Annotated in this window: 48 protein-coding genes, 1 tRNA gene and 2 pseudogenes (2 of these 51 only partly in view); 15 read left to right on the top strand and 36 right to left on the bottom strand. The window is 71.2% G+C overall.

The genetic code is table 11. The annotated features are described in order from the left end of the window. Window positions 1–768, bottom strand: the start of a protein-coding gene (locus ACZ6N8_RS21225) for a protein meaA (protein ID WP_466012131.1). It extends 1233 nt beyond the left edge of the window; only the first 768 of its 2001 coding nucleotides appear in the window; its start codon is at window positions 766–768; the stop codon falls past the left edge of the window. A 151-nt stretch (window positions 769–919) separates the two neighbouring features. Here ACZ6N8_RS21225 and ACZ6N8_RS21220 point away from each other — a divergent pair, with 151 nt between their 5' ends. Together ACZ6N8_RS21220 and ACZ6N8_RS21215 are read left to right on the top strand one after the other, a co-directional pair. Further along, window positions 920–1771 (top strand): ABC transporter ATP-binding protein, encoded by an 852-nt coding sequence (locus ACZ6N8_RS21220; RefSeq protein WP_466012129.1) that lies wholly within the window; start codon window positions 920–922, stop codon window positions 1769–1771. Continuing rightward, window positions 1768–2613 (top strand): ABC transporter permease, encoded by an 846-nt coding sequence (locus ACZ6N8_RS21215; protein WP_466012127.1) that lies wholly within the window; start codon window positions 1768–1770, stop codon window positions 2611–2613. Before ACZ6N8_RS21220 ends, ACZ6N8_RS21215 begins: the two co-directional genes overlap by 4 nt. A 39-nt stretch (window positions 2614–2652) precedes the next feature. Here ACZ6N8_RS21215 and ACZ6N8_RS21210 read toward each other — a convergent pair whose 3' ends face one another. Next, complete coding sequence (locus tag ACZ6N8_RS21210) at window positions 2653–3501, bottom strand: 3-hydroxyacyl-CoA dehydrogenase family protein (protein ID WP_364373865.1); 849 nt, start codon at window positions 3499–3501, stop codon at window positions 2653–2655. A 222-nt stretch (window positions 3502–3723) separates the two neighbouring features. On the opposite strand from ACZ6N8_RS21210, the gene ACZ6N8_RS21205 reads away from it, so the two are divergent. Beyond that, window positions 3724–4356, top strand: a complete 633-nt coding sequence (locus tag ACZ6N8_RS21205) for a hypothetical protein (protein WP_466012124.1) — start codon at window positions 3724–3726, stop codon at window positions 4354–4356. Here the strand turns inward: ACZ6N8_RS21205 and ACZ6N8_RS21200 are convergent. Beyond that, window positions 4347–5780: a serine/threonine-protein kinase gene (locus ACZ6N8_RS21200; RefSeq protein WP_466012123.1), complete on the bottom strand. Its 1434-nt coding sequence runs from the start codon at window positions 5778–5780 to the stop codon at window positions 4347–4349. The genes ACZ6N8_RS21205 and ACZ6N8_RS21200 overlap by 10 nt on opposite strands. Before the next feature lie 44 nt (window positions 5781–5824). Between ACZ6N8_RS21200 and ACZ6N8_RS21195 the strand changes: the two genes are divergently transcribed. Beyond that, on the top strand, window positions 5825–6373 hold the full coding sequence (locus ACZ6N8_RS21195) for an RNA polymerase sigma factor (protein ID WP_466012121.1): 549 nt from the start codon (window positions 5825–5827) through the stop codon (window positions 6371–6373). Between the two features lie 20 nt (window positions 6374–6393). On the opposite strand, the gene murA is transcribed toward ACZ6N8_RS21195, so the two are convergent. Then, window positions 6394–7836, bottom strand: a complete 1443-nt coding sequence (gene murA, locus ACZ6N8_RS21190; protein WP_466012119.1) for a UDP-N-acetylglucosamine 1-carboxyvinyltransferase — start codon at window positions 7834–7836, stop codon at window positions 6394–6396. Here murA and ACZ6N8_RS21185 point away from each other — a divergent pair. Both ACZ6N8_RS21185 and ACZ6N8_RS21180 read left to right on the top strand, forming a co-directional pair. Further along, complete coding sequence (locus ACZ6N8_RS21185) at window positions 7835–8407, top strand: cob(I)yrinic acid a,c-diamide adenosyltransferase (protein WP_466012117.1); 573 nt, start codon at window positions 7835–7837, stop codon at window positions 8405–8407. The two genes, murA and ACZ6N8_RS21185, sit on opposite strands and share 2 nt — an antisense overlap. Beyond that, the gene (locus ACZ6N8_RS21180; RefSeq protein WP_466012184.1) at window positions 8404–8799 is read left to right on the top strand and encodes a VOC family protein; all 396 of its coding nucleotides are present in this window, start codon (window positions 8404–8406) and stop codon (window positions 8797–8799) included. The genes ACZ6N8_RS21185 and ACZ6N8_RS21180 overlap by 4 nt, the downstream gene beginning before the upstream one ends. A gap of 147 nt (window positions 8800–8946) precedes the next feature. Here ACZ6N8_RS21180 and ACZ6N8_RS21175 read toward each other — a convergent pair whose 3' ends face one another. From ACZ6N8_RS21175 to ACZ6N8_RS21115, 13 genes and pseudogenes are all read right to left on the bottom strand, one after another. Then, a complete protein-coding gene (locus ACZ6N8_RS21175) occupies window positions 8947–9402 on the bottom strand; it encodes a DUF2550 domain-containing protein (RefSeq protein WP_466012115.1) in 456 nt (151 codons plus the stop codon). Window positions 9403–9414: 12 nt separating this feature from the next. After that, window positions 9415–9696, bottom strand: coding sequence for a F0F1 ATP synthase subunit epsilon (locus tag ACZ6N8_RS21170; protein ID WP_112584025.1), 282 nt, complete (start codon window positions 9694–9696; stop codon window positions 9415–9417). Window positions 9697–9784: 88 nt separating this feature from the next. Continuing rightward, window positions 9785–10927 (bottom strand): LCP family protein, encoded by a 1143-nt coding sequence (locus ACZ6N8_RS21165; RefSeq protein WP_466012113.1) that lies wholly within the window; start codon window positions 10925–10927, stop codon window positions 9785–9787. A gap of 222 nt (window positions 10928–11149) precedes the next feature. Continuing rightward, window positions 11150–12586: a F0F1 ATP synthase subunit beta gene (gene atpD, locus ACZ6N8_RS21160; protein ID WP_466012111.1), complete on the bottom strand. Its 1437-nt coding sequence runs from the start codon at window positions 12584–12586 to the stop codon at window positions 11150–11152. Further along, on the bottom strand, window positions 12586–13515 hold the full coding sequence (locus ACZ6N8_RS21155; RefSeq protein ID WP_357989466.1) for a F0F1 ATP synthase subunit gamma: 930 nt from the start codon (window positions 13513–13515) through the stop codon (window positions 12586–12588). Before ACZ6N8_RS21155 ends, atpD begins: the two co-directional genes overlap by 1 nt. Window positions 13516–13519: 4 nt before the next feature. Then, a complete protein-coding gene (atpA, locus tag ACZ6N8_RS21150) occupies window positions 13520–15172 on the bottom strand; it encodes a F0F1 ATP synthase subunit alpha (protein WP_466012109.1) in 1653 nt (550 codons plus the stop codon). A 120-nt stretch (window positions 15173–15292) separates the two neighbouring features. Further along, window positions 15293–16114, bottom strand: coding sequence for a F0F1 ATP synthase subunit delta (locus ACZ6N8_RS21145; RefSeq protein ID WP_466012107.1), 822 nt, complete (start codon window positions 16112–16114; stop codon window positions 15293–15295). Then, window positions 16114–16653 carry a F0F1 ATP synthase subunit B gene (locus ACZ6N8_RS21140; RefSeq protein ID WP_466012105.1) on the bottom strand — a complete coding sequence of 180 codons (540 nt, stop codon included), beginning with the start codon at window positions 16651–16653 and terminating at the stop codon, window positions 16114–16116. Before ACZ6N8_RS21140 ends, ACZ6N8_RS21145 begins: the two co-directional genes overlap by 1 nt. 26 nt (window positions 16654–16679) lie before the next feature. Next, entirely contained in the window at window positions 16680–16913 is a 234-nt protein-coding gene (locus ACZ6N8_RS21135) for an ATP synthase F0 subunit C (protein ID WP_030488047.1), read from the bottom strand. Between the two features lie 66 nt (window positions 16914–16979). Further along, window positions 16980–17777 carry a F0F1 ATP synthase subunit A gene (gene atpB, locus ACZ6N8_RS21130; RefSeq protein WP_357989463.1) on the bottom strand — a complete coding sequence of 266 codons (798 nt, stop codon included), beginning with the start codon at window positions 17775–17777 and terminating at the stop codon, window positions 16980–16982. A gap of 11 nt (window positions 17778–17788) precedes the next feature. Further along, window positions 17789–18025 carry an AtpZ/AtpI family protein gene (locus tag ACZ6N8_RS21125; RefSeq protein ID WP_030488045.1) on the bottom strand — a complete coding sequence of 79 codons (237 nt, stop codon included), beginning with the start codon at window positions 18023–18025 and terminating at the stop codon, window positions 17789–17791. 192 nt (window positions 18026–18217) lie between these two features. Continuing rightward, a complete protein-coding gene (locus ACZ6N8_RS21120; protein ID WP_466012102.1) occupies window positions 18218–18643 on the bottom strand; it encodes a hypothetical protein in 426 nt (141 codons plus the stop codon). After that, window positions 18636–19925, bottom strand: a pseudogene (locus ACZ6N8_RS21115) (serine hydroxymethyltransferase). Before ACZ6N8_RS21115 ends, ACZ6N8_RS21120 begins: the two are co-directional and overlap by 8 nt. A 35-nt stretch (window positions 19926–19960) precedes the next feature. Here ACZ6N8_RS21115 and ACZ6N8_RS21110 point away from each other — a divergent pair. After that, entirely contained in the window at window positions 19961–21421 is a 1461-nt protein-coding gene (locus ACZ6N8_RS21110; RefSeq protein ID WP_466012101.1) for an SDR family oxidoreductase, read from the top strand. 105 nt (window positions 21422–21526) lie between these two features. Here the strand turns inward: ACZ6N8_RS21110 and ACZ6N8_RS21105 are convergent, their stop codons facing one another. The 4 genes and pseudogenes from ACZ6N8_RS21105 to prmC all read right to left on the bottom strand — a co-directional run bounded on the left by ACZ6N8_RS21105 (window position 21527) and on the right by prmC (window position 25954). Further along, window positions 21527–23641 (bottom strand): transglycosylase domain-containing protein, encoded by a 2115-nt coding sequence (locus tag ACZ6N8_RS21105; RefSeq protein WP_466012099.1) that lies wholly within the window; start codon window positions 23639–23641, stop codon window positions 21527–21529. Between the two features lie 106 nt (window positions 23642–23747). Continuing rightward, a complete protein-coding gene (locus ACZ6N8_RS21100; RefSeq protein ID WP_364373914.1) occupies window positions 23748–24359 on the bottom strand; it encodes an arsenate reductase/protein-tyrosine-phosphatase family protein in 612 nt (203 codons plus the stop codon). Beyond that, a pseudogene (locus ACZ6N8_RS21095) lies at window positions 24360–25016 on the bottom strand (L-threonylcarbamoyladenylate synthase); the annotation flags it as partial. It lies immediately after the preceding gene. Further along, entirely contained in the window at window positions 25007–25954 is a 948-nt protein-coding gene (gene prmC / locus ACZ6N8_RS21090; protein WP_466012097.1) for a peptide chain release factor N(5)-glutamine methyltransferase, read from the bottom strand. The pseudogene ACZ6N8_RS21095 and the gene prmC, both read right to left, overlap by 10 nt. Before the next feature lie 73 nt (window positions 25955–26027). Between prmC and ACZ6N8_RS21085 the strand changes: the two genes are divergently transcribed. Beyond that, window positions 26028–27575: a GGDEF domain-containing protein gene (locus tag ACZ6N8_RS21085; protein WP_466012095.1), complete on the top strand. Its 1548-nt coding sequence runs from the start codon at window positions 26028–26030 to the stop codon at window positions 27573–27575. 12 nt (window positions 27576–27587) lie between these two features. On the opposite strand, the gene prfA is transcribed toward ACZ6N8_RS21085, so the two are convergent. Both prfA and rpmE read right to left on the bottom strand, forming a co-directional pair. Next, a complete protein-coding gene (gene prfA, locus ACZ6N8_RS21080; RefSeq protein WP_357989456.1) occupies window positions 27588–28676 on the bottom strand; it encodes a peptide chain release factor 1 in 1089 nt (362 codons plus the stop codon). A 114-nt stretch (window positions 28677–28790) separates the two neighbouring features. Next, entirely contained in the window at window positions 28791–29015 is a 225-nt protein-coding gene (rpmE, locus tag ACZ6N8_RS21075) for a 50S ribosomal protein L31 (protein WP_007464546.1), read from the bottom strand. Window positions 29016–29290: 275 nt separating this feature from the next. Here rpmE and ACZ6N8_RS21070 point away from each other — a divergent pair, with 275 nt between their 5' ends. Then, window positions 29291–30187: a phosphatase domain-containing protein gene (locus ACZ6N8_RS21070; RefSeq protein ID WP_466012092.1), complete on the top strand. Its 897-nt coding sequence runs from the start codon at window positions 29291–29293 to the stop codon at window positions 30185–30187. A gap of 48 nt (window positions 30188–30235) precedes the next feature. Here the strand turns inward: ACZ6N8_RS21070 and ACZ6N8_RS21065 are convergent, their stop codons facing one another. The 10 genes from ACZ6N8_RS21065 to argS all read right to left on the bottom strand — a co-directional run bounded on the left by ACZ6N8_RS21065 (window position 30236) and on the right by argS (window position 48867). Beyond that, the gene (locus ACZ6N8_RS21065; RefSeq protein WP_466012090.1) at window positions 30236–33748 is read right to left on the bottom strand and encodes a phosphodiester glycosidase family protein; all 3513 of its coding nucleotides are present in this window, start codon (window positions 33746–33748) and stop codon (window positions 30236–30238) included. Window positions 33749–34035: 287 nt separating this feature from the next. Further along, on the bottom strand, window positions 34036–36258 hold the full coding sequence (rho, locus tag ACZ6N8_RS21060) for a transcription termination factor Rho (protein ID WP_466012088.1): 2223 nt from the start codon (window positions 36256–36258) through the stop codon (window positions 34036–34038). 295 nt (window positions 36259–36553) lie between these two features. Continuing rightward, complete coding sequence (thrB, locus tag ACZ6N8_RS21055; protein ID WP_466012087.1) at window positions 36554–37498, bottom strand: homoserine kinase; 945 nt, start codon at window positions 37496–37498, stop codon at window positions 36554–36556. 64 nt (window positions 37499–37562) lie between these two features. Beyond that, the gene (locus ACZ6N8_RS21050) at window positions 37563–38807 is read right to left on the bottom strand and encodes an MFS transporter (RefSeq protein WP_466012085.1); all 1245 of its coding nucleotides are present in this window, start codon (window positions 38805–38807) and stop codon (window positions 37563–37565) included. 11 nt (window positions 38808–38818) lie between these two features. Continuing rightward, window positions 38819–39634 carry a polysaccharide deacetylase family protein gene (locus ACZ6N8_RS21045; protein ID WP_466012083.1) on the bottom strand — a complete coding sequence of 272 codons (816 nt, stop codon included), beginning with the start codon at window positions 39632–39634 and terminating at the stop codon, window positions 38819–38821. A gap of 161 nt (window positions 39635–39795) precedes the next feature. Further along, on the bottom strand, window positions 39796–43104 hold the full coding sequence (locus tag ACZ6N8_RS21040; RefSeq protein WP_466012081.1) for an efflux RND transporter permease subunit: 3309 nt from the start codon (window positions 43102–43104) through the stop codon (window positions 39796–39798). A 142-nt stretch (window positions 43105–43246) separates the two neighbouring features. After that, a complete protein-coding gene (thrC, locus tag ACZ6N8_RS21035) occupies window positions 43247–44296 on the bottom strand; it encodes a threonine synthase (RefSeq protein WP_466012079.1) in 1050 nt (349 codons plus the stop codon). Window positions 44297–44434: 138 nt separating this feature from the next. Beyond that, complete coding sequence (locus tag ACZ6N8_RS21030; protein ID WP_466012183.1) at window positions 44435–45745, bottom strand: homoserine dehydrogenase; 1311 nt, start codon at window positions 45743–45745, stop codon at window positions 44435–44437. Between the two features lie 8 nt (window positions 45746–45753). After that, entirely contained in the window at window positions 45754–47139 is a 1386-nt protein-coding gene (gene lysA / locus ACZ6N8_RS21025) for a diaminopimelate decarboxylase (protein WP_466012078.1), read from the bottom strand. Between the two features lie 60 nt (window positions 47140–47199). After that, window positions 47200–48867 (bottom strand): arginine--tRNA ligase, encoded by a 1668-nt coding sequence (argS, locus tag ACZ6N8_RS21020; protein ID WP_466012076.1) that lies wholly within the window; start codon window positions 48865–48867, stop codon window positions 47200–47202. Window positions 48868–48965: 98 nt separating this feature from the next. Here argS and ACZ6N8_RS21015 point away from each other — a divergent pair, with 98 nt between their 5' ends. The 5 genes from ACZ6N8_RS21015 to ACZ6N8_RS20995 all read left to right on the top strand — a co-directional run bounded on the left by ACZ6N8_RS21015 (window position 48966) and on the right by ACZ6N8_RS20995 (window position 52986). Beyond that, a complete protein-coding gene (locus ACZ6N8_RS21015; protein ID WP_466012074.1) occupies window positions 48966–49763 on the top strand; it encodes a DUF3105 domain-containing protein in 798 nt (265 codons plus the stop codon). Window positions 49764–49775: 12 nt separating this feature from the next. Further along, window positions 49776–50444, top strand: a complete 669-nt coding sequence (locus tag ACZ6N8_RS21010; RefSeq protein WP_466012073.1) for a DUF305 domain-containing protein — start codon at window positions 49776–49778, stop codon at window positions 50442–50444. A 188-nt stretch (window positions 50445–50632) separates the two neighbouring features. Beyond that, window positions 50633–51328: a winged helix-turn-helix domain-containing protein gene (locus ACZ6N8_RS21005; RefSeq protein ID WP_139586631.1), complete on the top strand. Its 696-nt coding sequence runs from the start codon at window positions 50633–50635 to the stop codon at window positions 51326–51328. Between the two features lie 81 nt (window positions 51329–51409). Then, a tRNA-Arg gene (locus ACZ6N8_RS21000) sits at window positions 51410–51484 on the top strand. A 161-nt stretch (window positions 51485–51645) separates the two neighbouring features. Then, a complete protein-coding gene (locus ACZ6N8_RS20995; RefSeq protein ID WP_466012070.1) occupies window positions 51646–52986 on the top strand; it encodes a carbohydrate-binding protein in 1341 nt (446 codons plus the stop codon). Between the two features lie 52 nt (window positions 52987–53038). On the opposite strand, the gene ACZ6N8_RS20990 is transcribed toward ACZ6N8_RS20995, so the two are convergent. Further along, window positions 53039–55183, bottom strand: coding sequence for an ABC transporter permease (locus ACZ6N8_RS20990; protein ID WP_466012068.1), 2145 nt, complete (start codon window positions 55181–55183; stop codon window positions 53039–53041). A 123-nt stretch (window positions 55184–55306) separates the two neighbouring features. Here ACZ6N8_RS20990 and ACZ6N8_RS20985 point away from each other — a divergent pair, with 123 nt between their 5' ends. Further along, window positions 55307–55921: a TetR/AcrR family transcriptional regulator gene (locus ACZ6N8_RS20985; RefSeq protein WP_466012067.1), complete on the top strand. Its 615-nt coding sequence runs from the start codon at window positions 55307–55309 to the stop codon at window positions 55919–55921. A gap of 51 nt (window positions 55922–55972) precedes the next feature. Here the strand turns inward: ACZ6N8_RS20985 and ACZ6N8_RS20980 are convergent, their stop codons facing one another. Both ACZ6N8_RS20980 and ACZ6N8_RS20975 read right to left on the bottom strand, forming a co-directional pair. Then, window positions 55973–56932 (bottom strand): DNA polymerase domain-containing protein, encoded by a 960-nt coding sequence (locus ACZ6N8_RS20980; protein ID WP_466012065.1) that lies wholly within the window; start codon window positions 56930–56932, stop codon window positions 55973–55975. Beyond that, a protein-coding gene (locus ACZ6N8_RS20975) for an MFS transporter (RefSeq protein WP_466012063.1) crosses the window boundary here: on the bottom strand, window positions 56929–57408 show its end. It continues 1038 nt past the right edge of the window; the window shows 480 of its 1518 coding nt (coding positions 1039–1518); its start codon lies beyond the right edge, outside the window — the gene reads right to left on this strand; it ends in the stop codon at window positions 56929–56931. Before ACZ6N8_RS20975 ends, ACZ6N8_RS20980 begins: the two co-directional genes overlap by 4 nt.

Here is a 57408-nt window from a genome sequence, read left to right as displayed (position 1 = left end):
GGCCTCGGTGACGCCGTACCGGTCCCGGGTGATCTCGTCCCAGAGCGCGCCGAACGCGCGCATCTTGGCGATCTCCTCGACGAAACGCACACCGGCGTTGACGAAGAACGAGATCCGCTGCACCACGTCACCCATCCGCTCGGCCGACACCTGGCCGGAGTCGCGGACCGCGTCGAGGACGGCGACGGCGGTGGCCAGCGCGAATCCGACCTCCTGCACGGGCGTCGCACCGGCCTCCTGGAGGTGGTACGAGCAGATGTTGACCGGGTTCCACCTGGGCATCTCGCGCAGCGTGTACGCGACCACGTCGGCGGTCAGTCGCAGGGACGCGGCCGGCGGGAAGATGTACGTCCCCCGGGACAGGTACTCCTTGATGATGTCGTTCTGCGTGGTGCCGGCGCAGCGGGCCAGGTCGGCGCCCTGCTCCGCCGCCACGGTGCCGTAGAGGGCGAGCAGCCACATCGCCGGGGCGTTGATGGTCATCGAGGTGTTCGTGTCGGCGAGCGGGAGGCCGTCGAAGAGCGCCCGCATGTCGCCGAGGTGCGCCACAGGCACGCCTACCCGGCCGACCTCGCCGGTGGCCAACTCGTGGTCCGGGTCGTACCCGGTCTGGGTGGGCAGGTCGAAGGCGACCGACAGGCCGGTCTGCCCCTTCGCCAGGTTGCGGCGGAAGAGGGCGTTGGTAGCGGTGGCCGACGAGTGACCGGCGTACGTGCGCATCACCCACGGGCGGTCCCGCTCGGGCAACCGGCTCGGCGTCTCATCCATGGCCGGAGTCTAAGTTACCGTTCAGTAAAAAGAGCTGTGGAAAACCACACAGGTCCATGTCGGGGACGTCCGGGTCCGAAGGGCTCGCGGTGGCGCTGACCGCCACACCCCGGGCAGCGGCCCCTTGCAGCAAGGACGCACACTGGACGTCATGGATGACGAGCTGGCCATCTCCGTCCGAGGGCTGCGCAAGGCGTACGGGGACAACGTGGCGGTGGCGGGCGTCGACCTCGACGTACGCCGGGGTGAGGTGTTCGCGTTGCTCGGGCCAAACGGGGCCGGCAAGACCACCACGGTGGAGATCCTGGAGGGCTACCGGCACCGCGACTCGGGCGAGGTGACGGTGCTCGGCACGGACCCGGCCCAGGCCGATCCGGACTGGCGGTCCCGGGTGGGCATCGTGCTGCAGGGCACCGGCGAGTTCGACGAGTTGAGCGTCGCCGAGGTGGTCCGGCACTTCTCCGGCTTCTATGCCGACGCCGACGACCCGGACAAGGTCATCGAGCGGGTCGGGCTCGGCGGCAAGGCGAAGGCCCGTACGCACACCCTCTCCGGCGGCCAGAAGCGCCGCCTGGACGTGGCGTTGGGCATCATCGGCCGCCCTGAGCTGCTCTTCCTCGACGAGCCGACCACGGGTTTCGACCCGGAGGCCCGCCGAGAGTTCTGGGAGCTGATCCGCGACCTCGCCGCGGCCGGCACCACTATCGTGCTGACCACGCACTACCTGGACGAGGCGGAGGCCCTCGCGGACCGGGTGGGCGTGATCGCCGGCGGGCGGCTGGTCGAGGTGGCCGCACCGAACCGGCTCGGCAACCGGCAGGAGGCCCTCGCGACGGTCTCCTGGCGTACCCCGGACGGGACGCTGGAGAGCGCGCAGAGCGCGACGCCGACGGCCCTCGTGGCCGACCTGGCCGCGCGCCACGGCGGCGAGGTCCCCGGCCTCACGGTGACCCGGCCGACCCTGGAGGACGTCTACCTCACGATGATCGGACACGCGCGATGACGACCACGACAAGGCCGGCGACGCCGGTCACCGCGAGCCGCGGCCGTCGGCCCGGCGCCGGCACGCTCGCCCTGCGCCAGGGCCGACTGGAGATCACCCAGTTCCTGCGCAGCCGGGAGTCCGTGGTCTTCACGATGGGCTTCCCCATCATCATGATCCTGATCTTCGCGTCGATCTTCAGCGGGGAGATCGGCGGCGGGGTCAAGTACACCCAGTACTTCATCACCGGCATGATCGCGACCGGCCTGATGACTGTGAGCTTCCAGAACCTGGGCATCTGGATCCCGGTCGAGCGGGACCGGGGGGTGCTCAAGCGCTACCGGGGCACGCCGATGCCGAAGTGGGTCTGGTTCGCCGGAAAGGTGATCATGGTGGTGGCGATCGGCATCGCCGAGACCGCGCTCCTGCTGGCCGTCGCGGTGGCGCTGTTCGACCTCGACCTGCCGGGCACCGCCGGGAAGTGGTTGACCTTCGGCTGGGTCGCCGGGCTCGGGGTGACCGCCTGCACCCTGTCCGGCATCGCGATCTCGTCGCTGGCCCGCAGCGCCCGCAGCGGCTCGGCGGTGGTCACCCCGGTCGCCCTGGTGCTCCAGTTCATCTCCGGGGTGTTCTTCATCTTCACCGACCTGCCCACCTGGATGCAGCAGGTGGCCGCGCTGTTCCCGCTCAAGTGGATGTGCCAGGGACTGCGCGCGGTCTTCCTGCCGGAGAGCTTCGGCGCCCAGGAGCCGGGCGGCTCGTTCGAGCTGGGCCGGACCGCGCTCGTGCTCGGCCTGTGGTGCGTGATCGGTCTGGTGCTCTGCCTGACCACGTTCCGCTGGACCACCAAGCGCGACGGCTGACCGGCCGGCCGGGGCGGGATACGCCCCGGCCGTCGTCGCTCAGTACGTGTAGAAGCCCTTGCCGGTCTTGCGGCCCAGGTCGCCGGCGGTGACCATGCGCTGGAGCAGCTCCGGCGGGAAGAACTTCTCGTCGGCCGTGTCGGTGTAGATGTTCTTCGAGGCGTGCAGCAGCACGTCCACACCGGTCAGGTCGGTGGTGGCCAGCGGCCCCATGGCGTGCCCGAAGCCCAGCCGGCAGGCGGTGTCCAGGTCCTCCGCCGACACCACGCCGGACTCGACGAGCTTGACCGCCTCCACCACCAGGGCGGAGATCAGCCGGGTGGTGACGAAACCGGCGATGTCCCGGTTGACCACCACGACCGTCTTGCCGATCTCCTCGGCGAAGGCCCGCACGGTGGCCAGCGTGGCGTCGCTGGTCTTGTAACCGCGCACCAGCTCGCAGAGCTGCATCATCGGCACCGGCGAGAAGAAGTGGGTGCCGACGACGGCCTCGGGCCGCTCGGTGACCGCCGCGATCTGGGTGACCGGGATGGCCGAGGTGTTGGTGGCGAGCACCGCGTCCGACTTGCAGATCTTGTCCAGCGCGCGGAACACCTCGTGCTTGATCTCCAGCCGCTCGAAGACCGCCTCGACCACGATGTCCGCGTCCGCCGCCGCCTCCAGGTCGGTGGTCGGGGTGATCCGGGCCAGCGTCGCCTCGACCTCGGACGCCTCGATCCTGCCCTTCTCGGCGAACTTCTCCAGGGACTTCCGGATGCCGCCGAGCCCTCGGGTGGTGGCCGCGTCGTCCAGGTCGCGCAGCGTCACCTGCCAGCCCGCCTGCGCCGCCACCTGGGCGATGCCGGAACCCATCAGCCCAGCCCCGACGACCGCGAGTCGACCCGCCATCTACTTCTCCCTCGCTGCGATTGAGTGCCTTCCTGCACCCTAGTCGGCGAGCCTGAACGACCGCTAAGGGCTCCTGACGACAGGACGTCGGGCACGGGTCGTGACATGATGCCGCGCTGGTGTGACGGATTCACGACTCCGCGCGGCGAACAAACGTCCGTGCCAGTGCATCGAACCCTACGACAACCCGATGGAACGAGCCAGGAGTCAACGATGCGTGCAATGCCTGTGGTCGGAACAATCATCTGCCTCCTGCTCGTGGGGGCGTGCGCGTCACCCACGCACCGGAGCGGTGACGCGGCACCGGCCGGTTCGCCGGAGCAGACGACCGCCGCGCCGACCGCGCCCACCACCGGGACGCCGACGGCGCCCCCGCCGACGTCGGCCACGCCGCCCTCGCCGTCCGCCCGGCCGTCCAGCAGGCCCACCACCACCGCCCCGCTCGTGCTGGGCCCGAACGGCCTTGGCTCGCTGAAGCTCGGGATGTCCCGTCAGCAGGCCACCGCGACGGGAATGCTGCGCCCGTTCCCCACCAAGGGGGACGGATGCGCGTCGGCACATCTGAGGTCCGCCCCGACCGATCGAGGGCTAGTGATTTTCTCCGGGACTCTGGGGCTCGCCACCATCGACGCGTACGGCAGCATCAAGACGCCCGAAGGAGCGCGAATCGGCATGTCAAGCGCGGACATGCTGCGGATCTACCCGGCGTGGAAGCCGGCCGACGGGGACGCCACCAACGGTCGCGGCTACGCAAAGACCCCCGGCAACGACAGGGCCGTCTACCGCATCGCGACGCGAAACGGCACTGTCACCGAGCTGACGCTTCAGTACTCGAACCAGAACTGCTACGAGTAGACGGAACCGACCCGGCCGGCCTGCGGTGCCAGTGAGCTGGACAACCGCAGGCCGGCAAGGATGTCGTCGGTCAGGTCGGCGTCGCCGACCTGCTTGATCTGCAGATAGACGCCATAGCCGCGCCGCGGCACGGAGAGCACCACCTCGCTGAACGAGACCGAGTCGCCACACGATGTCCACCGACGTACCCGCGCCTGGTTGCCGCCGACGTCCACGATCCGGTCGGGCTGTTGGACGCAGGCGATGTGGCTGGGCAACGCGGGCGCCGGGCCGCCAGCGAGCAGGGCCTTGCTCGCTCCGACGAAGACACCGGGTATCGCGCTCGCCGGATCCGGCCAGGCGGTGAGGTCCGGGGCGACCACGAGGCCCGGGGCGCGCCCGGCGGGAAGTCGCAGCGCCAGAGGATTCCAGCCGGCGTCCTTCACCTCGCCGGCCCAGCTCGCCGGCACCGCGACGGAGAGATCACCAGAGGCGTCGTCCACGCGTACCCAGCCTGGTCGTGCCGGCACCGTGGAGCTGGACCCCGCCGTGGCCAGGAGCGCGACCAGAGCGACCCCGACGCCGACGACCCGTGCCGACCGCCGCACGAACCGGCCGCGATCCTTGTCCCGTTCCATCGACGCGATGACCCGGTGCAGCTCCTCGAGCAACACCGCGGCGGACGCCCAGCGTTGCCGGGGGTCGTGGTGCAGCGCACGTCGCACCAGGTCGTCCACCGTGGACGGAATGCCGGGCCGCAACTGGGACGGCCTGGGCAACGCCCGCCCACCCCTGCCCGCCCGGCCGGCCTGCTCGGGAGGGCTCCCGGTCAGCATGTGGTACGTGGTCGCGCCGATCGCGTACACGTCGGCACGGATGTCCAGACCTCCACCGGGGGTGGCCTGCTCGGGCGGCATGTAACCGGGTGTGCCGGCGGCGATGGTGAAGCCCGACGCGTTGGCGAGCGCCTTGGCCAGGCCGAGGTCGGCGACCAGCACCCGGTCCCGGCCCGCGGCCGGCTGAAACAGCACATTGGACGGCTTGAGGTCGCGGTGCAGCACACCGGCCTCGTGCAACACCGTGACGGCGCTGGCGATGTCGGCCGCGACGAGCAACGCCTCTCGTACCGGCATCGGCCCCGAGCCGAGCCGATCCGCGAGGGTGCCACCGGCCGCGTACGGCATCACGAGATAAGGCCGTCCGTCCGGCAGCTCACCGACGTCGAGCACACGGACGAGCAGGCTGGAATCGGTCCGCCGCATGATCCGTGCTTCCTGCTCGAACCGCTCCCGCAGATCGGCATGGTACGACCAGTTGTCTGCCAGCACCTTGATCGCGACGGAGGCATCCAGCGCATCGTCGGCGCCGAGCCACACCGTGGCGAACGCTCCGGAGCCGATACGCCGCACAACGCGATATCGACCGATCTTGTCGGGCACTGACACGCCCGTATTATGTCCGACAAGACGCTGAGGAACGGGGCCTGAGCATGTCAGACGATCTTGTGATCGAGGAGCTGGCCGATCGCGCCGCGACGGGCGACGCCGCCGCTCTTGACGCGTTGCTGATGAAGATCGGTCCGCAGGTCCTACGGCAGTGTCTCCGCCTCCTCCCGTGCCGGCAGGACGCCGAAGAGGCGTGCCAGGACGCCCTTCTACAGGTCGCCCGCAACATTGGCGGTTTCGCGGGACGGTCGAAGTTCTCCACCTGGCTGTACGTCATCACTGCCAACTGCGCCCGGCAGACGTACCGGAGCCTCAAGCGCAGGGCCGACGAGCAGTCCACGCCGCTGCTCCCGCTCGATGCCCCCGACCCGCGTACCACGAGCGTGATCGCGGGTTCCCGACTCGACCTGCTGGACGCGTTGGAACGGCTGGAGGCGCACCGACCCGAGCTGGTCGCCCCCCTGGTGCTCCGTGACGTGTGCCAGTTGGCCTACGACGAGATCGCCGAGCATCTCGCGATTCCGGTCGGCACCCTGAAGTCCCGCATCCACGACGCGCGAAAGCACGTACGCGCGTCGCTGCACGCCGCCTGACCGGGAGGCAGGCTGCGGCGTCAGATCTCCAGCGACGGTTCCTCCGGCGCGGTACCCCGCTCCACCGCCACCCCCAGCGCCCGCAGGTCGGCCACGAAGTCCGGGTAGCCCCGGTCGACGTGGTGCACGTGGGATACCTCGGTGACCCCGTCCGCGCAGAGCCCGGCGATGATCAGCCCGGCGCCGGCGCGGATGTCGGTGGCCCGCACCGGCGCGCCGGACAACCGGTCCCGACCCCTGACCACCGCATGGTGCCCATCGGTCTTGATGTCCGCGCCGAGGCGCATCATCTCGTTGGCGAACATGAACCGGCCGTCGAAGATGTTCTCGGTGATCAGCGAGGCGCCGTCGCTGACGGCGGCGAGCCCGATCGCCATCGGCAGCAGGTCGGTGGCGAAGCCGGGGTACGGCAGGGTCACGACATCCACCGCTCGGGGCCGGTCGTCCATCCGTACCCGGAAGCCGTCCCCACGCGTCTCCACCAGGCCGCCGGCCGCGACCACCTTGTCCAGCGCGACCTCCAGGAAGGCCGGGTCCAACCCGGTGACAGTCACGTCTCCTCTGGTCATGGCCGCACCGAACGCCCAGGTGCCGGCGACGATCCGGTCCCCCACCGTGGCGTGGCGCACCGGGCGCAGCCCGGGGACACCGGTGATCCGCAGGGTGGACGTGCCGGCACCGGAGATCCGCGCGCCCATCTGGTTGAGCATGGTGCAGATGTCGACGATCTCCGGCTCCCGGGCCGCGTTGTCGATCATCGTGGTGCCCTGGGCGAGCACCGCGGCCATCACCAGGTTCTCGGTCGCGCCCACGCTGGGGAAGTCCAGCACGATGTCGGCCCCGCGCAGCCCGTGCGGCGCCGACGCGATGACGAACCCGTGCTCGCCGGCGATCTCCGCCCCCATCCGGGTCAGCCCGGAGATGTGCATGTCCAACCCACGGGAGCCGATGGCGTCACCGCCGGGGTGGGCCACCCGCACGTACCCCCGGCGGGCCAGCAGGGGACCGAGCACGCAGATCGACGCGCGCAGCCGACGGACCAGGTCGTAGTCCGCGTCCGCCCCAGGCTGCTCGGGCACGTCGATGGTCACCGAACGGGACCGGGCGATACCCCCTCGGGCGACCATCGGGTCGACCGGATCGTCGGCGTCGAACTCGACGTCACAACCCAGCCGGCGCAACACCTCGCCCATGATCGCGATGTCGGTGATCCGGGGGACGTTGGTGATGACGCTGCGGCCCGGAGCGAGCAGCGCGGCGGCCATCAGCTTCAACGCCGAGTTCTTGGCACCGACGACGTGCACGGTGCCGGTCAGCCGGGCGTCACCGCGCACCCGGATGACGTCGACGTCACTGACCGCCGGATCGCCGGCGTCGCCGGGACCCACCACCGCCGGCCAGGCGGTCGTGGCGTCCGGGCGCGCCGGGATCGTCAGGTCCGGTATCCGTAGGCTGTGCGTCATGGCCGTCCACCTCACGCGCATCTACACCAAGGCCGGCGACGCCGGCATGACCAGGCTGAGCAACAACGAGCAGGTGCCGAAGACCGATCCACGGATCGCCGCGTACGCCGACGTCGACGAGTGCAACGCGGCGATCGGGGTCGCGATCGCCCTGGGGCAGCTCGGCGAGGAGCTGCGGGGCGTGCTGGGGTCGGTGCAGAACGACCTGTTCGACGTCGGCGCCGACCTGTCCACCCCTGTCGAGCCGGACCCGAAGTACCCGCCGCTGCGGGTGACCGAGGAGTACGTCGAGCGCCTGGAGGGCTGGTGCGACGAGTACAACGCACGCCTGAGCAAGCTCGACTCCTTCATCCTCCCCGGCGGCACCGCGGGTGCGGCACTGCTGCACGTGGCGCGTACCACTGCCCGGCGTGCGGAACGAGCGGCGTGGGCGCTGGTCAGCCACGATCCGGACCGGACCAGCCCGCTCCCGGCAAAGTATCTCAACCGGCTCTCCGATCTGCTCTTTATCCTGTCAAGAACGGCAAATCCGGCGGGAGATGTGCTATGGGTCCCGGGCGGTAAGCGCTGAGCGTGGGCGCCCTGCACCACGTGGAGGTGTGGGTTCCCGATCTCGCCGCCGCCACGCGTGGTTGGGGCTGGCTCCTCGGCGAGTTGGGCTGGACGCCCTACCAGGAGTGGCCGGCCGGCCGCTCCTGGCGCCTGGGCGGGACCTACCTGGTGCTGGAGCAGTCACCGGCGCTCTCCGGGCCGGTGCACGACCGGCTCGCCCCGGGGCTGAACCACCTGGCCTTCCACGCCGGCCCGCCGGCCGCCGTGGACCGGCTCGTCGCGGCCGCACCGGCGTACGGCTGGAGCTTGCTCTTCCCGGACCGCCACCCGCACGCCAGCGGCCCGGACACCTACGCCGCCTACCTCAGTGACAACCAGGGCTACGAGGCAGAACTGGTCGCCACCAGGTAACGGCAGTAGATCAAAAAGGCGCGCCAGGCCGACGCGCAGTGACCACAGGGTTTCCGGGGGAGCCCGCCCGGCGCAGGGATCAAGCCTGACCGCCCGGAGCCGGGTGGGCTCCCCCGGAAACCCCAACAGCGACCAGAGAACGGCGGATCAGGCAGCCGGCCAGTCCTGGGAGGCCATACGCGGCGAGACCGCCCCCGGAGGGGCGGCCTCGAGCCAGGAGAGAAATCCGGTCACTGTCGACCGCGCCATGGCGATCTCGACAGGTGCGTGGTGACTGGTACACCGCAGGATCACCCAGTCGGCAGGCATGGAGAGCCGTTCCTGCCCTTCGGGCAGCCGTCGGCGCTCGACCGCGAGATCCTTGCGGGACAGGACCCGCTTGGGGCGCAGGGCGAAGCTGAACATCCGGTACCAGCGCAGTTCGTCACCGGCGAACCTGCCGAAGCCGGGCGACCAGCCACGACCGTCGAGGACTGTGGTGACCCGGACGCTGAGCCGGATGATGCCACCGCTGCGGGTGACCACGGCCCGCCTGACGAAGAGGACGAGGACGGCGACGAGGATGACGGCGACGCCGATCCCGATCCCTTCGACGATCTCCATCCCCGGTATGGCTCAGCGACTCTGCGCGGAAACCGGGGTAGCGCTCTCGGCCAGCACGGTGACGCCGTCGGCGCTCACCGAGAGGAAGCCGCCGGCCACGTCGTACGCGACCTGCTCACCGCCGGCCAGCTTGATGCGGACCTGGCCGGGCTCGGCGAGCTGGCCGAGCAGCGGAGCGTGCCCCGGCAGGACACCAAGCTCACCCTCGGTCGTCCGGGCGACTACCATCTCGGCGTCACCGGACCAGACCTTCTCCTCGACGGCGACGAGCTCGACGTGAAGCTGCTGTGCCACGCTGTCTCCTTGCTGCGGCGGCGGATTGCCGAAAGTCTAGCCGTGACTCCGGCGCGCTCCCCACGCGGGTGGGAAAACAACTCCCCGCCTACTTGGTCTTGTTCTGGAATTCCGGATGCTCCAGGAGGAACGGGTCCAGTTGCTCGTTGTGCAGGGCCGCGAAGAAGTCGGGGACGCCCTCCTGGAACTGTTCACCCAGGTACTTCTTACCGTCGTACACTCCCCCGCCCGGCAGCTTGATCATTTGAATGGTGTTGGGGCGGATGTCCTTCAGCGCGAGCCCGAAGTCGACGACGCTGTTGCCCCGACCATTGAAGACCAACGACTGTCCGGCCGCGCGGAGCACCTTGTCCAGCTTGATCGGGTTGGCCACCACGTCGGCGCTGAACGCCTGGCCCACCATGGCCTTGACGAACTGCTGCTGGTGGCGCTGCCGACCGTAGTCGGCGTCCGGGACACCGTTCTTCGGGTAGCGCTGCCGGACATAGTCCAACGCCTGCCAGCCCTTGAGGTGGTGGTTGCCCTTGGTGTAGACCGCCTGAGGGCCGACGTAGCCCTCGCCGCGCGTGTTGCCCGGCCGAGGCTTGCCGTCCGGCTGCTTGTGCTCGGACCGCACCTCGCGCTCGATGTACATGTCGACGCCACCCATCGCGTCGACGATCTTCTGGAAGCCGGTGAAGTTGATGATCGCGCCGGCGTCGAACCGCTTGATGCCCGTCACGTTCTGCACGGTCGTGGCCAGCAGTTCGAAGCCGCGCGCCGCGTCGGGGTTCGCGCCGGGCACCCGGCTGCCGAACGACATGGCAGCGTTGATCTTCGTCTTCTCGCCGTGGAAGTTGGCCTTCTTGAACGCGGGGATGTCGACGTAGAGGTCGCGTGGCAGCGAGAAGAGATACGCCCGGTCCATCGAGGCCGGCACGTGCAGGATCATGATCGAGTCGGCCAGCGGCGCCGCCGTGGGCGTACGCGGGTCGATGCCCACCAGCAGGATGTTCAGGGGGCCCTTGATGTCGCTCTTCTTCTCCTTGGCGCCCGCCGCCTGGTCGCCGAAGAGGTCGGCCTTGCCGACCGCGCCCTCGTAGCGGGCCATCAGCACCTCGGTGCCGACCAGCGCCGCCCCGCTGAGCATGGTCAGCACGGCGCCGAACACCGTGCAGACCCTGGCCCAGCGTGGGACGCCCCGCCACACGGATGTCCTGCGGCCACTCTTGCCGGCCTTAGCCACGAGCATCTCCGTTCGTTACGCCCACGTGGGAAAGACGGGCGCACGTCGCCGAAAGGTTGCAAAGATGAACGCTCGTTCACATGAACGCGCGGAACGACCGTAGCGCGGCCGACACGGGAGCGACGACCACGAGTAACGGACCGCGACGATGGTAGGGCGCGAAGATGAACAAAAGACTGCCCCGGCATTGCCGGGGCAGTCTTTTGGTGACGAATCCGATGGGGCTGGTCAGCCCTTCATCAGCTCCTCAGCCTTACGCTCCAGTTCCTCGAGACCGCCGCACATGAAGAACGCCTGCTCGGGGAAGTGGTCGTACTCGCCCTCGCTGATCTTGCGGAACGCCTCGATGGTCTCCTTGATCGGAACCGTCGAGCCCGGCACGCCGGTGAACTGCTCCGCGGCGTACGTGTTCTGCGAGAGGAAACGCTCGATCCGCCGCGCGCGCTGCACGGTGATCTTGTCTTCCTCGGAGAGCTCCTCGATGCCGAGGATGGCGATGATGTCCTGCAGGTCGCGGTAGCGCTGCAGGATCCGCTTCACCTCGGTGGCGACCTGGAAGTGCTCCTGGCCGACGAACTCCGGGGCGAGGATCCGGGACGAGGACGCCAGCGGGTCCACGGCCGGGTAGATGCCCTTGTCGGAGATCGACCGCTCCAGGTTGGTGGTCGCGTCGAGGTGGGCGAACGTGGTGGCCGGGGCGGGGTCGGTGTAGTCGTCCGCCGGCACGTAGATCGCCTGCATCGAGGTGATGGCCTGGCCCCGGACGGAGGTGATCCGCTCCTGGAGCTCGCCCATCTCGTCGGCGAGGGTCGGCTGGTAACCCACCGCGCTCGGCATACGGCCGAGCAGGGTGGAGACCTCCGAACCGGCCTGGGTGAAGCGGAAGATGTTGTCGATGAAGAGCAGCACCTCCTGCTTCTTCACGTCCCGGAAGTACTCCGCCATGGTCAGCGCGGAGAGCGCCACCCGCAGACGCGTGCCCGGCGGCTCGTCCATCTGGCCGTAGACGAGCGCGGTCTTGTCGATGACGCCGGACTCGGTCATCTCGGCGATGAGGTCGTTGCCCTCACGGGTCCGCTCACCCACGCCGGCGAACACCGACGTACCACCGAAGTTACGGGCGACACGGGTGATCATCTCCTGGATGAGCACCGTCTTGCCCACGCCCGCGCCGCCGAACAGGCCGATCTTGCCGCCCTTGACGTACGGGGCGAGCAGGTCGATGACCTTGATGCCGGTCTCCAGCATTTCGGTCTTCGGCTCCAGGTCGGCGAAGGCCGGGGCCTTGCGGTGGATGCCCCACCTGTCGTCGGCCTGGATGGTCTCACCCTCGGTGAGGTTGAGGCACTCGCCGATCGCGTTGAACACGTGGCCCTTGACCGCGTCGCCCACCGGAACGGTGATCGGCTCGCCGCGGTCGGTCACCTCCGCGCCACGGACCAGGCCGTCCGTCGGCTGCATCGAGATGGCGCGGACCACGTTGTCACCCAGGTGCTGGGCGACCTCCAGGGTCAGCGTCTTCTCACCGCCGGACAGGTTCACCTTCACGTTGAGGGCGTTGAACAGGGCCGGCATGGCGTCGCGCGGGAACTCGGCGTCGACGACCGGGCCGATGACCCGGACCACGCGACCCGTGGCCGTCTTGGTCTCTACTGGTGCAGTCATCACACTTCACTTCCCGACGCGGCCAGCGCGTTGGCGCCGCCGACGATCTCGCTGATCTCCTGGGTGATCCCGGCCTGCCGGGCCGAGTTCATCTCACGCGTGTACTTGTCGATCATCTCTTCGGCGTTGTCGGTGGCGCTCTTCATCGCCCGCCGACGCGACGCCGACTCACTCGCCGCCGACTCGATCAACGCCGCGTAGATCCGCGTGTTGATGTACCTCGGCAGGAGCGCGTCGAGCAGCGCCTCCGCCTCCGGCTCGAACTCGTACGCCGGCAGCAGCCCCTCGGAGCGCGGCCGGTCCTCCACCTGCATCGGGCCGATGATCTTGGTGACCGGGGTCTGCGTCATCAGCGAGTGGAACTCGGTGTAGACGATGTGCAACTCGTCGACACCCAGCACACCATCCGCACCGGCGCCACCGTCGACGTCGTCCGCGCCGGCCGTGAACGCCTTGATCAGCGTCTCACCGACGGTACGGGCGTCCTCGAACGACGGCTGCTCGCTGAACCCGGTCCAGTTCGCCTCGATCGGCCGGTCACGGAACCGGTAGTACCCGACACCCTTACGCCCGATGACGTAGAGCACCGGCTCCTTGCCGTCCGCCCTGAGTCGCGCGATCAGCGACTCCGCCATCCTGATCGCGTTGGAGCTGTAACCGCCGGCCAGGCCACGGTCGCTGGTGACCAACAGGACGCCCGCCCGCCGCACCCGCTCGCGCGGGGTGAGCAGCGGGTGGTCGATCCGCGCGTTGGACGCCAGCGCCGTGAGCACACCGGTGATGGCCTGGGCGTACGGCAGGGACGCCTCCACCCGGGCCTGGGCCTTGGCGATCCGGCTCGTCGCCACGAGCTCCATCGCCTTGGTGATCTTCTTCATCGACTTCGCCGAGCGGATCCGTTGACGAAGAACGCGTACCTGGGCCGCCATGGGATCAGCTCTCGGCCGGGCGGTCGGTCGCGCCGTCGCGGAAGCGGGTCACCGTCTCGCGGTTCTGGTCACCCTCCAGCGGGGCGGCCGGCGCGTCGTTGACCTTGCGCTCGTCCTCCTTGCCGAGGAAGACCTGCTTGAACTCGGCGATCGCGGTGTCCAGGGTGTTGATGATGTCATCGCCCCACTGGTTGTCGGCGATCGACGCGAGGACACCCTCGTGCTTGTGCCGCAGGTACTGGAGGAACTCGGCCTCGAAGCGCCGGATCTCACCCACCGGGATGTCGTCCAGCTTGCCCTCGGTGCCGGCCCAGACCGAGACGACCTCCTCCTGCACCGGGTACGGCGAGTAGTTCGGCTGCTTGAGCAGCTCGACCAGCCGGACACCGCGGTCCAGCTGGGCCCGGGAGGCCCGGTCCAGGTCGGAGGCGAAGGCGGCGAACGCCTCCAGCTCGCGGTACTGGGCCAGGTTGAGCCGCAGCGAACCGGCCACCTTGCGCATCGGCTTCACCTGCGCGGCACCGCCGACCCGGGAGACCGAGGTGCCGACGTTGATCGCCGGACGGACGCCCTGGTTGAACAGGTCGGTCTCCAGGAAGATCTGGCCGTCGGTGATCGAGATGACGTTGGTCGGGATGAAGGCCGAGATGTCGTTGGCCTTCGTCTCGATGATCGGCAGACCGGTCATCGAGCCGCCACCCAGCTCGTCGGAGAGCTTCGCGCAGCGCTCCAGCAGGCGGGAGTGCAGGTAGAAGACGTCACCCGGGTACGCCTCACGGCCCGGCGGGCGACGCAGCAGCAGCGACACGGCCCGGTACGCCTCGGCCTGCTTGCTCAGGTCGTCGAAGACGATCAGGACGTGCTTGCCGCCGTACATCCAGTGCTGCCCGATGGACGAGCCGGTGTACGGGGCCAGGTACTTGAAGCCGGCCGGGTCGGAGGCCGGCGAGGCGACGATGGTCGTGTACTCCAGCGCGCCCGCCTCCTCCAGCTGCCCCTTGATCGAGGCGATCGTGGAGGCCTTCTGGCCGATGGCGACGTAGATGCAGCGGACCTGCTTCTTCGGGTCGCCGGTACGCCAGTTGTCCCGCTGGTTGAGGATGGCGTCCAGCGCGACAGTGGTCTTGCCGGTCTTCCGGTCACCGATGATCAGCTGACGCTGACCCCGACCGATCGGGGTCATCGCGTCGATGGCCTTGATGCCGGTCTGCAGCGGCTCGAACACCGACTGCCGGGCCATCACGTTCGGAGCCTGCAGCTCCAGCTCGCGGTAGCCCTCCTCGGCGATGTCGCCGAGGCCGTCGATCGGCTGGCCGAGCGCGTTGACCACGCGGCCCAGGAAGGCGTCGCCAACCGGAACCGAGAGCACGCGGTCGGTGCGCTTGACCCGCTGCCCCTCCTCCAGCTTGGCGGAGTCACCCAGGACGACGACGCCGATCTCCCGCACGTCGAGGTTCAACGCCACGCCGAGCGTGCCGTCCTCGAACTCCAGGAGCTCGTTGGTCTTGGTCGAGGGCAGGCCCTCGACGTGGGCGATGCCGTCGCCGGTGTCGGCGACGGTGCCGACCTCCTCGCGGGAGACGTCGGACGAGTAGGAGGAGACGTAGCGCTCCAGGGCGCCGCGGATCTCCTCCGTCGAGATGGTCAGCTCGGCCATCCTCTGCTTCCTTAAAATTCAGGGGCCCGGGATACCTAGTACCGACCGGTCCGAATGGCGTCTGTCAATCCGGGCGCTGAGCGGCGGAGCCGCCGCCCCAGAACTGGGCGGCGAGGCCGCTCAGCGCTTCGCGAGCGCGTTGCGGGTCTCGTTGAGGCGGCGAAGGATGGTGCCGTCGTACAGGTCGGAGCCGACCCGCACGCTCACGCCACCCAGGACGTGGGGGTCGACCGTCTGCTTGACGGAGACCTCCCGACCGTATATCGCAGCGAGGCTCGCACCCAGCCGGCGCTCTTCCTCTTCACTCAACGGGGCCGCCACGGTGACGTACGCCACCTGACGGTCCCGCCGTTCGGCGGCGAGTTCGACGAGCCGGGTGAGCGATCCGCTGAAGGAGCGCCCGCCGAAGCCGGACAGCGCCACTTCGATGAGGCGGACGGTGGCCAGGCGGGTCTTGCCGGCCAGTAGCTGACCGACCAGCACCCCACGCTGGTCCACCGGCGCCGCGGGGTTCGACAGCGCCGCCGAGAGCTCGGGCTCGCCGGCGACGACCTGCCCGAAGCGGAACAGCTCGTCCTCAACCTCGCCCAGGTCGCCGGAGGCTTCGACGCTGGCCAGCACTGCCTCGACGCCGAGCCGCTCGACGGCGTCGAGCAGCTCCGACGGCGCCGACCAGCGGCCGGAGACCAGAGAGACCAGCAGTTCGAGCGCCCCATCGTCGATCTTGCCGCGCAGCATCCCGCCGAGCAGTTCGGCGCGGTCCGCGCCGGACCGGGCCGGGTCCGAGAGCGCCCGGCGCAGCCGGGGCTCCCGTCGCAGCAGCCCGGCGACGGCGAGGAGGTCGTTCGCGGCGTGAGCCACGGCGACCGCGTCGGTGCCGCGGACGTACGCGTCGAGGCGCTCGGCCCCGGCCTTGTACGACTCCCGGCTGGCGGCCTGCATCAGCGGGCCCCCGTGCTCTCGAGGCCGCTCAGGAACCGGTCGACGGTGCCCTTGCGCCGTGCCTCGTCGGCAAGCGACTCGCCAACGATCTTGCTGGCCAGGTCCACCGCGATGGTGCCGACCTCGGCACGCAGCTCACGCACGATGGTGGCCCGCTCGGCGGCGAGCGCGTCCTTGCCGGCCTGGATGACCCGGTCGGACTCCTCCCGCGCCTTGGCGAGGATGTCCTGCCGGATGCCCTCGGCGTCGGCCCGCGCGTCGTCACGGATCTTGGCGGCGTCGGTCCGGGCCTCAGCGAGCTGGGCACGGTACTGCTCGAGCAGCTGGTTCGCCTCGGCCTGGGCGGCCTCGGCGCGCTTGATGCCACCCTCGATCGCGTCGACCCGAGCCTGGAACGTCTGCTCCATGCGCGGGAAGACGAACTTCATCAGCACGAAGCAGAGCACGGCGAAGGCGACCGAACCGACCACGATCTCCTGCCAGAGCGGAATGATCGGGTTGTGGGTCGACTCACCACCCTCAGCGGCGAGGAAGAACATGGTTACCTCCCGGTCGATGGGCGGGATCAGCCGGCCCAGATGAAGCCGAAGGCGATGCCCAGCAGCGCCAGCGCCTCGATGACGGCGAAGCCGATCCAGACGTACGGCAGAGTCATCCGGGACGACTCCGGCTGGCGGGCGGTCGACTGGATGTAGGCGGCGAAGACCAGGCCGACGCCGATGCCCGGGCCGATGGCCGCGAGGCCGTAGCCGATGGCGGCGGTGCTGCCCTCTACCGCGGCGAGAACGCTAGCGTCCATTGGTGTGGTTCCTCCTGGTTATCACGCGTGACTCTCACGCGGGACGACAACGGTTGGTGCGGTGGATCAGTGCTCGTCGGCGAGCGCGCCCTGCACGTAGCTGGCGGTGAGGACGGTGAAGACGTATGCCTGCAGGCAGATCACCAGGAACTCGAGGAAGGTGAGCGCGATGGTCATCACCCAGGAGAGCACCGAGACCGGAGCCAGCCAGGCGTTGGCGCTCAGCATGGCGAAACCGCCGAGCGTGAAGACCAGCAGGAGCATGTGACCGGCGAACATGTTCGCGAAGAGACGAACCGCGAGCGAGAACGGCCGGACGATGAAGGTCGAGAAGAGCTCGATCGGGATCAGCAGCGGCAGGATGTACCAGGGTGCCGGCGGGATCAGCGAGTTCTTGAAGTACTTGACGAAGCCGTGGTGCCGGATGCCGATGTAGTTGAACAGCACGTAGCTGATGATCGCGAGGATCGCCGGGAAGGCGATGTGCGAGTTCGGCGAGATCTGGAAGAACGGGATGATCGCGAACGCGTTCGTCAGCAGCACGAAGCAGAAGAGCGTCGTGAAGTACGGGGCGAACCGCACACCCGCGTGGCCGATCATGTCCACGGCGATGTTGTTGCGCACGAAGCCGTAGATCGACTCGGCGAGCCACTGCTTCTTGGTCGGCACCAGCTGCGGCTTCCGGTACGTCGCCAGGAAGAAGATGATCAGGACGCCGACGGCGATCCAGACCATCGCAGTGATCTTGGTGAACCAGTACGAGTCGTGCGCACCCCAGGGCAGGATGCTGGGCAGGTAGAAGTCCTCCACCGTGGGTGGGAAATTCGCCTGGCCCGCCGCCAGGACGTTCGCCTGTCCGAACACCGCGTCCCTTCCTAAGTAGGCGTGCCGAGTCGGCGGACGACCAGGATGATTCCCCCAGCCATGCCGAGCACGACGCCGATCCCGGTGGCGACGCCACCGGTGTCGAGCCACTGGTCGACCAGCCAGCCGATGAAACCCCACACGAGCATGCCTCCGATGAGGTAGCTGAGCGCGGTCCAACCCTGACCGGCACCGGACGGAATGTCGTCCGGTTCACCGGCGGGACGGGGGGTTTGGTCACCAGCCATGACGGGGCGAACGATATCAGCCGGGAAGACGAGGCTGTGCCTCACCCCCCGCACAACCGTCGTTGTGTGGGCATCTCTGGGCTCGCGTCGTCTGTGGGCACGCTACTCCCCTTCCGCCCGTCGGAGAATGACCGGAGGCCGACACATTGCCGCGCGTCCGAAAGCTGGGACGAGGCTCGGCCGATCGCCAGGTCAGCTCCGCGGTCGACGCGCATGCACCCTGGTCAGCCACCAGATGTGCACCGCCGTCCACACTGCCACCCCGGCGACGATGCCGAGGCAGAGCGGGACCAACCCGGGCCAACCGGTCGACGCGACCGCCACCATGACCACACCCAGGAGGGTGAACTTCAGCGCGTACAGACCCAGCCCGAGCGGCAGCACCAACTGCGTGTTGATCTGGTCGGCCCAGGCCAGCACCACTGTCGTGAGGGTGTAGCTGAGCACCGTGACGCCCACGCCGGCCGCCGCGCCGAACGCGGCAGTCACGCCGCCGGTGGCCCCACCCACCACCGCCGCGACCGCGGCCAGCGCCACCGACGAGGCAAGGAGCACCGGCAGGTGCCGCAGCCGCCACCGCCGGTCGGTGTCGGCCTCGACCACCCCGGGCTCAGCCACGGGGGTACGCCGGGAAGGCGGCGACCAGTTCGGCCACCTCGGCACCGACACGGGCCAGCTCGTCGGCGCCGCCCGGGGCACCCGGATCGGTGCGTACCGCGCGGGCGATCAGGGCGGCCACCTGCCGCAGCTCCCCCTCCCGCATTCCCTGGGTGGTGACGCTCGGCGTGCCCACCCGGATGCCGGAGGCCACCATCGGCGGCTGCGGGTCGTACGGGATGGCGTTCTTGTTCAAGGTGATCGACGCGGCGTCGCAGCGGTTCTCCGCCTCGGCACCGGTCACGCCGAGCTCCCGCAGGTCGATAAGGGCCAGATGGGTGTCGGTGCCGCCGGACACCTGACGCATCCCCTCGGCGGCCAGGCCGGCCGCGAGCGCCTGCGCGTTGCGGACCACCTGACCGGCGTACGTCTGGAACTCCGGCTGGGCCGCCTCGCGCAGCGCGACCGCCTTCGCGGCCACGGCGTGCATCAGCGGGCCGCCCTGGGTGAACGGGAAGACGGCCTTGTCGATCCGCTGGGCAAGCGACTCCCGGCACAGGATCATGCCGCCGCGCGGGCCGCGCAGCACCTTGTGGGTCGTGGCGCAGACGACGTCGGCGTACGGCACCGGGGACGGGATCGCCCGGCCGGCGACCAGGCCGATGAAGTGCGCGGCGTCCACCATCAGGTACGCGCCGACCTCGTCGGCGATCTCCCGGAACCGGGCGAAGTCGATCAGCCGGGAGTACGCCGTGGCGCCGCAGATGATCATCTTGGGTCAGTGCGCCCGGGCCAGGTCCCGCACCTCGTCGTAGTCGATCAACTCCGTGTCCGGGCGGACCGTGTAGCCGACCGGGTGGAACCACTTGCCGGAGAAGTTCACCCGGCTGCCGTGGGTGAGGTGCCCACCGTGCGGCAGGTCCATCGCCAGCACCGTGTCCCCCGGCTGCACCAGCGCGGCGTACGCGGCGAGGTTGGCGCTCGCCCCGGAGTGCGGCTGGAGGTTGGCGTGCTCGGCTCCGAAGAGCTCCCTGGCCCGGGCGATGCCGATCTCCTCGGCCCGGTCCACCTCGGCGCAACCGCCGTAGTAGCGCCGGCCCGGATAGCCCTCGGCGTACTTGTTGGTGAGCGTCGAACCGAGCGCGGCCAGCACCGCGGGCGAGGTCAGATTTTCGCTGGCGATCAGCTGAAGGCCACCCCGCAACCGGTCCAGCTCGCCGAGGACCACCTCGGCGATCTCCGGGTCGGTGGCCCTGAGCTGGGCGAAATCCGGCCCCCAGAAGGTGCTCGTCTCGGTCTCCACAGCGAACGAGTCTAGGGGGCCGCACACTGGAAGCCGTGAGATGCCTCGTCACCGGAGCCACCGGATACATCGGCGGGCGACTGACGCCGCTGCTGCTCGCCGACGGTCACACCGTCCGCTGCCTCGCCCGCAAGGCGGTGCGGCTGCGCGACGTACCCTGGGCCTCCGCGGCCGAGATCGTCGAGGGCGACCTGAGCCGGCCGGAGACGCTGCCCGCCGCCTTCGCCGACGTGGACGTCGCGTACTTCCTGGTGCACTCGCTGGGTCGGCCCGACTTCGAGTCCGTCGACCGGACGGCCGCGACCAACTTCGCGGCGGCGGCCCGCGCGGCCGGCGTACGCCGGATCGTCTACCTGGGCGGTCCGCTGCCGGCGACCGACGCGGCCCCCTCGCCGCACCTGCGCTCCCGGGCGGAGGTGGGCCGGATCCTGCTGGACAGCGGGGTTCCCACGGCGGTGCTCCGGGCTGCGGTGATCATCGGATCGGGCTCGGCATCGTTCGAGATGCTGCGGTACCTGACCGAGCGCCTGCCCGCCATGATCACGCCGCGCTGGGTGCGGAACCGGATCCAGCCGATCGCCGTCCGCGACGTGCTGAACTACCTGGTCGGCTGCACCGCGCTGCCGCCGGAGGTCAACCGGGGCTTCGACATCGGCGGGCCGGACGTGCTGACGTTCCGCGAGATGATGCAGCGCTACGCCCGGGTCGCCGGGCTGCGCCGGCGGATCATCGTGCCGGTCCGGGTGCTGACCCCGTCGCTCTCCTCGCACTGGGTCGGCCTGATCACCCCGGTGCCGAACGCAATAGCCCGCCCGCTGGTGGAGAGCCTGATTCAGGAGGCTGTCGCGGACGAACACGACATCGCCCGGTACGTGCCGGACCCGCCCGGCGGGCTGACCGGCTTCGACGACGCGGTGGCGCTGGCGCTGGCCAAGGTACGCGACGCCCAGGTGGAGACCCGCTGGTCGACCGCGAGCGGTCCGGACGCGCCCGCCGAGCCGCTGCCCAGCGACCCGGAGTGGTCCGGTGGCACCGCGTACACCGACATCCGGGAGCGGGCGGTGGACGCGTCACCGGCGGCGCTCTGGCGGGTCATCGAGGGCGTCGGCGGCGAGCACGGCTGGTACTCGTTCCCGCTGGCCTGGTCGATCCGCGGCTGGCTGGACCGGCTGGTCGGCGGCGTCGGACTACGCCGGGGCCGACGCGACCCGCACCGCCTCCAGGTCGGCGAGGCGCTGGACTTCTGGCGGGTCGAGGAGATCGTCCCCGGCGAGCTGCTGCGGCTGCGCGCCGAGATGCGGCTGCCCGGCCGGGCCTGGCTGGAGATGCGGGCACTGCCTGCCGACGGGGGCCGCAGCCGCTACCAGCAACGCGCCGTCTTCCTGCCCCGCGGCCTCGCCGGGCACGCCTACTGGGGCTCGGTGGCCCCGTTCCACGCGGTGGTCTTCGGCGGAATGGCCCGCAACATAGCCCGCAACGCCGAACAAACCCCCTGACCCCGCCCCCGCCCCGCCCTCGCGATCTTGCACTTTCAGTCGGGATGAAAGGGACCTGGAGCGCAGAACGGCGACACAAAGTGCAAGTTCGCGGGACCGAGGGGGTCAGTTGCCTCCCCGAGGGTTGGTCTGCTGGAAGGCGGCCTGCTCGCTCGGGGGGACGAAGTCGCGGACCGGCTGGTCGCGCAGGGCGACCGACAGGACCTCACCCACCGCGTCCACCATCCGCGCCTGCACCGCCTGACCGACCGCGTCGCGGGGGTCGTCAGGGTTCGCCGCCATCGACGCGACAGCGAGCTGCGGGGTGAACGCCACGACCGTCTCCGTCTCGTACCGCTCCGAACTGCCGGTCTTACCGGCCACCGGCCGGCCGAGCCGGGCGCGCAGGCCGGGTGCCGTGGCGCCGTCGCAGCGCCCGTACATCGACTGATCGCCGACCGGGCAGCGGGCGGCGTCGGCGGCCGCCCGGGCCACGTCGGTGTCGAGCACCTGCCGGCAGTCCGGTTTCGCGGCGTCGACCGGCCGGCCACCCGAGTCGGTGATCGAGACGACCGGCAGCGGCGCGCACCAGGTCCCCTCGGCGGCCACCGTGGCGTACGCCGTGGCCAGGTCCAACGGGGTCGTCGCGGCCACGCCCAGGGTGAACGGACCCCAGTCCTTCGCGCCGTACCTGGCGAGCCGGGCGTCGGAGTCGGCACGCAGCACGATGCCGAGCCGCTCGGCCATCTCGACCACCCGGTCGGCGCCCACCCGCTCGGTGAGCCAGGCGAAGTAGGTGTTCACCGAGCGGCCGAACGCGGTCCACATGGTGCGTGGGCCGTCCATCGACGAGGGGCTGGCGTTGGCCGGGCACCAGCGGCCGTCGCAACTGCCCGGGCCGGTCACCGGGAAGCGGGTGAGCAGCTGGGTGGGCGCGACGAAGTCCGTCGACAGCGGCATCCCGGACTCCAGCGCGGCGAGCAGGGCGAAGAGCTTGAACGTGGACCCGCCCTGGTACCCCTCGATCGCGCCGCCGCCGGCGACCAGCTGGTTGACCGTGTTCGGGTGGTTCTTCTGCCCGACCGGGTTGTCCTCGACGCTGTAGTTGCGGTTCACCGACATCGCCAGCACCCGGCCGGTGCCGGGCTGCACGACGACTGTCGGCACCGCCCGCGCCTCGGTCGGCCGGTAGATCCGCAGGACCTGCTCGGTGGTGGCCCGCTGCACCCCCGGGTCCAGCGAGGAGACGATGGAGAACCCGCCCCGGCGCAGCGTGCGTTGCCGCTCGTCGGCGGTCGACCCGAACGCCGGCTGGTCGCTCCACCACCTGGTGAACCAGTCGCAGAAGAACCCCCAGTCGTTGTTCCCGTCAGGTACCGCCGTGCAGTCGTTGGGGGTTTCGCTGGGCCGTAACTGCAACGGCTCGGCCCGGGCCGCAGCCGCCGCCTCCGCCGACACCTGGCCGGTCTCCACCAACTGCTCAAGTACGTACGTCCGCCGGTTCAGGGCGCTGTCGGCGTCCCCGTTGATCGGGTCGTCGCTGTCCGGGGAGCGGACCAGGCCGGCCAGCAGCGCGGCCTGGGCGAGGGTGAGGTCGGCGGGGCTGCGGGAGAAGTAGCGCTTGCTCGCCGCCGCGATGCCGTACGCGCCGGCGCCGAAGTAGGCGATGTTCAGGTAGCGGGTGAGGATCTCCTCCTTGTTCAGCTCCCGCTCCATCGCCAGGGCGTACCGCATCTCCTGGAGCTTGCGGGCGGTGGTGACCTCGGTGGCGGCCCGACGCTGCCGCTCGGTCAGCCGGGGGTCGCTGCTCAGGACGTTGCGGACGTACTGCATGGTGAGCGTGGAGGCGCCCTGCCGGGTCTGCCCGTCGCGCTTGTTGACAGTGAACGCGCGCACCACACCGCGCAGGTCCACCCCGCTGTGCTGGTAGAACCGGACGTCCTCGGCGGCCACGATCGCCTGGCGCATCACCGGCGCCACCTCCCGCAACGGCACGTCCCACCGGTCCTCCTGGTAGAAGGAGGTGATCAGGGTGGTGCCGTCGTTGGCGTAGAGGTTGGAGCGCTGCGCGGTGGGTGGCGTCCGCAGGGTGTTCGGCAGCTCCGAGTAGGGCGTGGACAGGGCGCTGAAGCCGATTCCGAAGACCAGGGCCGCGGGCAGGGCGGCCACGGCCAGCACCAGCCCGGCCAGTACGCCGGCGATCACCACGGTCAGCAGTTTGTCGAGATGGGCCCGGATCATCAGCTCTCCCCGCAGGAGCCGGTCACGCTAGGACCCGTTCAGAATGACCCGGAACGCCCCTTTCGCCCCGGGTTTTCACCAAACCCGGAGGAAACTCGCACGGCGCTCAGGGCAGCAGCGCGCCGACCAGCGGGTGGACCGTCTCCTCGATCTCGTCGGCGACCCGGCTGAAGCACTGGTCACCACGACCCCACGGGTCGTCCAGGTCGTCGGTCGGCAACGCCGAGACGCCCAGCCGGGCGTCCTGCGCCGCGGCCACCAGGGCCACGCCCCGGGCGTACACCGCCTCCGGGGTCGCCTCGGCCGGCGGCAGCGCGCTCGCGTCCACCGCCGCGAGCAACCGGCCGAACTCGCCGAGCACGAACGTGCGGGCCGCCGCGTCCGGTCGCAACGCCACCACGTACTCCTGCTGGTCGGCGGTCGCGGTCAGCACCAGGTCGGCCGCGTCGATGTGGTCCGAACGCAGCTTGCGCGCGGTGAAACCCTCGACGTCCCCGCCGCGCCCGACGACCTGCCGCGCCGCCGGCGGGTTCATCTCCTCGCCCGCGTGCCAACCACCCGTGCCGGCGCTGTGGCTGAACAGCAACTCCTCCGCCCGCGCCGGGTCCTGCTCACGCCGCGCCAACCGCTCCCGCACCGCGAGGGCGAGCAGCCGCTCGGCCATCGGCGACCGACAGATGTTGCCCATGCAGACGTGCAGCACGGTGAACGGGGGCACTCAGGCCCCCTGACTGTCGACGAGATCCGGAACCACGTCGCGCAGCTTCTCCAGCGGGATCGCCCCGGCCCGCAGCAACTGCGGCACCTCACCGGTCAGGTCCACGATCGTGCTGGGCACCGGATCCGGGCAGGGACCGGCCTCCAGGTACGCCCGCACCGAGTAGCTGAGCTGGTCGCGCGCCTCCTCGGCGGTCACCGCGGCGGGCTGACCCGTCTTGTTCGCCGACGACACCGCCATCGGACCGGTCTCCCGCAGCACCTCCAGGGCCACCGGGTGCAGCGGCATCCGCACCGCCACAGTGCCCGTCTTGTCGCCCAGATCCCACTGGAGGCTCGGCGAGTGTTCGACGACGATCGTCAACGCACCAGGCCAGAACGCCTCCACCAGGTCACGCGCGGCGGTGGGCAGCGAGAAGACCAACCCGTCCAGGGTGTGCCGGGACCCGATCAGCACCGGCGGCGGCATCTGCCGACCCCGGCCCTTCGCGTCCAGCAGCGCCTTGACCGCGTACGGGGTGAACGCGTCCGCGCCGATCCCGTAGACGGTGTCCGTCGGGAGGACGACCAGTTCGCCGTTCTTGACCGCCTCGATGGCCGCAGCGATGCCGCGGTCCCGATCGGCGGGCGACCGGCAGTCGTAGAGCATCACGAGGAGTCAGTCTGCCACGCCGCCGCGCCCGGGGCGTGCTGGCCGTCCGCCCGTCGGGACGCGGTCGCGTACCGGGGCCGGCCGGCGAGGTCCCGATGCTCCGCCACGGCGGTGAACCGGCCGTCCGCGACGAACAGGCCGGGCACCGCCGCGCCGTGCGTGTCGTCGTGCTCGACGCCCACCACGCCGTCCGGGCGCAGCAGCGCCGCCGCCCGGCTGATCACCGGCCGGATCACCGCCAGGCCGTCCGCCCCACCGAAGACCGCCTCCGCCGGGTCGTGCGCGGCCACCTCGGGCGGCACCACCACCTCGACCGGCACGTACGGCGGGTTGCAGAGCAGCACGTCCACCCGACCGGCCAGTTCCGCCAGCAGATCCGGCGCGGTCACGTCCGCCTCGACCACCTCGATCGGGCGGTCCCCCGCCGCGGCCCGTTCCGCCGCGTTGCGCCGCAGCCACGCCAGCGCCTGCGGGGACCGCTCCACCGCCACCACGCGTGCCTCCGGCAGCTCCTGCGCCACCGCCAGCGCGATGGCGCCGGAGCCGCTGCACAGGTCCACCACCAGCGGATCGGGTCGGGTCTGGGCCTGCTCGACGCCCCAGCCGGCCAGCAACTCCGTCTCCGGTCGGGGCACGAAGACACCCGGGCCGACCGCCAGCTCCAGGTGCCGGAACGCGGCCCGGCCGGTCAGGTGCTGCAACGGCTCCCGCCCGGCGCGCCGGCGGACCAGTTCGTCGAGCCGCGCCAGCTCGTCGGCGCCCAGGTCGTCGGCGAGCGCCAGCCGGCCGCGCGGCACCCCCAGCACGTACGCCGCCAGCAGTTCCGCCTCCACCCGGGCCGGGCCCACCCCCGAGGCTTCGAGCGCCCGGGCCGCGCGGGCCACCGCGGCGGACGGACGGAGCCGCCCTGTCCCTTCAGGGGGGTGTTGCGGCAGAGTGGTCACGCGATAATCATGATGCGTCGCGGGCTACGTGACGAACGGGTGCGCCGAGACGCACACGACAGGAGGTCGGCGGGTGGGCTGGCTCGACCGGGTCGATGACCAGGTTGACGCCCTGACGCACGCCCGGGCGTTGCAGGAGGCCAGCCGCTCAGCGGAGGCGTACGGGCTGCTGGAGCGGGTGATCCGCACCACCAACGACCCGGCGGCGCGAGCGGACGCCATGGTGCAACGCCTCTCCGCGCTGATCAATCTCGGTCGGACGGCGGAGTTCACCAGGGCCATCGAGGAGGCGTCGGCGGCGGTCCGGGACCTCGCCGAGCCCTACCTGCACGGGCACCTCAACGCCCTTGCGGCGCTCGCCGCGCACCACCAGGGCGCACTGGACCGCTGCGTCACCCACCTGGTGAAGGCCGCCCGGGCGCTGAGTGCCGTGGAGGACCCGGACCGGGACACCGCCTGGGGCTGGCACGACCTCGCGATGGCCTACAGCTACCTCAGCTTCCACGGGTACGCCCTCGGCGCGATCGAACGCGCCCGGCAACTGGGCGTGACCTCCGGGATCCCCGAGGAGACGTTCGCCGCGCCGGGCATCCGGCTGCGCAACGCCGTGGCACTCGACCACAACGGCGACAGCGACGGCTGCCTGCGGGTGCTCCGCGACGTCGCCGCCGATCTGGCCCGGTTCGTGCACAACGGTCGCGCCGACCGGCTGCGCCCGAGCAGCCTCGCCGCGTACGGGTACGCGGCGGCCCGGCAGGCCGCGCTCGGCGACCGGGTGGAGCCGACAGCCGACACCCACCCGTCCCACCTGCTCCAGAACGGCGGTGACAGCGCACGGGCGCGCGACATGCGGCACCTCGGGCAGGTCTGCCTGGCCGTCGCCGCCGGCCGGCCGATCGAGGCGGTGGCCCGGCTGGACACCGTCCGGGTCTCCACCGAGACGCTCGGCGCGGCGGAACCGGCCCGGCTGCGCAGCATCGCGCTGGCCCGCGCCGGGGACCACGTGGCCGCGCACCGGGCCGACCGGCTGGCGTTCCGGCTGGCCGCGCAGCGCAACGACCGGCTGCGCGACGTCTACATCGACGGCATCGCCGCCCGGATCGACCACGAGGAGATGCGCCGCGAGGCGGCCCGGTTCGAGGGTGAGGCACTCACCGACCCGCTCACCGGCCTGCCCAACCGCCGCCGACTCGAGCGGTACATCACCGCTGTGGTGACCCGCGGCGAGCGGGTGGTGATCGGCGTCTGCGACCTGGACGGGTTCAAGGCGGTCAACACCCGGCACGGGCACCACTCGGGCGACCTGGTCCTGCAACGCATCGCCGGGGTGATCAACCGGGTGATGCGCCGGGGCGACTTCGTGGCCCGCTACGGCGGTGACGAGTTCGTCGTGGTACTGCCGGACACCGGGATGGCCGAGGCCGCCGAGGTGGCCCGGCGGATCGAGGCGGCGGTGCTCGCCGAGGACTGGGAGTCGCTGGTGCCGGGCACCCCGGTCGGGGTGAGCATCGGCTTCGCCGAGGTCTCCGGCGGCGGTGGACTCCGCGACGCGCTGAGCGTCGCCTTCGAGGTGGCCGACCGGGAGATGCTGCGCGCCAAGTCCCGGCCCCGCGCCAGCTGACCGCCGGCCGGGTCAGCGGCGGGTCAGCTCGGTGTCGCCGGCCAGGCGGGCGGCGCGGTCGGCCTCGGTCAGGGCGTCCAGGACACCGTCCAGCTCACCGGCCAGGGCCAGGTCCAGGTTGTACGCCGTGTAGCCGATCCGGTGGTCGGTGATCCGGTTTTGCGGGAAGTTGTACGTGCGGATCCGCTCCGAGCGGTCCACCGTGCGTACCTGCGCCTTGCGGGCGTCGGAGGCCGCGGCGTCGGCCTGCTCCTGGGCGGCAGCGAGCAGCCGGGCCCGCAGGATGCGCATGGCCTGCTCCCGGTTCTGCAACTGGGACTTCTCGTTCTGGCAGGACACGACGATGCCGGTCGGCACGTGGGTGATCCGCACGGCCGAGTCGGTGGTGTTCACCGACTGCCCGCCCGGCCCGGACGAGCGGAACACGTCGATCCGCAGGTCGTTGGCGTCGATGGTGACGTCGACGTCCTCGGCCTCGGGCAGCACCAGCACCCCGGCGGCGCTGGTGTGGATCCGGCCCTGCGACTCGGTGACCGGGACGCGCTGCACCCGGTGCACGCCGCCCTCCCACTTGAGCCGCGACCAGACGCCGTTACCACCCTCGGGCACGCCCTTGGTCTTGATCGACAGCGACACGTCCTTGACCCCGCCGAGGTCCGAATCCTGCGCGTCGATCACCTCGGTGACCCAGCCGTGGCGTTCGGCGTACCTGGTGTACATCCGCAGCAGGTCACCTGCGAACAGCGCGGACTCCTCGCCGCCCTCACCGGCCTTGATCTCGACGATCACGTCCTTGGCGTCGTGCGGGTCACGCGGGATGAGCAGCTCGGCGAGGCGCTCCTCCAGAACCGGCAGGGAGGCCGCGATCGACTCCGCCTCGGAGGCGAAGGAGGGATCCTCGGCGGCCAGCTCGCGGGCCGCGGCCAGGTCGGCGCGCGCCTGCTCCAGCTCACCTGCGGCCTTGTGCAGCGGCACCAGCTCGGCGTACCGACGGCCGACCCGGCGGGCGGTGGCCTGGTCGGCGTGGATCGCCGGGTCGGCCAGCCGCTTCTCCAACTCGGCGTACTCGTCGAGGAGGCCGGCCAGACGCTCGCTGCTCATGCTGCGGATGCTCCTTCGAGGGTGCGGGCGCCGGCCGGGCCAGGCGAAAACCGGGTGGAACGCGGACGGCGCCCGCGTCCGGTGCAAAACCGGACGCGGGCGCCGAACGGGGAGTTACTTGGCCTTCTTGGCCTGAACCTTGGCGTACTTCTGCTGGAACTTCGCGACCCGGCCGGCGGTGTCGAGAACGCGCTGCTTACCGGTGTAGAACGGGTGGCAGGCGCTGCAGGTCTCGACGTGGATCGCCCCGCCCTTGGCGGTGCTGCGGGTCGTGAACGTGTTGCCACAGGAGCAGCTGACCTCGGTGGTCACGTACTCCGGGTGGATGTTTGCCTTCATCTCGCCTCGGTCCTCTCGTTGGTGGTCGCCGGGTCGCCGTCACCGCTCGTCGCGCCGTACGCGACGGGCTCGGGCGTGAACCGGAACCGGTGGCCGATTGACCAGTGTGCCATGGGCCTGAGCCGACCCGGCAATCGGGCCGCACACCTCGTCCGGCATCGTCAACACGTGCCCACCCGTCCGCATTCCCGACGCCCGGCGGGGCATTCGTCCACCCGACGAACCGCAGTCGCGTGCCCCGCCGGGGGTACGCCCGTCGAGCCCGAGAGGCGCCGATGACCCGACTGATCGCCACCCGTGGCCTGCCCGCCTCGGGCAAGACGACGTTCGCCCGCACGCTCCAGCCGTCGGTGGTCCGGGTGAACAGGGACGACCTGCGCCGGATGCTGCACGGCGAGCGGCTCTTCACCCAGTGGGCGGAGGCGCAGGTCACAGTCGTGCAGCGGGCCCAGGTGGAGGCGCTGCTGCGGGCCCGGGCGGACGTGTGCGTGGACGACACCAACCTGCGGGCACGGACACTGCGGGACTGGGCCGACCTGGCCGCCCGGCACGGGGCGGAGTTCGAGGTGCACGACTTCACCGACGTACCCCTCGACGAGTGCCTGCGCCGCGACGCCGCCCGCCCGGCGGCCGAGCAGGTGGGCGCGGACGCCATCCGACGGCTGCACGACCGGTACCTGGCGGGGCGGGCCCTGCCACTGCCGGTGCCGCAGGCCCGCACCGGCCGGCCCGCCGCCGTGCACCCGCCGTCTTCCGAACCGCCGGAGATCGTCCTGGTGGACATCGACGGCACCGTCGCGCTTGCCGTGTCCCGCAGCCCGTACGACATGACCCGGGTGGGTGAGGACCAGCCGAACCCGGCGGTGATCGCGGCGGTCCGGGCCATGCACGCGGCCGGGTACGGGGTGGTGTTCTGTTCCGGGCGGGACGCCTCCGCGCGGGCGGCCACCGAGGCGTGGCTGGCCCGGCACGTCCGGGTCCCCTACCTCGGGCTGCACCTGCGGGCCGTCGGCGACTCCCGCAAGGACTCGGTGGTCAAGCGGGAGATCTACGACCGGGAGATCCGGGACCGCTACCGGGTGGTGGGCGTGTTCGACGACCGCGTCCAGGTGGTGCGGATGTGGCGGGAACTCGGCCTCACCGTGTTCCAGGTGGCCGAGGGCGACTTCTGAGGTGTGTCCGGACGGGCCCCCGGGCGCACGGGGGCCCGTCCGGACGGTTCACCGGGTGACCGTGACGGTGGCGTCGGCGAGGACGCCGTTGACGGCGACGGTGAGGCGTACCGGGGCGCCGGGCCGCAGTGCCGTCAGGGTGCCGGTGGCCGGGTCGAAGCGGGCCGTGTGCCAGGGACGCACCCCGGCCGACCCGCCGATGTGCACCCCGGGCGAGGCGGACCAGTCGGCGCTGACCGGTGCGGCCACCGGAACCGTACGCCCGCCGGGTTGGGTGAGCGTGGCGGTGACCGTCGCCGGGACGCCGACCGCCACGCTGGCCGGGGCGTTCAGCGCGAGCCGGTCCACGTGGGCGTGGAACTCCGCGTCCACCCAGGGCGGCCCCTCGGCGAGCGGGTCGCGGCGGGCCCGGTCGGCCTCGGCCGGGGTGACCGGGTCGACGCCGAACTCCGTCCAGCCGGTGAAGCCGCCCTGTTCGGCGGGGGTGGACGGGGTCTTACCCGAGTTGCCGTTGATCACGTACGGCACGCCGTCCACCCGGTCGGCGTGGAACGTGCCGACGTGCCCGCCCACGAACAGCGCGCCCTTGCCGGTGCGGTGCTGGAAGTCGGCAAGCCACTGCTCCAGCAGCGCCGCCTCCTTGCGGTCGGTGAGCTGGCTGGCCTGCGCCGGGCTGGGATCCCGCGCCGGATGGTGGTGCAGGACGACGACCGAGCCCACGCGCCTGTCGGTGGCCGCCGCGTCAAGCGTCTCGCGCAGCATCCGCACCTGGTCGAAGCCGCCGCCGCGCAGCGTCCCGGTGGACGAGTTCAGCGTGACGAAGCGGGTGCCGTTGTGGTCGAACACCCGGGAGGTCGCACCGAACGCCGCCTCGAAGTTGCTGATCGGGGCACCCATGATCTCGTGGTTGCCTGGCACGTAGTACCAGGGCAGCGCGTCGCCCAGTTCCTCGTCGAGGATCCGCCTGGCCAGCGCGAAGTCGGCCGGGTAGGCGGTGTCCACGAAGTCCCCGTTGATCAGCAGGAAGTCCGGCCGGGCCGCCTTCACCTCGCGCAGCGTCCGCCGGGCCTGGCCGACCAGGTCGCTGTCCGGGTCCGCGGCGACGAACTGCGCGTCGGAGAGCACCGCGAACCGCCACGGCGCGCCGTCCACAGTGCCGTCGCGGACCACCACCCGGTCGGTACGCGGGGCCACCGCCGGCACGTCGACCGTGGGCGGCACCTTCGCCACCAGGTCGTCGATGACCACCTCGCTTGTGTACTGCGCGGCGGCGTTCGTCTCGGCCACGTAGAAGCGGCGCACCCGCACCGGGTACTGCACACCGGCGGGCACCGCGAACTCCACGTACCGCCAGCCGGTCCAGGTGATCAGGGGGCCGCGCAGCACGTGCTGGGTGTCCTGTGCGTCGTGCAGGTGCAGGCTGGGCCACTCCCCGGTGCCGTTGCCGTGGATCCACATGCCGAACGCCTGCGGCTGGCCGGGCACCTCGATCCAGGCGGGCGGATCGGCGTACGCGGCCCTGGTGCCTGTGGACTGGCTGAAGTCGTACGACATCTTCAGGCCGGTGCCGGTGTGCCCGGGGGCCGGCGCGACCGACCCGCTGGCCCGGGCCTGGCTGAACCTCCAGGAGGCGGCGTCGTCGAAGCCGGCGACCGGCACGTCGGTCAGGCCGACGGTGACCGGCAGGACGGCGCTGGCCCGTCCGACGTGGACGGTCACCAGGGCCGAGCCGGTGTCCCGCAGCGCGGTGACGGTCAGGTTGCCGTCGCCGGTGGAGGTGATTTGCAGCAGCTCCCTGTCGTAGTCCAGCGTCACGTCCCGCGGCTCGATCGGCGCGGTGTTGCCCTCGGCGTCGTACCCGACCACGCCTACCAGGGCGTTGCCGTCGCGGCCGGTGAGGCCGACCCGGGGCACGGTGGTGCCGACCCGGGCCAGCGGGCCGAGGACTGTGAGGTTCAGCGAGCCGGTGACGCGGCCCCGCGCGGCGGTGACAGTGCTGGCCCCCGGCGCGCCCGCGTGGAACACGCCGGCGCGGTCGACCCGGCCGCGTACCGCAGGGGTGGCCCGCCAGGAGGGCGCGCCGGCCGCCGGGCCGTACGTCTCGTCGTAGCCGGCCGCGGTGAGGGTACGGGTCAGTCCGGGGAAGACGCGGTCCGGCCGGCCACCGCGCACCGGCGAGACGCCCGGGGCGACTGTGGGGTCGCTTGCCGTCTCGACCCAGTAGCCGGTGAGCCGGCCACTGCCCTTCGGCGCGTAGATCGCCAAGCCGTTGGGCACGGCCCGCTCGCTGCCGTCGGAGGGGCCGTTCTCCACCTGCACGGCCGACGCGCCCGGCTCGCGGGCCAGCAGCGTGGACGAGCCGCCACCGTCCAGGTTGAGCGCGTGGTGTGCGCCCAACTCGGCCATCATCCGGCCCATCTCGGTCTGGGTGACGCCGCGGCTGTCGACCTGACGACCGTCCACCGTCAACATGATCATTTTGCTTCCGTCGGCGCTGAACCCGACCGAGGTGCGCGGTGCCAGCGTGGGGTCGGCGATGCTCTGCACGACGCCGTCGCGGACCAGGACGCTCCCGCCACCGACAGCCGCGTGCAGGTCGCTGCCGTCGGACGACTTCGGCCGCCAGGCCACAGTGACCTGGTCGCCGGGGCGGAGCCCCGCGAGGGCGGTCGCGCCGGCGTCGCGACCCAGCAGCACGGTGCTGCCGGCGACGATCGGGCCGCTGCCGGCCGCGTCCGCCACCGCGGCCACCCGACCGCCGGTCACGGTGACCTCGACCACCCGGGCCGCGCCCTCGACGGCACGCTGCCGGGAGTACGTCCCCCACAGCTCGGTGAACGCGCCGATGCCGTCGGCCTGGACCAGGTTGTTGAACTGGGTAAGTGGGACCGGCCCGGTGGGCAGGGTCGCGGTGCCGTCGAAGTTCACCTCGATCACCCGGCCGAGCCCGTTCGCCGTGATCGCCGCCGCGTTGCGGTGACCGCTGACCGCCGACTGGATCAGCTCGCCGTCGCGGATCCCGACCCCCTGGGCGGCGCCCGAGTTGTTGATGTCGAAGAAGTCGCCGTTGACCGCGGCGACCGCGCGCGAGTCGTCCACCGCCGTCCGCAGTGGCTCGGCCCGGCTGACCGCCCCGGAGTTGACGTAGTCGACGGTGGAGCCACCGGCGAGGTCTGTGGTGAGCGCGTCGGCACGCAGCCAGCCGTCGGCGTCGTACCTGTCGAAGGAGGTGAGCTGCACGCCCGGCGCGACCGGCCGGGTGGCCTTCGTGGTCTCCAGGCCGCCGGCCGGCTCCAGACCGCCGGTGGCGGCGGCCGGCGCGGCCGCGGCGGTCGCGGCCGTCGGGTCGGCGGCGAGGCTTACCGAATCGGCCGGGTGGGACGACGCGGCAGGTGCGTCCTCGGCGGCGGTGGCCGGAAGCGCGGGCGGCGACGCCACGGGCCGGGCGGCCACGGACGGCGCCGGCGGCGCGGCGGTGGCCGGCGGCGACACGGCCAGGGCGAGCAGCGGCGTCAGCAGCAGGACACCGGTGCGACGGGCGGATCGTCTGCGGGTACGCATGGACGACAGTCAACCCGGGAGTGAATAGAAGTTTCAAGACCTGTCGACTGAACCGAAGGAAAATTCCGCCACCCCCGGCTCCTGGCCCCCGCCGAACCCCCTCTGCTGGCGTGCGAGCAGGGCCGGCCGCCCCCTCTTGGTCCCCTTTGCTCTGCTTCAACTGACGCAACACAAAGCGCCCCGAAGTGTTGCGCCGGTTGAAGCAGAGCAAAGGACGGTGGGCGGGCACGACGAAGGGGCACGGCCGCGATGGCCGTGCCCCTTCGTCGTCGGTCAACCGGAAATGGTTACTCCCCCGGCGTCGACTTCGCGATCTGCATCAGGAACTCGATGTTGGTACGGGACTGCTTGAGCCGGTCCAGCAGGAGGTCCATGGCCGCCTGCGAGTCCAGCGAGTGCAGCACCTTGCGGAGCTTGTGGATGATGGCCAGCTCCTCGGGCGCGAGCAGGACCTCTTCCTTACGCGTACCGGACGGGTTGATGTCGATGGCCGGGAAGGTGCGCTTGTCAGCGATCTTCCGGTCCAGCTTCAGCTCCGCGTTACCGGTGCCCTTGAACTCCTCGAAGATGACCGTGTCCGCCATCGACCCGGTCTCCACCAGGGCCGTGGCGATGATGGTCAGCGAGCCGCCGTTCTCGATGTTGCGGGCCGCTCCGAGGAAGCGCTTCGGCGGGTAGAGCGCGGTGGAGTCGATACCACCCGACATGATCCGACCGCTGGCCGGCGCCGCCAGGTTGTACGACCGACCGAGCCGGGTCACCGAGTCGAGAAGCACGACCACGTCGTGCCCCAGCTCGACCAGGCGCTTCGCCCGCTCGATCGCCAGCTCGGCAACAGTGGTGTGGTCCTGCGGCGGACGGTCGAACGTGGCCGCGATGACCTCGCCCTTGATCGACCGCTGCATGTCGGTGACCTCTTCGGGCCGCTCGTCCACCAGCACCACCATGAGGTGGCACTCCGGGTTGTTGCGGGTGATCGCGTTCGCGATCGCCTGCAGCACCATCGTCTTACCCGCCTTCGGCGGCGACTGGATGAGTGCCCGCTGGCCCTTGCCGATCGGCATGACCAGGTCGATGACCCGGGTGGTCAGGATGTGCGGCTCGGTCTCCAGCCGCAGGCGCTCCTGCGGGTAGAGCGGCGTGAGCTTGTAGAACTCGGGGCGGCGACGCGCCTCCTCCGGCTCCATGCCGTTGATCGTGTCCAACCGCATCAGCGGGTTGTACTTGTCCCGCCGCTGGTCGCCACTGTTGCCACCCTCGCGGGCCGCGCGGACCGCACCGGTGATCGCGTCACCACGGCGCAGGCCGTACTTCTTGATCTGGGACATCGAGACGTACACGTCGTTCGGGCCGGCCAGGTAGCCGGTGGTCCGCACGAAGGCGTAGTTGTCGAGCACGTCGATGATGCCGGCCACCGGGACGAGCACGTCGTCCTCGCCGACCTGGGGCTCACGCCCACCGGTGTCACCACCGGTCTCGGCGCGCTCGCCACGCCCACGGCGACGGTCCCGGAAACGGCTCCGCCGGCCACGCCGACCGCCGCCCTCGACGTCGTCGTCGTCGCTGTCCCGCTCGGCACGCTGGCCACGGTCGTTGCGGTCGCCACGGTCGTTGCGGTCGCCACGGTCGTTGCGGTCGCCACGGTCGTTGCGGTCGCCACGGTCGTTGCGGTCGCCACGGTCGTTGCGGTCGCCCCGATCGTTGCGGTCGCCCCGGTCGTTGCGCTCGGCCCGCTCACCACGGTCGTTGCGCTCGGCCCGCTCACCACGGTCGTTGCGGTCGGAACGCTCGGACCGCTCACCACGCTCGTTGCGCTCGGAACGGTCGCCGCGCTCGGCCCGCTCACCACGGTCGTTGCGCTCGGAACGCTCGCCACGGTCGGAACGGTCGTTGCGGTCGGCACGCTCGCCGCGCTCCGGACGCTCGGCCCGATCCCGGCGGTTCTCGCCCCGGTCGGTCCGCTCGCCGGCCTCGGCCTCGTCGGTACGAGCCTCGGAGCTGCGAGCCTCAACACCCCGATCCTCGGAGCTGCGAGCCTCGGAACCACGAGCCTCGGAACCACGAGCCTCGGAACTGCGAGCCTCGGTGGTGCGAGCCTCTGCCGTGGCGGTGCGGCTACGACGGGTACGACCCCGGCTCTCGGTCTCGGCGGCCGGCTCGGCGGGCGCCTGGTCGGCGCTGCGCCCTTCGGCTGCCGGCCGGTCGGCGGTCTCCCGCACGTCGGCGCGTACCCCCTCACGGGTCGGAGCGGCCGCAGCCGCGACCTCGGCCCGCGGTCGAGGGGTTCCGGCGGCGTTGCCGCCCTGCCGCTCGGAAATCGCGGCGATCAGCTCGCCCTTGCGCATGCGAGCCGTGCCGGAGATGCCGAGCGACGCGGCCAGGCTCTGCAGCTCTGGCAGCAGCATCGCCGACAGACCGGTGCCGCTACGCCGACGACGGGCGGGAGCGGCGGTGGTGGCATCGCCAGCGACGTTGGAAACATCCGACGTCACGTCGGTGGTGTCGCTCAATGGATTCCTTCCCTCGATAGGCCGGGACTGCCCGGAGTCGAAACTCAGGTGGCCGGGCGGCCTCGGTGCACCCGCCTCGCAAGGACGCGTCGCGGGAGTCTGTGACACAGCAGCCCGGCGGTATCCCGACTCACCAAGGATCGGTGAGCAGGTCTCGCCGTCTGCGGCGACCTGTGGAAACTGCGGTGCGGCGTGGGCCTTGGCAGGGGTGACGGGCTGACCGCCGAGAGCTTCGGGGGTGCGCCGCCCCGCAGGAGATCGCGTGCTTCGCGGCTGTGCTAGGCCTAGAGCGTAATCAACTCTTCCGACCTGCGGCAACAGGGTCCCGCTCGGCGTGTCCAAGTCTACCCCGGGCAACCCGGGCGCCGCTGTCGTCTATCGGTAACTGCCAGATCTGCCAGTCTGTTCCCGCCGCGAAGCCCGGCGGCGGGTCGGTGAGCGCCAGCACGGTCGGCCCGGCCCCACTGACCACTGCCGCCACACCAACCTCTCGCAACGCGTTGACCAGGGACGACGTGGCAGGCATCCCGGGTGCGCGGTAGTCCTGGTGGAGCCGGTCGACGGTGGCGGGAAGCAGCAGCGTCGGGTCCGTGGTGAGCGCGTGCACGAGCAGCGCCGCCCGGCCGGCGGTCAACGCCGCGTCGGCGTGGGGCACCGTGGCCGGCAACGCGGCCCGCGCGGCGGCGGTCAGGCCACGCTCGGCCGGCACGAAAACCGTCGGTCGTACGTCGGCAGCGACCGGCAGGGACACCGCGCGGGCGCCGGCCGGCTCGGACCAGGCCACCGTGAAGCCGCCGAGCAGGCAGGGGGCGACGTTGTCCGGGTGGCCCTCAATCTCGGCGGTCAGGCGGAGCACGGCCGCCGTGTCCATCCGCTGGTCGCCGTCGACGACAAGCGCGCGGGCCAGCAGCACACCCGCGACGATCGCGGCGGACGAGGAGCCCAATCCGCGCGCCTGCGGGATCCGGTTGACGCACTCCACGCTCAGACCGGTGGGCTGCGCGCCGAGCACGTCGAAGGCCGCCCGCATGGCGCGTACCACAAGGTGGCTGTCGTCGTCGGGCAGCTCGTCGGCGCCCTGCCCGGTCACCGTCACCCGGACCCCGGCCGGCGCCACCTCGGCCGCCAGGTCGTCGTACAGCCCGAGGGCGAGGCCCAGCGCGTCGTAGCCCGGGCCCAGGTTGGCGCTGGTCGCGGGAACCCGTACGCGGACCGGCCCGGCGGTGAAGTTCGTCGGCACGCGCCCATGCTAGGGGTCGGCACCGACGATCCGGTCCGGTGCCCGCAGCATGGGACCGCCCCGGTCAGCCGGCCGGGTTCGGAACCGGCTCGGTGCTGGGGTCGGTGAGCGACAGCTTGCGGGTGGCGATCCGCCAGCCCACCGCGTAGACGACTGTGACCAGGCCGCACCCGGCCAGCACCACGCGCTCGTCCACCACGTCCACGACCAGGGCCACCGCCAGCTGGCTCACCGAGATGGCAAGCGTCGCGAGCATCATGTCGGTGGCGAAGACGCGACCGCGCAACCGGTCCGGCACCTCGCCCTGGAGGGCGAAGTTCGACATCACCCAGTTGCTGCCGCCCGCGAAGTGCGCCAGGAAGACCAGCAGCAGCACCAACGGGAACCACCTGACCACCGACGCGCCCAGGTAGGACACGCCGTAGAGCGACATGGACAGCGCGAGCCCGGGCAGCAGCCATGACCTGTTGGTCAGCACCCGACGCATCAGGATGGGCCCGACCAGCGCCCCCGCGCCGCGTACCGCGAAGAGCAGGCCAGCGCCCAGCGAACCGACCCCGTACACGCCGGCGAGCAGCGGGAACACGGTGAGCACCCCGTTGCCCAGGCCGACCGCCGACTTCACAGTGACAAGCGCCAGCACGCGCGGCCGGTGGCCGATGTAGCCGAGCGCCTCGCTGACCGCCGCCCAGGTCCGCTGGGCCGGGCGGTCGCTGTCGCGGGGCGCCTGCAACGGCCGGCGGATCCGCGTGGCCAGGCCCGCGGCGAGCGCCAGGCCCACCGCCGCCACCCAGAAGCAGGCGTACGGGCCGGTGGCCGAACTGAGCACACCGCCGAGCGAGGCGCCCACCACGGTCATGGTGCCCCAGGCCGAGCCGGCCACGGCATTGCCGGCGGCGAGCTCGTGCGGCTCCAGGACATTGGGCAGGGCGGCCTGGGCGGCCGGCGAGTAGAACGCCTTGGCGACCGCGACGACGCCGATCGCCACGAGCGCCAGCCAGGCGGTGCCCCGGCTCCGTACGCCGAGAAGCAGCAGCACGCCCGCCAGCGAGGCCACGTTCGCGCCGATCATGACCTTCCGGCGGTCGAACCGGTCGGCGAGCGTGCCTGTGTACGGCAGTAGCAGCGCCACGATGCCGGTGTCCACGGCGAGCACCAGCGCGCCCCACACGCCGCTGCCGGTCAGCTGCGGCAGCAGCACCAGCAGCGGCACCATGACGAACCAGTCGGCGCCGAAGACCACAAGCTCGGCGAGGAAGAGATTGCGAAAGCTCCGATTGCCGGTAAGGACCGAGAGGGTGGACGCCACGGAGCGGCACCCTACCCGGTCTGCGTGGGGGTCACACCCGCTCCCAGCAGCGCCGAGACGGTGACGAAGGTGTAACCACGCGCCCGCAGGCCGGTGATCATGTCGGGGAGGCCGCGCAGCGCCACCAGTCGCCGCGGGTCGCCGACGTCGTGCCCGAGCACGATCGTCCCCGGCCGGACACCTGCCACGATCCGTCGGGCGTGACCGGCCGGGTCGCCCGGGTACTCACGCTCCACCATCTGCAACGACCAGAGCACCAGTCGGTACTCCAGCCGTGCCGCCGCGTGCAGCACCGCGCCGCCCAGGTGGCCGTACGGCGGGCGGACCAGCCGGGGCGGGCTCCCGGTCACGTCGGCGATCGCGTCGTGGCTGCGGCGCAGATCGTCGTACACCGCGGCGGTGTCCATCTGTGCCAGGTCCCGGTGCCGCCAGCTGTGGTTGCCCACCTCATGCTCGGCGAGCAGGCCGCGTACGACGTCCCCGTGCCGCCGGACCTGGGCGCCGACCAGGAAGAACGTCGCCGGCACCCGGTGCTCGGCGAGGGTTTCCAGCACCATCGGCGTCCACTGTGGTGCCGGGCCGTCGTCGAAGGTGAGCGCGACCAGCCGCCGCGTCGTCGACACCGACCAGACGACAGGCAGGGCACCGGAGCCGACGTCCTGCTGGCCGTTGCCGATCGTGGCGCTCGCCGGACCGCCGGCCAGCGGCAGCCGGCGGTGGCTGAACCACGCGTCAAGGGCTCCCGCGCCGGCGATCGCCCCGGTCGCCACCAGGGCACCTCGGCGCAGCAGATCGCGCCGGGACCACCCGTGCGCGCTCTCGGTCATCCGCCCGCCCCGCTCGCCGACACCCCCAACACCTACTAGGAGTATGCAATGCGTGACGCAAAGTGCCGGTTCCGTCGTCCCATCGGAGTGTCCGGATGGACGACGGCGAACGCCCCCGGCGGGCCGAGCCTGCCGGGGGCGTTCCGTTCGATGTCGTCCGACTACTCGGTCGGCTCCGACGGGGGCAGCGGCGAGGTACGGCTCCGGGGCAGTCGCAGCACCTCGAACTGGTCCGTGCCGTCCACCAACGCGCCCGACGGGGCCTGGCGTGTCGCCGCCGGCTGCGAACCCTCGGTCGACGCCGAGCGAGGCGTACCGGCCGACGTGGACGCACCGGCCGGCACCGCCACCTGGTTCGGGCCGTCCGGCTCGGCGGGCGCCGGGGCGGTCGGCTCGGTCGTCGCCGACCCGCCGTTACGCCGACGTCGCCGCCGCTCGCGCAGCGACTCCTTGGTGTGCTCCACCATCGTGTACAGCGTCGGCACCAGGATCAGCGTGAGCAGCGTCGAGCTGAGCAGACCACCGATCACCACGACCGCCAGCGGCTGCGAGATGAACCCGCCCTCGCCGGTCAACCCGAGCGCCATCGGCAGCAGCGCGAAGATCGTCGCCACGGCGGTCATCAGGATCGGACGCAGTCGGCGCCTGCCACCCTCGACCACCGCCTCCCGGACCCCCATGCCCTGGGCGCGGTACTGGTTGATCAGGTCGAGCAGCACGATGGCGTTTGTCACCACGATGCCCACGAGCATCAGCACACCGATCAGCGCCGGTACGCCCAGCGGCGTTCCGGTGACCAGCAGCAGGCCGATCGCGCCGGTCGCCGCGAACGGGATGGAGATCAGCAGGATCAGCGCCTGGGTGAGGCTACGGAACGTGGCCACCATGATCAGGAACACGATCGCGATCGCGGCCAGCACCGCGAGCGCCAGGTCACCGAAGGCGTCCGCCTGGTCGGCGCTGACCCCGCCGATGGTGAAGGTCGCCCCCGGTACGTCGATGCCGTCCAGCCGCTTCTGCAACTCCTGGCTTGTCGCGCCCAGGTTCGAGCCGGTCGCCGTGCCCGTCACCGAGACGCTGCGCTCACCGTCGATCCGGGTGACCTGCTGCGGCCCCTCCGCCTGGGTGATGTCCGCGATGTCGTCCAGCTTCACCGGTCCCACCGGAAGGGCACGCAGCTCCTCCAGCGACACCGGCGGCTTCGCGCTCAACCGCAGAACCACGTCCTGCTGGCGGCCGTCGAGCGCCACCTGGCCCAGCGGCGCGCCACGGAACGCCTGCGACACGAGCTGACCCACGGCGGCCTCGGTGAGCCCGACCCGTCCGGCGGCGACCCGGTCGACGGCGACGTCGACCCGCGGCACCCGCTCGGCCAGGCTTGTCGTCACATCCTCGACGTCCGGCACCCCGGCCATGGCCGACCGGGCCGCCTCGGCGGCGCGGGTCAGCACCTCCGGGTCGCTGCCCTGGACGATCACCTCCAGCTGGCTGGTCGAGGCGTCCTGCCCGCCCCCGAAGGTGATCTCCTCCTTGTCGATGCCCAGCTTGTCGAACTCCGCGCGCAGCTTCTCGCGCATCTGCTTGGCGTCGGTGTCACCGTCCAGCGCCAGCGACCAGGTAGCGACGTTGTTGCCGCCGCCGCCGAACGGGTTGTCCCCACCACCCGCGCTCACCTGGTACGTCTCGACACCGTCGAGACGCCCGAGCACCGCCTCAACCTTCCTGGCCGCCTCGTCGGTGGCCGCGAGACCGGTGCCCGCCGGCAGCTCCTGGCGGAAGCTGAGCGTGTCCTGACCGGAGTCGTCCAGGAAGTTGGTCTCCAGCTTCTGCGCCAGCCCGAAGGTGCCGAAGAGCACCAGCAGGCCGAGCCCCACGGTGATCCAGCGGGTCGACCGCTTGCGGGTGGCGAACCCGATCACCGGCAGGTACGCCCGCTGCAACGGATTGCGCAGCTCCTTCTCCTCCGCGGCGCGCCGCACGGCCTCGTCGTCAGCGGTGCCGCCGCGCGGCTTGAGGAACCAGTACGCCAGGATCGGGATGACGGTCAGCGACACCAGCAGGGACGCGAGCAGGGCCACCGTCACGGTGATCGCGAACGGCGCGAAGAGCTGCCCCACGAACCCACCGACCAGTGCGATAGGCGCGAACACCGCCACCGTCGTGAGGGTGGACGCGGTCACCGCGCCAGCCACCTCACGGACACCTGTGATGATCGCGTGCTGCTTCTCCTCGCCGTACTCCAGATGCCGTTTGATGTTCTCGAGTACGACGATCGAGTCGTCCACCACCCGACCCACCGCGATGGTCAACGCGCCGAGGGTGAGCAGGTTGAGCGAGTAGTCACCGATCCACAGGGCGATGAGCGCCACCAGCACGGACAGCGGGATCGAGACGGCGGTCACCACCGTCGACCGCACCGACAGCAGGAAGACCAGGATGACGATGACCGCCATCAGCAGGCCCAACAGACCCTCGGTGGTCAGCGACTCGATCGACTTCTCGACGAACGGCGCCTGGTCGAAGACCACTGTCAGCTCCGCGCCGGAGGCCTTCTTGAGGTCGGCCAGCTGGTCCCGGATCTCGTGCGAGATCTCCACCGCGTTGCCGTCCGGCGCCGCGGTGACGGCGATGCCGAGGCTCTCCTTGCCGTTGGTGCGGGTGATCGCGGTGGCCTGCGCGAGCTGCTGCTCGACGGTCGCCACATCACCGAGGCGGACCGGGGTGGCGCCCGGCGTGATCACGATGCCGCGCAGGTCGTCCAGGGTGGCGACGGGCGTACCTACCTGGACCGGCAGGGCGAGGCCGCTGCCGTCGGTCACCGCACCGGCCGGTACCGACACGCCGTTGGTCTTCAGCGCGGCGCCGATCGCGGTGGGCTGCACCTTCGCCGCGGCCAGCTTGGCCGGGTCGGGGGTGACCACCACGACGTCGTCGCGGGCCCCGGTCACCTCGACGGCGCGAACCCCGTCGATGGCCTCCAGCTCCGGCACCACAGTCGCGCGCAGCTTCTCGGCGAGCGCCCGCTCGTCACCGGTGCCGGCCGCGGCCAGCACCACCGCCGGCAGGTCGTCGGTGCTGCCCGCGATGACCTGCGGGTCGACGTTCTCCGGAAGCTGGGAGTCGATCCGGCTCAGCGCGGTCTGCATCTTGTTGACCACGTCGTCCAGGTCGGTGCCGAACTCGTACTGCACCTGGACGGTGGTCGAACCCTCGCGGGAGGTGGAGGTGACCTTGTCCAGCCCGGGGATGCCCTGCAGGGCGTTCTCGATCGGCTCGGTGACCTGCGACTCGACGATCTCGGGTCCGGCACCGGGGTAGGCGGCCACGATGAACGCGGCAGGGAATTCGAGCGACGGCAGCAGTTGCTGCTTCAACGACGGCACGGCGAACGCTCCGAACGCCGTAATCACCACCGCGATGAGGGCCACGAGCCCTCGGTTGGCGAGGCTGAATCTGGCGAGCAGCGACATCGGCCTGGCTCACTCCTGAACGAGAATGCGGGCGGGGATACCCGAAAGTGTGCCCGACTCGCCTACCTCGACCCCGGCCGCCCCCACACCGTCCCGGAGGCCGCCCGCCGGCCGCCGGCCCCCACCGCAAGCGGTGGCGCGGTCAGGCCAGGTCGAGGGCGCGGGCCGCCGCCATCGGGTCGTTCGCGATGGTCAGCGGCGCTGGCGCGGTGGAAATCGCCCACTCCGGATCCTTCAGGCCGTGGCCGGTCACCGTGCAGACCACTGTCGAGCCGGACGGCACCATGCCCGCCGCGGCCTGCTGGAGCAGGCCGGCCACGCTTGCCGCGCTGCCCAACTCGACGAAGACCCCCACCTCGCGGGCGAGCAGACGGTACGCCGACAGGATCTCCCTGTCGGTCACCGCCGCGATCAGGCCGCCGGAGGTGTCCCGCGCGTCCAACGCCCTGGTCCAGCTCGCCGGGTTGCCGATCCGGATGGCGGTGGCGATCGTCGACGGCTCCGGCACGACCTGACCTGTCACGATCGGCGCGGCGCCGGCGGCCTGGAAGCCGTACATCTTCGGTGCGCGGGTGGTGCTGCCGGCGTCGCGCTCCTCCGCGTACCCCATCCAGTAGGCGGAGATGTTGCCGGCGTTGCCGACGGGCAGGCAGTGGATGTCGGGCGCGTCACCGAGCGCCTCGACGATCTCGAAGGCGGCGGTCTTCTGGCCGTGCAGCCGGTCGATGTTCACCGAGTTGACAAGCGCGACCGGGTGGTCCTGGGCGAGCTTGGCGGCGAGCGACAGGCAGTCGTCGAAGTTGCCGCTCACCTGGAGCAGCTTCGCGCCGTGCACGAGCGCCTGGGCCAGCTTGCCCAACGCGATCTTGCCCTGCGGCACCAGCACCGCGCAGGTCAGCCCGGCCCGCGCCGCGTACGCGGCGGCCGAGGCGCTGGTGTTGCCGGTGGAGGCGCAGATGATGGCCTTGTTGCCGGCCTCGACCGCCTTGGAGACGGCGAGGGTCATCCCCCGGTCCTTGAACGAGCCGGTCGGGTTGGCGCCCTCCACCTTGAGGTACACGTCACAGCCGAGCCGGCTGGAGAGCACGGGTGCCGGCAGCAGCGGGGTGTTCCCCTCGTGCAGCGTGACGACGGGCGTGGCCGCGGTGACCGGCAGCCGATCCCGGTACGCCTCGATCAAACCCCGCCACATGTCGTTCTCCTCGCCTCTACCGCTGTCTCGACCCCAGCACCTGGTCACCCTGGACCACACTGCCGAAGGCTCCGATGGCACACCCCGGGTTACCCACCTGGCGGGACGCGGAAAGCGTCCCATCGATGGTCCAACGAGTCAGGCGCCGCCCTCGACCCGCAGCACGCTCGTCACCGACCGGACAATGTCCAGGCCCCGCAGCTCGACCACCGTGGCGGCGAGCGCGGCGTCCGGTGCCACGTGGGTGACGATGACCAGCTCGGCGTCGCCGCTGCGGCCCGGCGACCCACTCGCCGAGCCCTGCCGCACGGTCGCGATCGACACGTCGTGCCTGGCGAACACGCCCGCCACCGAGGCCAGCACACCGGGACGGTCGGCCACGTCCAGGCTGACGTGGTAGCGGGTCAGCGCCTCGCCCATCGGCCGGACCGCCAGGTCCGCGTACGCGCTCTCGCTTGCCGCGCGGACCCCGGCGAGCCGGTTGCGGGACACCGCGACCACGTCGCCGAGCACCGCGCTGGCGGTGGGAGCGCCACCCGCGCCCCGGCCGTAGAACATGAGCTGACCGGCCGCGTCGGCCTCGACGAAGACCGCGTTGAACGCGTCGCCGACGCTTGCCAGCGGGTGGCTGCGCGGGATCATCGCCGGGTGCACCCGGACGCTCACCGTCTCCCGGCCGGTCGGGTCGACACCCCGGGCCGCGATGCACAGCAGCTTGATGGTGCACCCCATCGCGCGGGCGCTCGCCACGTCCGCGGCGGTGACCTCGGTGATGCCCTCACGGTGCACGTCGGCGGCGGCGACCCGGGTGTGGAACGCCAGGGAGGCGAGGATCGCCGCCTTTGCCGCCGCGTCGAAGCCCTCCACGTCGGCCGTCGGGTCGGCCTCCGCGTACCCCAGTTCGGTCGCCTCCTCGAGGGCCTCGGCGAAGCCGGCCCCGGTGGCGTCCATCGCCGAGAGGATGAAGTTGGTGGTGCCGTTGACGATGCCGGTGACCCGGGTGATCCGGTCGCCGTGCAGCGACTCGCGCAACGGGCGCAACAGCGGGATGGCACCGGCAACTGACGCCTCGTAGTAGAGGTCGGCACCACCCTCGGCGGCCGCGTCGTGCAGCGCCGCGCCGTCCTCGGCGAGCAACGCCTTGTTGGCGGTGACCACGCTCTTGCCGGCGCGCAGCGCCTCGACCAGCCAGCTCCGGGCCGGCTCGATGCCACCGACGACCTCGACCACCACGTCCACGTCGTCGCGCTTGATCAGGCCGAGCGCGTCGGTGGTGAACAGGTCGTCGTCGACCGGCAGGTCACCACGGTCACGGCCGAGCCGGCGGACGGCGATGCCGGCGATCTCCAGCGGGGCGCCGATGCGGGCGGCCAGGTCCGTCGCCTGCTCGTGCAGCAGCCGGACCACCTCCTGGCCGACAGTGCCGCAGCCGAGCAGTGCCAAGCGCACAGGTGACGTCATCCAACATCCAATGCCAGCAGGTCCTCTTCGGTCTCCCGCCGGACGATCAGCCGCGCGTGGCCGTCACGTACCGCGACCACAGGTGGCCGGGGCACGTGGTTGTAGTTGCTGGCCATGCTCCGGCAGTACGCGCCGGTGCCGGGCACTGCGACAAAATCTCCGGGCTGCACGTCGGCGGGCAGGAATTCATCCTTCACCACGATGTCCCCGGACTCACAGTGCTTTCCCACCACGCGGGCGAGCAACGGCTGCGCGGTCGACGCCCGGGAGGCCAGTGTCGCCGAGTACGACGCGTCGTACAGCGCGGTGCGGATGTTGTCGCTCATCCCGCCGTCCACGCTGACGTACGTGCGGATGCCGTCGAGGTCCTTGACCGTGCCGACCTCGTAGAGGGTGAACACGGCCGGCCCGACGATGGCCCGACCCGGCTCGATCGACAGGTGCGGCACGGCCAGGTTCTCCGCCGCGCACTCCGAGTCGACGATCTTGCGAAGCCGCTTGGCCAGGTCCTGCGGGGTCGCCGGGTCGTCCTGGGTGGTGTACGCGATGCCGAAGCCGCCGCCCAGGTCCAGCTCGGGCAGCTCCACCCCGCGCGCGTCGCGGATCTGCGCCTGGAGGGCGAGCACCCGGCGGGCGGAGACCTCGAAGCCGCTGGCGTCGAAGATCTGCGAGCCGATGTGCGAGTGCAGACCGCGCAGCTCCAGGACGCCCTCGTCGAGGATCTTGAAGGCGGCGTTCGCGGCCGCGCCGCCGGCCAGCGAGAAGCCGAACTTCTGGTCCTCGTGGGCGGTGGCGATGAACTCGTGGGTGTGCGCCTCGACGCCGACCGTTACCCGGACCAGCACCCGGGGCCGGACCCCACGCTCGCGGGCCAACTCGGTGAGCCTGTCGATCTCGGTGAACGAGTCGACGATGATCCGGCCCACCCCGGCGTCCAGCGCCCGGGACAGCTCGGCGACCGACTTGTTGTTGCCGTGGAAGCCGATCCGCTCCGGCGGCATCCCCGCCGACAGCGCGGTGGCCAGCTCACCTCCGGTGCAGACGTCCAGGTGCAGGCCCTCCTCGGCGATCATCCGGACCACCGCGCGGCAGAGGAACGCCTTGCCGGCGTAGTAGACGTCCTCGGTCGGGAAGGCCGCCCGGAAGTCGCGGCAGCGCGAGCGCAGGTCAGCCTCGTCCAGGACGTACACAGGGGTGCCGAACTCGGCCGCGATGTCGCGGACGCTCAGGCCCGCGACGGCGACCGCGCCGTCGGCGCCGCGCGTCACGCTGCGCGGCCACAGAGCCGGCACGAGGGCGTTGACGTCGGCGGGGGTACGCAGCCAGGCCGGCCCCTGGTTGCTGATGTCCGCGTGCAGCGCACCAGCCTCGTGAGCCCTCATCACTTGTCTCCGCTTCGCGACTGCGGGGCTCGCAAGCTCACTCCTCGCGCTCGCACGCGATCACATCCTCTCGGGTGCGGAGACGCCGAGCAGGTGCAGACCGTTGGCGATCACCGTGCGGGTGGCGTTGTTGAGCCAGAGCCGGGCGCGGTGCAGGTCGGTGACCTCCTCGTCGCCCAGTGGCAGCACCCGGCAGTTGTCGTAGAACCTGTGGAAGGACGCCGCGACGCTCTCCTCCAGGTAGCGGGCCACCCGGTGCGGCTCGCGCAGCTCGGCGGCCGTGGCCACCACCGCCGGGAACTCGGCGAGCGCCTTGAGCAGCTCGTTCTCCTTCTCGTGGTCGAGCAGCTCGGGGCGGAACGCGTCGGCGTCGCCCGGCACGAGCCCCACCTCGGCGGCGTTACGGGCCACGCCCGCCGTCCGGGCGGCGACGTACTGCACGTAGTAGACGGGGTTGTCGCGGGTCGCCCGGGTCCACAGCTCGATGTCGATGTCGATCGGCGAGTCGCTGGAGTAGCGGGCCAGCGCGTACCGGGAGGCGTCCACGCCGATCGCGTCGACCAGGTCCTCCAGGGTGATCACGGTGCCGGCCCGCTTGCTCATCCGCATCGGGGCGCCGTCGCGCACCAGGTTGACCAGCTGGCCGATGAGGATCTCCAGGTTGCGCTCCGGGTCGTCGCCGAAGCAGGCGGCCATCGCCTTCATCCGGCCGATGTAGCCGTGGTGGTCGGCGCCCAACATGATCACGACCCGCTCGAACCCGCGCTCGCGCTTGTCCAGGTAGTACGCGCAGTCCGCGGCGAAGTACGTCCACTCGCCGTTGGACTTGCGCAGCACCCGGTCCTTGTCGTCACCGAAGTCGGTGGTCCGCAGCCAGGTGGCGCCCTCGGACTCGTAGAGGTGCCCCTGCTGGCGCAGCCGGGCCAGGGCGAGGTCCAACTCGCCGCGGTCGTGCAGGTCCTTCTCGTTGAAGTAGGTGTCGAACTCCACCCCGAAGTCGCGCAGCGAGGAACGGATCTCGTCGAACATCAGCGCGACACCCTCGACCCGGAACACCTCCTGGGCGGCGGCCTCGTCCAGGGTCAGCACGTCGGGCCGGCGGGCCTGCACCTCGGCCGCGATCTCGGCGATGTACGCGCCGCCGTAGCCGTCCTCCGGCGCCGGCTCACCCTTGGCGGCGGCGAGCAGCGAGCGGGCGAACCTGTCGATCTGCGAACCGGCGTCGTTGAAGTAGTACTCCGTGCCGACCTGCGCGCCGGTGGCCCGCAGCAGCCGGCTCAACGCGTCGCCGACGGCCGCCCAGCGGACCCCGCCGATGTGCACCGGGCCGGTCGGGTTCGCCGAGACGAACTCCAGGTTGATCTTCTCCCCGGCGAGCCGGTCACTGCGGCCGTACTCGGCGCCGGCCTCGACGATCACCCGGGCGAGCTGGCCGGCGGCGGCGGCGTCGAGCCGGATGTTCAGGAAACCCGGACCGGCGATTTCCACCGATTTGACGCCAGCCGCCCGGCTCAGCTCGTCGGCCAGCGCGGTCGCCAGCTCGCGCGGCGGGACGCCCACCTTCTTGCTCAACTGCAGAGCGAGCGTGGACGCGTAGTCGCCGTGCTCGGGGTTGCGCGGCCGCTCCACCACGGTGCGCTCCGGCAGCGCCGCGCGGTCCAGGCCACGCTGCTCGAAGACGGCGTGGGCGGCGGCAAGGACGACCGAGGCGAGTTCTGCAGGAGTCACCCAACCATGTTATCGGGGGTAGACTCGGGCACTCGGCGGCTACCCTGCGCGTCAACCGGCCCGCCATCTCCCCTGACCGACCGACTTGACGAGGCACGATGAGCATCAGCACCCCGGGCGGCCCTGAGCGCCGCCCGACCGTGGTCAGCACCGGCAAGAAGCCGGCCGCGGGCCGGCCGGCGTCCGGCGCCAAGGCCGCGTCCGGTAAGCCGGCGGGCACGCCCCGGGCAGGTGGCAAGGGCCCCCGTAAGCCGGTCACCCCGGTCAAGGTGAGCCAGGGCCGGGCCTGGGGCCCGATCGCGCTCTTCGTGGCCGTCGGCGTGCTCGCGGCCGGCATCATCGGGTACGGCGCCTGGGCGTCGTTCCAGGGCTCCAAGCCGTGGGACAAGCGGGCCAACGCCATCGACGGCATCGTCAACATCCGCAAGAGCGACCCGGACAGCCTGAAGTACGAGTCGCACAAGTCCGGTCCGCTGACCTGGAACTACTCGCCGCCGGTGGGCGGGGTGCACAACGCCGCCTGGCAGAACTGCATGGGCGACGTCTACGACGCCCCGATCGCCAACGAGCACGCGGTGCACAGCCTGGAGCACGGCGCGGTGTGGATCACCTACCGCCCGGACCTGCCGAAGGACCAGGTCGACAAGCTCGCCGGCAAGGTGCGCGGCGTCGAGAAGATGCTGATGAGCCCGTACGAGGGCCTGGACAAGCCGATCTCGCTCCAGGCGTGGGGCTACCAGCTCAAGGTCGACAACGCCGACGACAAGCGGATCGACGACTTCATCAAGGACCTGCGGGTGAACGCCTCGGTCGAGGGCCCGACCGCCCTGTGCAACACGGGCATCACCGCGACCGGCACCACGCCTCGCGAACTCCAGCAGCAGCCGACCCAGTAACCGAGGACCGCGATGACCGCTCCCGCCACCACCGACAGCGAGTACGACGAGGTCGAGGCCGCCCCCGAGGAGGGCGGTCGGGGCCCGTCGCGGCGCTACGGGGTGCTCGCGCTTGCCGCCCTGCTGGTGGTGGGGCTTCTCCTCGGGTACGCCGGGGGCCTGCTCACCCCCCGGCTCACCCGGCCCGGTGACGCCTCGGTCGAGGCGGGCTTCGCGCGGGACATGACGACGCACCACGCCCAGGCGGTGGAGATGAGCCTCGTCGCGTACCGGTCGGCGACGCTGCCCGAGGTGCGGCAGATCGCCGTCGACATCGCCACCGGGCAGCAGGGGGAGATCGGCGCCATGCAGACCTGGCTGCGCGAGTGGGAGCTGAGCCCGACCGGGTCGCAGCCGCCGATGTCGTGGATGTCCGACGGGGCGACGGTCAAGAACGGGCTGATGCCCGGGATGGCCACACCGCAGCAGATGGCCGCCCTGCGCGACGCCAAGGGCATCGAGGTGGACCGCCAGTTCCTCGCCCTGATGTACGACCACCACCTGGGCGGCATCCACATGATCGACGCCGCGCTCGGCGAGACCGACAACGCCGAGGTGCTGCGGATGGCCCGGACCATGAAGGCCACCCAGCAGAGCGAGCTGAACAACCTCCGGCAGCTCCAGGCACAGGCCGGGGGCTGACCGCTCCACGGGCACGACGGGCCCGCGTCACCGCCACACCCGGCGGGGCGCGGGCCCGTTCATGTCGGGTACCGAACGTCCGCCGTGTCCCCTGTGGGCGTTTTGCGCGGTCCAGGCGATTACGTTGCTTAGAGAGTTTTCTCCCCACATATCGTGACCAGTTGCGATTCGGGCTCGTTGCCCAAGACGTGGGGGTTGCACTCAGAGACGCACGGCGCTCGGTCACCAGTTGGTGCCGACGCCACACCATCGGCGGTGACGGGGCGGTGGCAGCCGTCCGTCGCGGACAGCGGCAGGGCGAGCCGGGAATGCTCAGCCGCGAACAGGAACTCGAACTGATCGACGTGCTGCGGGGCGTCCACCCCGACGAGTTCGGCCTGGACGAGGAGTTGTGGACGCGGCAGAGCCTCACCACGCTCATCCAGCGCCGCTTCGACCTGCCGCTGGACGCGGGCGCCGTCGGGGCGTACCTGCGGGCCTGGGGGTTGGGTCCGCGTGAGCCCCGCGAACGGGCCTGCGGGCTCTGCGTCAGCGCGGTCGAGCGGTGGGTACGCAGCGAATACCCGGCGATCACCCGGGCCGCCCAGGAGCACCTCGCCGAGGTCTACTGGATCGGGCGGGTACGACTGCGCGGGACCATGCCGGCGGCCGACGTGATCTCCGCCGTCTCGTCCCGCGGCCGGGTGCGCTTCATGATCACCACGCCGACCGTCGACCCGCCGCTCCCCCGCGACTTCGTGCTGCGACTCAGCGGCGAGGAGGAGCGCACGGTGCACCTGATCGTGGACGGCTCCTGGCCGCGCAACGAGTGGCCGCGCCGGCTCCCGCGACGGATCGTCCTGCACCCGCTGCCCAGCTGCGGCCGGGTGATCGCCGCCGCCTGACCGGGCCCAGCGACACGATCGGGGCACCGATACCGATTCGGTGTTCCAGGAGGAGGTTTGCTAGTCTTCTCCAGTCGCTGAGCCCCCGTAGCTCAGGGGATAGAGCACCGCCCTCCGGAGGCGGGGGCGCAGGTTCGAATCCTGCCGGGGGCACCAGACACGATCGGCACGACAGAGGCCTCTGACCGGGAACACCGGTCAGGGGCCTTGTTCGTGTGCGCGTCCACTTCCCCGGATCTGTAAACAACCCTTGCTAATAGCCGTTACGAACGTCAATATGTGGAGATCGCGGGACGTCGAAGCCTGGGGAGTGAGCCATGAGAAGCCGTCGGATTTTCGCAGTGGTGGCCGGGGCGGCGATGACCGTCGCGGCCGCCGTCGCCTTCGTCCCCAGCAGCATGGCCGCCGTGTCCTCGGCGGACGCCGTCCCGATGGTCGCCTGCACGGCGCCGGGTTGGGCCGAGGGCACCACCTACCAGGCGGGCACCCAGGTCACCTACGGCGGCCGGCTCTACCAGGCCCTGGTCACCCACACCGCCCACCCCGGCGCCGGCTGGAACCCGGCCTCGACCCCGTCGCTGTGGCGTGACCTGGGCGCGTGCTCCGGCAGCACCCCACCGCCCACCACCCCACCGCCGACCACGCCGCCACCCACCACCCCACCGCCGACCACTCCCCCGCCCACCACGCCCCCGCCGACCGGCGGGACCTGCGCGGTGAAGTCGCGACCGACCGGCAAGGTGCTCCAGGGCTACTGGGAGAACTGGGACGGCGCCTCCAACGGCGTACACCCCGGCCTCGGCTGGATCCCGATCACCGACAGCCGGCTGGGCCAGCACGGCTACAACGTGATCAACGCGGCCTTCCCGGTGATCCGCTCGGACGGCACGGTGCTCTGGGAGAACGGCATGGACGCCGGCGTCAAGGTGGCCACCCCGGCCGAGATGTGCCAGGCCAAGGCGGCAGGCGCCACCATCCTGATGTCGATAGGCGGGGCCGCCGCGGGCATCGACCTCAGTTCCAGCGCGGTAGCCGACCGGTTCATCGCCACGATCGTGCCGATCCTGACGACCTACCACTTCGACGGCATCGACATCGACATCGAGACCGGCCTGACCGGCAGCGGCAACATCAACACCCTGTCCACGTCACAGGCCAACCTGATCCGGATCATCGACGGGGTGCTGGCCCGGATGCCCTCGAACTTCGGCCTGACCATGGCGCCGGAGACGGCCTACGTCACAGGCGGCAGCGTCGTCTACGGCTCGATCTGGGGGTCGTACCTGCCGATCATCAAGAAGTACGTGGACAACGGCCGGCTGTGGTGGCTGAACATGCAGTACTACAACGGCAGCATGTACGGCTGCGCCGGCGACTCGTACCCCGCCGGCACGGTGCAGGGCTTCACGGTGCAGACGCAGTGCCTGAACAACGGCCTGACCATCCAGGGCACCACCATCCGGGTGCCGTACGACAAGCAGGTCCCGGGCCTGCCCGCGCAGATAGGCGCGGGCGGCGGCTACCTGTCGACGTCGCTTGTCACGCAGGCGTGGAACTCCGTACCCGGTCTCAAGGGTCTGATGACCTGGTCGGCGAACTGGGACGGGTCGAAGGGCTGGACGTTCGGCGACAACGTGAAGCGCCTGCAGGGGCGTTGAGCCAGAAGCCCACCGCCGAACCGGAAGGATCGGCGGTGGGCTTCGGTGCCGCTCAGTGCGCGTCGGCCGGCACCAGCCTCAGGGGCGTGTCCGGCGCCGAGGTGGCATCCGGGCCGCCGTCGGCACCCGAGCGTCGCTCGCGGCGCTTGAGCCACGTGTCGATCACGAGGTTCAGGACCAGCCCGACAGCGCCCCAGATGGCGATGACCAGCAGGTTCTGCCCGACGCCGACGCCGTCGAAATACCGCAGTGACCGGGCGATGTCGACCGCCGCGGGCAGCGGCAGCACGTCCTGGAGGGGGCGGAACACCTCCGGGACCAGGTACACCGACATGCCACCACCGGAGGCGGGCACGCCGGCCATCATCAGCACCACCATCATCGGGATGATGCCCGCCAGGCCCACGGTACGGGTGAGCACGCCGGTGGCCAGGGAGACCGAGAAGATGGTCAGGGCACCGTAGCCGATCATCTCCAGGGCGTTGCCGCTGATCGCGCCGATGAGCACGTCGAAGAGGAACCACAACCAGACGGACATGCCTATCGCCCAGCCGCCCAGAAGGGGCAGGAACTGGGGCAGGCGGCGTACGTGCGGGGCGCCTCCGCGCAGGACGGCGAGGAACAGGAAGCCGGCCATGATCCAGGACATGCCGACGTACATGCTGTTGCTGCCGCCGGTGTCGGTCTCGCTCAGGGTCTGCACGTCGGTCAGGGTGAGCGGAAGGTCCTGGGCTGCGGCGATCGGCTGGAAGATCGAGCGGATCGTGGACTGCTGGCTGGCGTTGGCGGCGGATGCCGAGTACAGCGTCGCAGGAGTGCCGGGCGCCGACGGCAGGACAAAGGCCGCCACGGTGTCCCGCGCACGGATCTGCCTGGTGGCCTCATCCACCGTGTCGGCGACTGTGACGTCGAGGATGCCGTCAAGCTGTGCGTTGAGACCGGCAGCTGTCTGCTGAGCCTGCCCCGGGGCGGCGGCGACCACGACGACAGGGATGTCGTGCGGTTGCGGTTTGTGCATGGAGAATCCCATGGCACCCACGACGACCACGAGGATGGCCAGCGGGAAGCCGGCAGCGGCCACGTACCGGAACCGCTTGGAGCGCGGAGGCCCGCCGGCGAGGGCCGGGGCCTTCGCGTCGGGGTCGGGGATCGGCGGTACACCGGGGATGACGTTGCCGCTCGCGCTGCGCTCCCTGAGCAGGCAGAGCGCGAGGGCGGCCACGATCCACACGGCCAGGACGAGCAGGTGGGTGCCCAGACCGTTGCCGTCGAAGTACAGGACCGAGCGCAGCGCCTCACCTGCCGCCGGGAGCGGAAGCACGCCGTGCAGGAACTGGAAGAAGCCGGGCATGTTGTGCACGGACAGCGCCAGGTTCGACGCGGGCATGCCGAACACGACCCAGAGCAGCATGCCGGGCAGCACCGCCAGGGGCCCGACCAGCTTGGAGAGCAGCAGCTGGGCCAGGCCGACGGCCGCGGTGGCGAGCATGCCGACGCCGAGGAAGGTGAGGTAGTGGCCGTCGACGGCGCCCACGACGGGCCCGAGGATGAGCCAGATGATCGAGCTGGTGACCGCGGACCAGCCGGCCAGTACGGGCAGGAACCGTCGCAGCCGCAGCAGGTGGGGTACGCCCATCACCATGATGCTCAGCGGCACGTAGCCCGCCAGCATCATGCCCATGGCGGCGAACAGGACCGCGATGCCGGCCCGGTCCCCGTCGGGTAGCGGTGCGACGTCCTCGGTGGTGGTCTGCCAGCTGTTCTGGACGGCAATGGGCGCGAGCAACTGCTGGACGGTGGCGTTCTGCGAGGCTCCGGCCGCCGAGGCGGTGAGGATTGTCGCGTTGGCGCTGCCGTCGGTGGGCATCACGAGCGCGCCTGTGGCTTCCTGATCGTGCAGCAGGTCGACCGCGTCGTCGCGGCTGGCCACCAGGGTGGCCTCGGTGCTGTCACCCGGAGCGGCGTTGAGCCCGTCGACGACCGCCTGCGCCGTGGTGCCGCTGCCGACGACCGCTACCGGCATGTCCCTGGGGTGCGGCGAGTGCATGGTCGACATGTAGGTCGCGAACATCATCGTGACCATGAGGAACGGCATCACGAACAGGGCGACCATTCGAATGATCTGTTCCTTGCGGTCCGCGCCGGGCGGGCGGCCGTCCACCACGTCGGCAGCCTCGATCACGGCTTCGGTATCCATGCACGCTCCAACTCATGTTTGTACGCCACTTGACTTACAAACTGTAGGCGGCGGATGCCGGGACCGGGAATCCGGCTAGGTTGACCTGAGTCACAGTCGGGCGAAGACACGAGGGGGCCGGGCATGAGGCGGTCCGAGGCGGCCCGCACCGCGCTGCTGGACGCGGCGGAGCGACTGTTCGCCGAGTCGGGAGTCGCCGAGGTCTCCGACCGCAGGGTGGCCGAGGCGGCCGGCAACACCAACCACTCGGCGGTGCGCTACTACTTCGGCGGACGCGAGGGCCTGCTGAAGGCGCTCATGGCCCGCCACGTGCACGCCGTGGCGGAACAACGCGAGGGCATGCCCCCACCCGAGAACTCCGTCCTCGGCGACATCCGCGGTCTCGTGGAACCGAGCATGCGGGTTCTCGACCAGCTACCGCGCCCGAGCTGGCGGGCCCGGTTCCTGGAACACATGCTGCACAACCCCGCCACCCAGCCGATCATGCGGGAAGCCCAGGACACCACGCCGCAGGCACTGGAGCTGCGCGAGTCACTGGCCGCGCGGCTACGACACCTCGACCCGGAGGTGGTCGCCGGCCGGGCGCTCCTGATCACCCGCATCGTCAGCACCACGACGGCCGAGGTCGAGGCACGCGCCGAACGCAGCGGCGAAGACCCGCGATGGCCCGAGGTCGGCGACTTCCTCGTCGACGCCATCGCCGGAATGCTCAGCGCTCCCGTCAGCCGGCCACGCTAGGCCGATCGCTGAGCGCACGTCGCTGCCCGCGGGCGAGATCACCGGGGCGGTTCAGCCGGTTTCCCGGCGGGCGCGGGCCCGGCGCTTGCCCTCGTGCATGGCCTGCACCCGGGCCACCGGGATGGTCCGGCCCTCCGCCACCAGGTCTTCGGGGAGCGGCTGCGGCGCCGGCATCGCGGCCGCCCACCTGTCGGCGCCGGCCAGCAGCGACGGCGCGGTCCGGATGGTGAAGTCGGCAGGGGTCACCTCGGTCAGGTCGGCCCAGTCGACAGGGAAGGAGACCGGTACCCCGGGGCGCAGCCGGGGGCTGTACGCGGCCGCCACCGTCGCGCCGCCGGCCCGGGTGGCGTCCACGAAGACCCGGCCGCCCCGCTCCTCCTTGATGTACGCCGTGGTGGCCAGCGCGGGGTCGATCCGTTCGGCGCGGACGGCGAGCGCCCGGGTGGCGGCGGCCACCTCCTCGGCGTCGGGGTCGCCGGCCAGCGGGACGAAGACGTGCACGCCCTTGGCGCCGCTGGTCTTGACCGCCCCGGAGAGGCCGGCGTCGGCGAGCGCCTGCCGGACCAGCAGCGCGGCGGCGACCGCGGCGGAGAATCCGCCGCCCTCGGGTGGGTCCAGGTCGAGCACCAGGTGGGTCGGGCGGTGCTGGTCGGCGACAGTGTTCAGAGTCGGGTGGTACTCCACAGCCCTCTGATTGGCGAACCAGAGCAGGGTGCGCCTGTCGTCGCAGAGGGCGTAGGAGATCTCCCGGTGCGACGCCTCCGCCCAGATCGGCACCCGACGCACCCAGTCGGGGGTGTACCGGGGAAGGTTCTTCTGCATGAACGGCGGCTGGCCGGGGCGGACCCGGATCACCGACAGCGGCCGGTCCCGCAACTGGGGCAGGATCTGGTCCGCCACCGCGTCCAGGTAGTCGACCAGGTCGCGCTTGGTCGCGTCGGCGGTGTCGGACAGGGGCTGGTCCAGGTTGGTCAGGGCCACCCCGTCGCGGGTCTCGTCAGCCTCGCTCATCCGATCACCCTCTCGGCCCCGGCGTCGTCGGTCAACCGGGCGCGTTGTTCCGAGCCGGATTGTTTCCGGTGCCCGCCGTCGCCGGCCGGCGCATCGGCGTCGGTCAGCGGGCCGGCCTGCCGTCGCGGCAGCGTGCCCAGCGCCACCAGCAGCGCTGCGACCACCAGGGCGGCGGCCACTGCGAACGCCGTCCGGTAGCCGGCCGCCAGGGCGGCGGTCTCGGCCGAGCCGCCGGCCCGCAGGACGTCGGTGCGGGCGGCGGCCAGGGTGGCAAGCGCGGCCAGTCCGACCGCCCCGCCGACCTGCTGGGTGGTGTTGGCGAGCCCGGACGCGAGCCCGGCGTCCGCGTCGGTCGCGCCGGCCATGGCCAGCGTGGTGACCGCCGGCAGGGTCAGACCGCCGGCCACCCCGAAGATCACCATCGCGGGGAGCACGTCGGCCAGGTAGCGACCGTCGGCGGGCAGCCGGGCGAGCAG

Source organism: Micromonospora sp. NPDC047521 (genome assembly GCF_055587305.1).
Note: the sequence above shows the minus strand (reverse complement) of the source record. Positions and strands in the feature narration are given on the sequence as shown.

What these genes read in the sequence shown, in the direction of transcription:
- ACZ6N8_RS21220 (WP_466012129.1), top strand. Translation starts at nt 920, where the DNA reads ATGGATGACGAGCTGGCCATCTCCGTCCGAGGGCTGCGCAAGGCGTAC.
- ACZ6N8_RS21215 (WP_466012127.1), top strand. Translation starts at nt 1,768, where the DNA reads ATGACGACCACGACAAGGCCGGCGACGCCGGTCACCGCGAGCCGCGGC.
- ACZ6N8_RS21210 (WP_364373865.1), bottom strand. Translation starts at nt 3,501, where the DNA reads ATGGCGGGTCGACTCGCGGTCGTCGGGGCTGGGCTGATGGGTTCCGGC.
- ACZ6N8_RS21205 (WP_466012124.1), top strand. Translation starts at nt 3,724, where the DNA reads ATGCCTGTGGTCGGAACAATCATCTGCCTCCTGCTCGTGGGGGCGTGC.
- ACZ6N8_RS21195 (WP_466012121.1), top strand. Translation starts at nt 5,825, where the DNA reads ATGTCAGACGATCTTGTGATCGAGGAGCTGGCCGATCGCGCCGCGACG.
- ACZ6N8_RS21185 (WP_466012117.1), top strand. Translation starts at nt 7,835, where the DNA reads ATGGCCGTCCACCTCACGCGCATCTACACCAAGGCCGGCGACGCCGGC.
- murA (WP_466012119.1), bottom strand. Translation starts at nt 7,836, where the DNA reads ATGACGCACAGCCTACGGATACCGGACCTGACGATCCCGGCGCGCCCG.
- ACZ6N8_RS21175 (WP_466012115.1), bottom strand. Translation starts at nt 9,402, where the DNA reads ATGGAGATCGTCGAAGGGATCGGGATCGGCGTCGCCGTCATCCTCGTC.
- ACZ6N8_RS21165 (WP_466012113.1), bottom strand. Translation starts at nt 10,927, where the DNA reads ATGCTCGTGGCTAAGGCCGGCAAGAGTGGCCGCAGGACATCCGTGTGG.
- atpD (WP_466012111.1), bottom strand. Translation starts at nt 12,586, where the DNA reads ATGACTGCACCAGTAGAGACCAAGACGGCCACGGGTCGCGTGGTCCGG.
- ACZ6N8_RS21155 (WP_357989466.1), bottom strand. Translation starts at nt 13,515, where the DNA reads ATGGCGGCCCAGGTACGCGTTCTTCGTCAACGGATCCGCTCGGCGAAG.
- atpA (WP_466012109.1), bottom strand. Translation starts at nt 15,172, where the DNA reads ATGGCCGAGCTGACCATCTCGACGGAGGAGATCCGCGGCGCCCTGGAG.
- ACZ6N8_RS21145 (WP_466012107.1), bottom strand. Translation starts at nt 16,114, where the DNA reads ATGCAGGCCGCCAGCCGGGAGTCGTACAAGGCCGGGGCCGAGCGCCTC.
- ACZ6N8_RS21140 (WP_466012105.1), bottom strand. Translation starts at nt 16,653, where the DNA reads ATGTTCTTCCTCGCCGCTGAGGGTGGTGAGTCGACCCACAACCCGATC.
- ACZ6N8_RS21135 (WP_030488047.1), bottom strand. Translation starts at nt 16,913, where the DNA reads ATGGACGCTAGCGTTCTCGCCGCGGTAGAGGGCAGCACCGCCGCCATC.
- ACZ6N8_RS21125 (WP_030488045.1), bottom strand. Translation starts at nt 18,025, where the DNA reads ATGGCTGGTGACCAAACCCCCCGTCCCGCCGGTGAACCGGACGACATT.
- ACZ6N8_RS21105 (WP_466012099.1), bottom strand. Translation starts at nt 23,641, where the DNA reads ATGATCCGGGCCCATCTCGACAAACTGCTGACCGTGGTGATCGCCGGC.
- prfA (WP_357989456.1), bottom strand. Translation starts at nt 28,676, where the DNA reads ATGAGCAGCGAGCGTCTGGCCGGCCTCCTCGACGAGTACGCCGAGTTG.
- rpmE (WP_007464546.1), bottom strand. Translation starts at nt 29,015, where the DNA reads ATGAAGGCAAACATCCACCCGGAGTACGTGACCACCGAGGTCAGCTGC.
- ACZ6N8_RS21070 (WP_466012092.1), top strand. Translation starts at nt 29,291, where the DNA reads ATGACCCGACTGATCGCCACCCGTGGCCTGCCCGCCTCGGGCAAGACG.
- ACZ6N8_RS21065 (WP_466012090.1), bottom strand. Translation starts at nt 33,748, where the DNA reads ATGCGTACCCGCAGACGATCCGCCCGTCGCACCGGTGTCCTGCTGCTG.
- ACZ6N8_RS21045 (WP_466012083.1), bottom strand. Translation starts at nt 39,634, where the DNA reads ATGACCGAGAGCGCGCACGGGTGGTCCCGGCGCGATCTGCTGCGCCGA.
- ACZ6N8_RS21040 (WP_466012081.1), bottom strand. Translation starts at nt 43,104, where the DNA reads ATGTCGCTGCTCGCCAGATTCAGCCTCGCCAACCGAGGGCTCGTGGCC.
- thrC (WP_466012079.1), bottom strand. Translation starts at nt 44,296, where the DNA reads ATGTGGCGGGGTTTGATCGAGGCGTACCGGGATCGGCTGCCGGTCACC.
- lysA (WP_466012078.1), bottom strand. Translation starts at nt 47,139, where the DNA reads ATGAGGGCTCACGAGGCTGGTGCGCTGCACGCGGACATCAGCAACCAG.
- ACZ6N8_RS21015 (WP_466012074.1), top strand. Translation starts at nt 48,966, where the DNA reads ATGAGCATCAGCACCCCGGGCGGCCCTGAGCGCCGCCCGACCGTGGTC.
- ACZ6N8_RS21010 (WP_466012073.1), top strand. Translation starts at nt 49,776, where the DNA reads ATGACCGCTCCCGCCACCACCGACAGCGAGTACGACGAGGTCGAGGCC.
- ACZ6N8_RS20995 (WP_466012070.1), top strand. Translation starts at nt 51,646, where the DNA reads ATGAGAAGCCGTCGGATTTTCGCAGTGGTGGCCGGGGCGGCGATGACC.
- ACZ6N8_RS20990 (WP_466012068.1), bottom strand. Translation starts at nt 55,183, where the DNA reads ATGGATACCGAAGCCGTGATCGAGGCTGCCGACGTGGTGGACGGCCGC.
- ACZ6N8_RS20985 (WP_466012067.1), top strand. Translation starts at nt 55,307, where the DNA reads ATGAGGCGGTCCGAGGCGGCCCGCACCGCGCTGCTGGACGCGGCGGAG.
- ACZ6N8_RS20980 (WP_466012065.1), bottom strand. Translation starts at nt 56,932, where the DNA reads ATGAGCGAGGCTGACGAGACCCGCGACGGGGTGGCCCTGACCAACCTG.